The following is a 55817-nucleotide window of genomic DNA, read 5'->3' on the forward strand; positions in this document are numbered from 1 at the left end:
GTGCCGGCCCCCGCGCCCGGGCCCGGCGCCGGCCCCGGGCCCGCGCCGGCAGCTGGTGTGGGCCGGCCCGCCCCGGGGGGTGCCGGGCGCGGGGTGCCGGCGCCCCCGCGCGGCCGGGGCGGCCGGATTTCGGTCGTGGGATTCGCGGCCGGCGATAGAAAGCGTCGCGCATTCCCTATTCCGGCTCCGATTCGGTCGAGGAATTCGCCGAATACCAGCAATTCGCGGCGGTGCAATTCACGGAAACCGAGCTATGCTTTTCATGTACCCGGAAAACGGAGGGCGGGAAAACCGCCCGAACGGGCCGCACGAAACCGGGCCCGGAATGCGAATTCGGTACGGCAATGAATCGCGAATCCGACGACGGGATTTCCGCGCCCGTTTCACACCGGAGGTGACCATCGCCATGAACGACCCGCGCGCCCGACTCCGGGCGCCCGACCTGCCGACACCCGCGCAGCCCTACGCGTCGACCGAGCGCTACCGCAAGCACCACAACGACCTGCGCGGGCTGCTCAACGACTGGTGCTACACCCACACCGCCGGCCACCTCGGCTCACGCGAACACCGCCGGCGCCCCGAGGTCCTCGCGTTCAGCAAGGCGTTCGACGCCCTCACGGACCGGACGCCGGGAACCTGGCGCGACATGCCCGGCGAGCACACGCGACTCGCCGACACCGCACGGGCGTTGATCGCCGCGACGGGCCCGGACGACGAACACGACGGCGGCAACGGCCGGGGCGTGCTCCGCCGGATCGCCCACGTGTCCGCCCGGATCGCCGAGGGCCTGCGCGCCGACCGCGCCTGACCCTCCCGCACCACACCCCGGGTGTGCCCGGGCCGCCCACACCCCGCGCGCTGCGCCGCGCGGGCGGCACCGGGGCACACCCCGCAACCCGGCAACTTCGCATCTGCACATCACCCCACCCGCCGGGCCGGCGGTCGAGCACCCCTGCCCGAACACCCGGAGGCAACCCGCCATGACCAACCCCGACCCCGCCCCGTCCCCGCCCGATCCGGCGCCGGGATCCCGGGCGGTGACCGACCGGCTCGGCGTCACCCCGCGCGAGTTGTACCGGCGTCACCGCGACGCGCCCGGGGCCCTGTTCGAACTGGCCGACCTGGTCATCGACGCCGCACGGGAGGTCGACCGGTGCACGGCCGACCTGGTGCGCGTGGCCCGGGGCGTGGGGGAGTCGGTGACGCGCAGCGCGGACCGGATCCTCGACGGTCGCCGGTTCGACACCGGGATCCTCCAGTACTCCGCCACGCACCTGGACTTGGCCGCCGGCCGGCACGCGCTGGTCACCGCGCACCTGACCACCCTGATCGACGCCTACGCCCGGGCCGTGAACGAGCCCGCCCCCGACCCGCCCACCCCCGCCCGGGGTTCGTGAACCCCGCCCACACACCGGAGGAGTCATGGATTCGAGGAAACCGCTGCGGGTCGGCGACCGGGTCCGCGTGAGGTTGCCCTGGTCCGAGGTCTGCCTGCACATGCGGGTTGCCGACCGCGAGATGGACGTCGAGGTCCTCGCCGACGGCATGGCCCAACTCCGCACCCTCGACGGCGCCCTGTTCTCGGCCCCGATCACCTGGGGCGAGGCCGGCGTCTACCGCGACCGCGACGGCCGCCCGTACCTGTAACCCGCCCACCCCGACGCGGGGTTCGTGACCCCGCCCGTCACCCGATTCCCGCCCCCCGGGGCCGCGTTGCGGCGGCCCCGGGCCCACCCGGCCCCACATACCGCGCCACCCCTGCCGAGGAGGTTTCGTGTTCACCCACCCGATCCCGCTCCCGACCCCGCCGGCCCCGATCCCCGCGCCGCCGCCCGGTTCCGTCGACGAGCGCGCCGAGGTCACGGTGACCCCGGCGTGGTTGGCCGGCGACGACACGAACGACGCGGTGTTCAAGGCCGCCCGGGCGGCGGGGTGGCCGACCGCGATCGACGACATGGGCAACGGCCACGCCCGCTCGACCTCCGGCCGGGTGTATCTCGGGTTCCTGCCGGAGGAACTCCCCGAGGAGTTGCACCCGTTCACGCCGCTCGACCTCGACGGGCCCGGGCACGAGATCCGGGGGATCTGGACGATCGACGGCCGCCCCTACGGCGACCTCGCGTGGACGATGTCGTTCAACGACGCCCGGGGGATCATCAGCGGGATCCACGTGCCGCAGGAGATCGTCGCCGCCGCCGTCACCGAACTGGCCGCGCCCGGACACCAGGAGCCGGACTGGCTCGCGGACCCCGGTGATCACGACACGGTCTGGGCGGTCCTGCGCGCGGCGGGCTGGTCGATCGACCACGCCGCCGACGACGACATCACCGCCCACGCGCCCGACCGCACGGCCCGACTGCTCCACAAACCGTCGTACCACACCGACGAGTACAGCGTGCGGCCCCACGCCGGCGGTTGGACGCTGACGGCCGGGCCCAGCGCTGCCCCGAACTGCCCGGGGCGGTGGGAGGCGGAGTTCTCCGGCCGCACCCCGGCCGGTGTGATCACCGCCGTGATGCGGGTGATGACCGGCCCCGGACTGCCCCGCCACCCGGAGGACGTGCCCGCCCACGCCCGCCGCTGACCCCGCAAGGCCCGGGGCCGCCCCGTGGGCACTGTGCCCGGCTGGCCCCGGGACCCCGGTCCCGCCGGGACGAACCACACGGACAGCACTCCACCAACCGCACGCATCGAACCCGACGAATCCACGGGAGTCACTCGTGACGAACCACGACACCGCAGACCGCATGCCGACCGACCTTCCGCCGTTCACCCTGATCCAGCGCGTCGAGACGGTGACCGTCACCCGCGAGGGCCTGTGCAGCCTGCGGATGAGGCCCCTCGTACTCGACGACGCGTTCGAATCGCGCGAGGGCGACGTGTTCGTCGGCGTGATCGAGCACCCGCCCACCCCCACCACGTCGGCCCAGCTCACCTGGATCGTGTTCACCCTCGCGCCCCCCGACGCCACCGACCCCCGCCTGCGCATGCGCCACCGGGCCCGGTTCGACGCCGGCACCCCGGAGCCCGCCGACCTGATCCGCCGGGTCGCCGCCTGCATGGCCGAACCGTTCTGACCCCACCCCACCCCACCCCCGGGGCGTCCACACCGCACGCCCCGGGGCCCGCAACCACCCCGCCACCACCGGAGGTTCCCCGATGTCACACACCAGCCCGCCCACCGTGCCCCTCGGTACCCGCATGGTGGCCGCCGCCCTCCACGGGGCCACGCCCGACACCCTGCGCACCCCGCACCCCGCACACGACCCCGCAAGTCAGGTGATCGTGTTGATCGTCGCCTGCGCCGACGACGTCGACACCGCCGACCGCGAGCGCACGCGGGCCCTCGACACCACGCTCACCACCCTCGCCACCGCCTACATCTTCGACGCCGCCCCCCACCGCGCGTTGCACCCGCACACCCCCACCACCGACCCGGCCGTCGCCGACGCGGTCCTGCGCGACGACGCCGACCACCTCGCGAGCCTCCTGGCCATCCACAACGCCACGTCCCCCGGCGCCGACGCCACGCCCGGCCGCGACCCCGACCCGGACATGCTCGCCGCCTGGCGCGCGCGCACCGACAACCCCCTCGGCACCGCCATGACCCTCCAGCGCCTGGACACCCACCCCGTTTTGCTCGGCGCGATCGACCCGCCGGGCGGCACCGATCCGATGGCCGGCCTGCGCCGGCTGATCGCCCGCGACGCCGCGACCCTGGACGACCTCGACACCACCGTGCGCCGGCACATGCGCGACACCGCCTGGTCCCTGTCGGCCCACGCCGACACCACCGGCCTCATCCAGCCGCCGCTCCTGCACACCGACACCGCCGGCGCCGTGCGACACCTGCACGCCATCGGCCGCCTCGACCGCCTCCTGCAGACGTACACCCACGCCCGCACCCACCTGCGCAACCGGCCGCCCACCACCTGACCCGACCCCGCACGCCCGGGCCGCCACAGCGGATGCGCCCGGCCCGGGCGCCCCACCCCAACCCATCACACCCGTCCGGAGGTTCCCGTGACCATCCGCCCCGACCGGCCCGCCGCTCGGCCGACGCCCAAGCCCGCACCGCCCCGGCCCCAGCCCGTCGCGTCGACGATGCCGCTGGGCACCCGCATGGTCCACGACGCGCTCGGCGACGGGACCACCGACCACGCCGCCACCGCCCGCGACCTGTTGCCCACCTCCGCCGGCACCGGTGCGATCGCCGGCCTGGCCACCCTGATCATCCACACCGCCGACACGCTCGACTTCCTCGACACCGAGCTGCGGTCGAACATCGCCTCGGCCGCCGCGCGACTCGCCGCCGCCCCCGCCCTGTTGGACCGCAACATCCCTCTGGACCGGCACTACGGCGGCGACGTGGCCCTGACCGCCGCCCGCCGCCAGGACACCGCCGGGCACCTGCGCCGCCTGATCACCGTCTACCGGCGCGCCACCCAGCCCGACCCCACCGACCCCGCCGGCTGACCCTCGCCCCGCGCGCCCGGGCCGCAACGGCGGCGTCCGGCCCGGGCACCCCACCCGATTCGCCCACACCCGCCGGAGGTTCATCGTGAACACCCGCCCCGACCCGCGCCCGCCGACACCCCACTCGTCGCAGGCGCCCCTGGGCACCCGCATGGTTCGTGACGCCCTCGGCGCGGGGTTCACCCGCCCCGGCCGTTCGTCCGGCACCGACGCGATCGCGGGCCCGCCGCGACTGATCGCCGAGATCATCCGCGCCGCCGAGATTCTCGACCGCCTCGACATCGCCGAGCGGCACCTGCGCTCCCGCACCACCCGAGCCCACCGCCCCTTGGACCCGTACGGCTACGTCACGGCCAGGCGCGAAGCCCACGACGCTGGCGTCGCCGCCGCCCGCCGCGAGGACGCCGCCACGCACCTGCGCCGCCTGCTCACCGTGTACCGGCGCGCCACCGGGCCCGACCCCACCGACCCCGCGACCTGACCCCAGGCTCGCGCGCCCGGGCCGCCGCGACGCTTCGCCCGGGCCGGGCACACCACCCACTCATCGAAGGGAATCCATCGTGCACACCGACGCACACGCCCACCTCGACGACCCGGACAGCCGGGTCTCCGTGAGGCCGTACCTGGCCGGGATCGGCGAGGACACCGTCGGCCCGATCGCCCGCCTCCTGCAGGACGCGGGCTGGACGGTCACCGACGACGACCTCTGCAACGTGACCTGGTTCTCCCCGGACGGCCTGGCTCGGGTCCGGTTCCAGCCCGAGGACCGGGACTACCACTACGCCGGCAACCTGTGGCGGATCACCGTCGGCGACGGCGCGTTCGGGCTCGCGTGGCAGGCCACGTTCCCCGACACCGTGCCCTACGAGCTGATCAAGGCGTTCGTCCGCGCCATGATCGACCCGTCCGGCCTGGTACGCCACCCCCGCGAACTGCCTCGCCGCGCACTGGCGAGCGTGTGGGACCCGCGTCCCCTCGGCACGGAACACCCGTACACCGCCGCCCGCGCCCACTTCGACGACCCCGACAGCCGCGTCACCGTGAAGCCGTACCTGGCCGGCATCGGCCACGACGGCGTCGACCCCGTTTTCGACATGTTGGAGGCGGCCGGTTGGACGACGGTGGCCGACCACCCGGGCAACATCACCTCGCACGGCCCGGACGGCCTGGCCCGGGTCCGGTTCCAGCCCGAGGACCCCGACTACCACTACGCCGACAACCTGTGGGTGGTCACCATCGGCGACGGCATCTACGCGCCCGCCTGGCGGGTCACCTTCCCTGACACCGTGCCCTACGAGCTGATCGGGGCGTTCGTCCGCGCCATGAACGACCCCGCCGGCCTGGAGCGTCACCCGGGCGAACTGCCCGACCGCCACCCCGGCGCACTGCCCAACCGCCACCACGCGGTCCGCCCCACCCGCACCTGACCCACCACCCCCACCGCCCGCCCTTCACCGGCCGGCTACCACGCACGACCCCGGCGCCCGCCCCGCCCTGCCGCAACGACCGGGCGGGCGCCGGCCCCCGGGCCCGTGACCACACCGGGACACCCCCACCCCCGCCCACCGTCGACACCCCCTGCCCACAACCCGCCCCACCCACGACCGGAGGCACCCCATGCCCCGCCCTCTTCCCCGCGGCACCCGCGCTGTGGCCCGCGCACTCCACGGGGTCACGCCCGACGACCTGCGCACCCCCGATCCCGCACCGGAGCCGGCCGCTCAACTGATCGCGTTGATCGTGGCCGCCGCCGACACCGTCGACCACCTCGAGACCGGACGTGCCCCCGTCACCCACACCGCGACGACACGGTCGATCCTCCGTGAGGTGTCCGACGCCCCGCTCCACCCGGCGTTGCGGGACTCGCTCACCGACGCGCGCGTGGTCGACGCGCGCCTGCACGACGCCGCCGGCCACCTCGACCGTCTGCTGGCCGCCCACAACGCCACACCCCTGGGCGGGATCGCCCGACCCGAGCGCGAACCCGACCTCACCGTGCTCGGCCACTGGCTGGCGGATTCCATGGCCTCGGCCATGGCCATCGACATCGTCGGTCACCACCCCGCCGTCATCGCGACGATCGGTACCGCCCGCGACCACGACCCGATGGCCGAACTGCGCCGCGTGGTCGTCAGGGAAGCCGCCCTTCTCGACGGCCTCGACCGCTTGCTCCACGCGTATCCGCGCGACCGGGCCCGGGACTTCACGACCCACGACCCGATGCGGGAGGCGGCCGACATGCCCCCGTTCGCCATCACCGGCGCCCGCCACCTGGACGCCGCCGCGCGCTTCCGCGCCCTCTTGGACGCCTACGCCCGGGCCCGCACCCACCTGCGCGGCCGGCCCGGCGGCTGAGCCACTCCCACCCCGAGAGCGAGGCCCCACGCCCCGCCCGATCGCCGACCACCCGCCCACCGGAGGCTCCGATGAACGGCAGAACACCGACACCCCCGCCCGCCACCGACCCCAAGCCCGGCACCCGCGCCGTCCCGGACCGCCTCGACGCCGGCCCGGGCGTGTTCCACGACCGGCACGCCGACCCGGGCGATGCCCTGCACGGCCCGGCCGTGCCCGTCGACACCGTCGCCACCGACGTCGACCGCGATACCGCGCGCCCGACCGCCACCGCCCCGAAGCCCACCGCCGCCGCACCGGGCCCGCGCCGCCGCCGGGGGACCGGCCCCGGGCCGTGCCCGTGCGCGTGCAACCACGGCGGGTTCTGCGGGGGCTGCGGCCACGCCGGCTGCGGCGGCCGATAGACCCCGCCCCGCACCCCGACCAGCCTCCGTCCCGACCGGCCCCGACGGCTGTGCCGCGCCCGCCATCGTCGCGGGCGCGGCCACCGAAACCAACCGACCGCGCCCCGTATCCGAGGAGGAGTCATGGGCATGCTGCCCACCCGGTTCAGCCACAACAGCCCCGGCCTGTACAACCCCACCGCACCCCTGAACGAGCCCGCCCGGGTCGCGACGATCGCCCGCGCGTTGTGGGCCGCGCCCGGCGCCGGGACGTTCCACGTGCCGGTCGCCCCGGCATCGCGGGGGCAGGCGTCGATGAGCGTGCACCCGGTCGTCGTGTTCTGCGCCGGCCCGGTCGTGGGCCTGAGCGTGCACCCGCGCACCGAACTGGACGCCCCCCGGCTCGGGGACCCGCTCGCCCACGTGACGTTGCACGGGAGCGCCGTGCTCCCCGAGGTCGCCGTCCCCGTCGTGCGCGCGATCACGGCCCACGCCCCCGAGAGCCCGGGCACCACAACAGCCGCCGGCTGGGACGTTGCAGCGCTCGTCGGGGAGACCAACGCCCGCCCCTCCGAGCCCGGGATCGCCGCCGATCCGACGAACTTCCACGGACCCGCCCACGTGAGGGTCGCGGGCCGTGACATCCACGTGAGCCGGCCCATGTTCGACAGTCGCGCCGTCCTGACCCCCCTCGGCGCGTGGACCTACCCGGCGCTGGCGGCGGTCGTCGAGGCGATGGCCCAGCCCGCGCTCGGCACGCCGACGCGACGACTGCACGAGGCGTACGCGCCGGTGATCGCCGCGCTCACCGCCGCCGGGCACGTCGCCCGCGTCGCCCTCGACGACGAGTACCCCGTGATCCTCGTGGTCCTGCCGGACGGTTCCCGCCTGCACATCGCCGACACCGACCACGACGACGAACTCCCCGACCACCTCCAGGAGGTCGGGACGTGGACGGCGATGCACCACCGCTGGGACGACCCGCCCACCGACTACCTCCCCGAGGACGTCGTCCGCGTCCCGCGCACCGGACCCGCCGACGACGCCCACATGGTCGAGGCCGTCACCGCCTACGTCCGGGCGATGCGCGAGTTCTGCTACCGCCGCCCGCCCACCACCTAGCCGCCGGTGCGACGGCGGGGCGAACACACCACACCCGCCCCGCCGTTCCACCACCCCCACCTCATACCGACCCACACCCGAGAGGACGAACCCGTGACCCACGACCCCACACCCCCAACCCCCGCCGTCGACCCGACCGAGACCACCACCCGGGCCGATGCCCCCGCCCCGGCCGTCGAGCCCGAGGCGCGCCCGTCCCTGACGCTCGTCCGGCGCGAGCGCGCCCGCGTCCACGTCACCTCGCCGCTGCTCACCGCCCCGCTGGTCCCGTACACCGTGCTCGGCGTGCGGCGCGGCGAGGACAGGACGATCGTCGCCGCCCTCGAGGGGCGATACCGCGACATCGACATCACCCTCACCCCCCAGAGCCGGCACACCACGGCGTTCGTCGACAGGGTCTGGAACGTCGACACCCGCGAGGCCATGCGCTTCGTCCGCGACCGACTCGCGGGCATCCGGCCCGACCACGACAGCGCGGCCCACCTCGTCGCCGAACACGAATACGTCAAGGTTCTCGCCGACGGCATCGACTACGTCCACGTCCCGTTCACCGTCGTCGGCCTGCGCCTGCCCGACGACACCGCCCTCGTGCTGGGCGCCTTCGAAGGCGAACCCGTCGACATCGAACTCGCCTGCCTGTCCGACGGATGCGTGCCCTACGCCGACCCGGTATGGGCCATCGACGCCGACCACGCCCTCAGCCGCGCCGGTAACACCCCCGGCCGCGCGAAGCCGACCCGCTGGTGGAGCGTCTACGGCACGTGCAACGACGACTGCGAAGTGACGTTCCACGCCGCCGTCCCGTGCGAGCCCACCCTCGACGTCCGCCACGACATCCCCGGATTCGGCGAGCACACCTTCGCCCACGAGGACACCGTCCGCGCCACCGGCCCGGAACGCGCCGTCCGCATCGCCACCGAACGCTTCAACGCCGGCATGCGCGACTGACCACCACCCGAACGACCAACACCCCCAAGGGAGTCACCCATGACAACCACGGCACCACCCACCCCCTCCACCGGACCCCGAGGACAGACCGAACCGGCCGACCGCTGGACCCGCCCGACGTTCGCGGCCCTGCCCGAACACCGCCGCGCGGCCGTGACCGCCGCCGCCGGCGCCCTGTGGCGCGCCGGCACCCACACCCCCGCCAAGGCATGGGACGCGGCCCTGAGCGCGGACCGGCGCACCCACCTCGACGCGCCCGACGAGGACGACTACGCCACCGTGTGCACCCCGGTCACGGGCGGCAAGACCCACACCGCCCAACCCCGCGAACCCGAACACGAATACCAGGCCGTGTATCCGCTGTGCCGCACCATGGACCGCAACCAGCGGCTCACCCAGTACCGGATCACCACCGGCGAACTCACCTGCCGCACCTGCATCGGGTACCACGAAGGACGCGCCGCCGCCCGCGCACGCCGCGCCGACGCCGCCCCCTGCACCTGCTGCCACGACACCGCGACCTAACCCGCATCCGGGCCCGCCACACGTGACGCGGCGGGCCCGGACGGCCCGATTCCCACCCGACACCTCGAACGCGGAAGGAACCCAGACATGCATACACCCGATCACCGGACGCACGACGACGAGCACCCCCACGTGAACCACGCCCGCGCTCTGATCGACTCCGCTGGCGTCGACGAGCACCACGTTCGACGCGAACACCACCGCGCGACATGGTCGAACCTGTGTGAAGGCATCGCCCACGCGGCCCGCGAACGCGACTACGACCAGAGCCGCGTCCAGTTCCCCGACGAGGAGATCCACCTGGAGAACGGACACACGCCCTACATCCGCGTCCGCCAAGACGTTTGGGAGCTGCGCTACTTCCCGCCCTCTGCCGTGGAGATCCACGAGAGCGGCCACGGACACCGCGACGGATTCTCCCTCCACGACGACCTCGACGTGCCCCTCGACGCCCTGGCCTCGATCACCACGAACGACCTGCGCGGGTTTCTCGGAGCATGGATCGCAGCCTGCCCTCGCGGCACGCCGTCACTCGATTCCCATGCCGAAGTACTGAGTGATCTGCGCGGATCCATGGACGACGGCTACGACCAGGACCGAGTGAACAAGGTCCTGGGACGTCTGAACGAAACCTTCGGGACCCGTCTCGTGTGTCTGTGGGACTACGTGGATCCCTTCGGATTCGGCGGCGATTCGAACTTCTACCTGGAAGACACCCGAGGCCGGCTCCGCGAACTCGTCGGAGACCTGTGGGGGTGGCTCAAGCACCCCGTGGACGCCCCCCCAGGCACCGCAATCGCCGGGCCGACCCGCCGACTGGGAAGGAGACGTCGTCACCGACATCGGCCCGATCGCAGCCGCCGACGCCCACCTCAACCGCGCGCGACGAGACCTCCGCAGCGCCTAGCCATCGTCCGAACACCCCACCAGAACAAGGAGTCCGACATGGACGACGAGCACTACGCCACCCTCACCGTCGTCGACTGCTCCCCGAACACCGCCCCCGAACTCGGCGACCGTCTTCGCGACGCGGGATTCCTGACCGAGGCCGAGCGCTACCGCACCGACCCCGACGCGCCGGAGCAGCCCCCGTCCCCGGCGAGGTCCTGACGGCCTACGGCATCGACGCCGACGGCTTCCAGGACGTCCTCGACGAACTCGCCGCGCTCGACCAGCGTTTCGCGTGCCGGGCGCGGACCGAGGGCGAACGGGGCGAACCCGGGACCCTGTTCGTCCGCCTGCCGGGACGAATGTGGCGAGGCCCGTGCAACCGGGCCGCCACCCCTCTTGTCGACGCCGATACGGCCGCCGCCATCGTCGCCGAACCCGACCCCCACACCCGTGCGCGACTCCTCGAGATTGCCACCGGCCACCGCATACGCGCCGCGCTCGCACACCTGGAACACGTGCACGACCTGGAGGCGATCGCGACGGAGGTCGGCATCTCCGAATCGGACCTGGACGCCGCCGTGCACGAGTTGTTTGCGGAACAGGCCGCCCAGGTCAACAACGGGGGACGCCCGGCCCAACTCCTCCTGTTGAACGAGAGTTGTCGCGACCAGGACGCCTTCCGGGACCTTCTTCGAGACCTGGGGTCCTGACCCGGACACGCGACCGCCCCGTACCCGGCCGAACCGGCACGCCACGGCGCCACCCACTTGAGCACCGCCACATCGAGCGGCCCGCACCGGCCGGAAGCCCCTGACAGGGCGCCGATCCCGCACCGCACCGCACATCAGGCACCGCACGCAGCCAGCCCGACGCAGGCGCCCACGATCAGGAACGGCCCGAACGGCACCCCCGCACCCCGCCGACCGACCACCACCGCGACCACAACCCACACAGCGGCCAGGACGAACGCCGCACCCGCGCCGACAACCAGGCACGCCCACCCTGCCCACCCCAACCCGGCACCGACGACCACGGCCAATTTGACGTCACCCATGCCCATCCCGCCCACAGCCGCCATCGCCAGGTGCACCGCACCCAAGACAAGCCCCGCCGTCACGGCCCGCGCAAACGCCCCCGGCCGGCCCTGGGCCGCGGCAACTCCCGCCAGGAGCACGACCAACCCCGCGCCCGCCACCAGCACGAGCCGGTCCGGGAGCCTCCGCACGCAGACGTCGACCAGGGCCGAGGCGACGGCGAACGGCACCAACCACCACCACACCACCGCCGTCCACACCGGAGTCGCCACCGCCGGCGCGCCGACGAACCCCAACCCCGTTACCACCTCCGCCACCCACGGCCCCGCACCCACCCGCACCCCGCACCACCGACACCGCCCCCACACCGACAACGGCCGCACCACACCCCCCGCCCCGACCACCACCCCGCCACACCCCACACACACCCGCCCCGGCGGCGAACCCGCAGCCACCGCATACCGGAACACGACCACCCGCACGAGGGACCCCACACCGAACCCGACGACGAACAACACCACCCAACCCGCCACCGCCATCCGACCCCCTTCCGTCACGTCGCGCCCTCGACGACCCCCGGGTCCTCTTCCGCTCGCTGCGGATGCGGAGTAGCGTTCCCGGCCCCGATCTTGGAGGTCCCGTGTGGATCATCCGTGAATAGACGAACGACGACGGCGTCACCTGCCGGGCCGTGATGAGCGAAGAGGCCGCCGCCCGCCCCGACGAGGAACACCGTGCCACCCACCGCCGCCTGCAACCCCGCCTCCAAGCCCCACCCGATCCCGCGCTCGAACCCGTCAACCGCCTGCTGAACACCAACCTGGACGCGTTCGTCCTCGAACGCCTCGAAAACCTCCACACCCCCGGCCGACACGTCGGCATCAACGACCTCCTCCCGGGCCTGCTGCGCCCGGACATCGACCCGCAGCTGCTCGCGACGATCGACCGGCTCCTCGACCACGAGATCGAGGCCCTCGCCGACCGGATCCGCCGCGGTACACCGCGATAGACCCGTCGGCGGGCCACCGGCCCCCTCCTCCGAGGGTCCGCGCGACGCACAAGAGCGGCCCCGAAACCGCACGAGACGATTCCGGGGCCGCTCCCATGTCATCCCCCGCAGGGCACAGCCCGCACACCACGCCGCGAGACGAATGTGTGGACCCCACGGAGGGCACCCGCCCACCCCCGCACACGATTCACCCGGACAACACCCCACACACTCGGGATCCGCAAGCCGTTCCCGATCGCCGCGGGCGCACGCCGGGAGCGATGTCGAGGGGTGATGAGGCTCACCGGTTTTCCCCATACCAGCTCAATCTCGTTCCCCAGCTGGCCAGCCGTAGGACGACCGGGGCCGCCCGCTTCTTGAGGGTGGGAGCCTGTCCGCCGAAGCACTCATCGAGGACGCCATGGCGCCAAACCCCGCCACGCGACCCGGCGCGACCGCCCATCCGGCCTGATCGCCGAGGTGCTTCGACCCCCTCCGGATGCGATCCACGCCGAACGACCGCGCTCGCGCGAGCCCCGGTGCAAGGATGCGGACCATGGACGACGACCAGCGAAGCGCACTGCACGAAAAGATCGACGCGGAACTGTCCTACCTGATGGGGGCGATGCACGGGATCTCCGACCGCTACCGCGAACTCGGCTCCGGCACCGGCCGAGGCTTCGGCATCAACGCCGCGTACCGTCAGAACAACCTCAACAGCGGCGAACCCCTGGCCCGATGGGCGACGGAACTCGCTACCGAAGCCGCCGAGATCGCCGACCGCTGCTCGGCGATCGACGCCAAACGGGCCCTGCTGAAGCCGACCGGAGATCCCGGCTGACGGAAGCGTCGGCCGGCCCGCCCGGGTACCGCCCCCACCCGGTGCTGCGGAAGTCCCTGTGGTCCTGGCCCGGATGGCCCGCCAGCACGTGAGCGCGGTGCTCGCCGCGGCGCGGGACGGCTACGGCGCCGCCCGCGTCGACCTGCGCGACGCCGTACCCGTGCACGCCCTGGGCGGGGTGCTGCGGATGTACGAGTACGAGGGGTCGCGTGCCGCCGCGATGGAGCGCGCGATGGGCCTGGTGGAGCGGGCGTTGGCCGGCGAGCGGTGGCACGGTCGGCCGCGCCGCCCGACCCGCCCGACCGTGATCATCGGCAGGTGATCGACGGGGTGTTGTGGCGGTTGCGCACCGGTGCGCCGTGGCGGGACGTTCCCGCGCGGTACGGACCCTGGCAGACGGTGCACGAGCGGTTCGTGCGGTGGGAGGCGGACGGGACGTGGGCCGCGCTGCTGGAGCATGTGCGGGTGCGGGAGGACGCGGTCGGTCGGGTCGACTGGTCGGTGTCGGTGGATTCCACGGTCGTCCGCGCGCACCAACACGCGGCCGGGGCACGTAAAAGGGGGTTGCGGACGGGGACGAACCTGGCGGCGTGGAGCGTGCGGCGGCGGGCCCGACGCATGCGGCTCGCGAGGGACTCGGCCGTTCCCGGGGCGGGTTGACGACGAAGCTGTATCTCGCGGTGGGCGGGCGGGGGCTGCCGTTGTCGATCGTGGGGCGGCCGCCGAACGTGCCGCGTGGGTCCGTCAGCCGCCATTGGGGGGATCAGGCCCGGCGTCGCGTCCGTGACCAGCCGCCGCAACGTCGTCGTGCACCGCCTCCAACCCGCCCACCTGCAGGTCTCGGCGGAAGTCGGCGTCCCGGCGCAGGTTGTCGGCGATCCACGCCAGCAGGTCGACGCCGGTGCGGGTCTGGAGCCCGGCGGTCACGTGCAGGGAGGGGTGGCCCTACACGAGGTCGGCGATCGGTGTCTGGGGCGGGGGTTCGGGGACGGCGACGTCGCGGTGCAGGGGCGCGATGCGGGTGGGGCCGTACAGGCGCCACCGCTTGGAGCCGTCGAGTTGGACAACTACGGTGTCGTGATCGTCCCAATAGATCCCGAATCCCTCCACCGCAGTCCAGGAGGCGTACGCGTTGATCTGGACGCCGGTGCGGACGAAACGCTCCAGGTCCTGGGCGAATTCGCCGAGCGGGTGGTGGAGTTCGCCGACGGCGTCCAGGACGAGCGTGGCGCCGGCGGCAAGGCGTTCGTGCAGGTGGGCGGGTTGGAGGCGGTGCACGACGACATTGCGGCGGCTGGTCACGGACGCGACGCCGGGCCTGATCCCCCCAACGGCGGCTGACGGACCCACGCGGCACGTTCGGCGGCCGCCGCGTCTCGCGGCGACCGCCCCGGTACGGGCCGCGCCCTTCCTCGATGATCCGGCTATGACACGTCGTGTGCGTTCCCTGGACGATCCGATGTCGCTTGAACCCGCAGGCTCACGGCGAGTCGGCTTGGACGACCTACTGACCATGTGGGCCGTCCCGAGACCCTCGGATGCGGGGGACGGTGTAGCGGCTGCCTTGTTTCACGGGGCTGCTCTCATCAGCGCCGTCGAGACGGCCTGGCGCCGGATCCGGCATCACCATCCGGACGTGCCGGAGATCGCGGCGACCACTGGGGCCACCGGCCCGGCCGGGGACGCGACCGCGTGCGCGGTGATGCGCACTGGCCGGCGCTTCGTCTTTGGGGATTCGGGACAGCACACCCTCGAACTTCTCGTCACGGCGGACACCCTCGGTTGCGGCGGTCGAAGGTCTGCTTCACCGGGCCGCCCACGGTCTGGCTGCGGTGCGCGGGATCAAGGACACCAGCTCTGCGGGGCGCTACCACAACCGGCGATTCGTCGAACTCGCGCGAGAGGTCGGCCTGACCCCGCCCGAGCATCCCCGGTCGGTCACGGGCTTCGAGCAGTGCCGACTACGACCCGAGACCGACTCCTCGACATGGGCCTCGGTGATCACCGCGCTGGACGCGGCGGCCGCAGTCGGCCTTCCGGCCACCGTGCGCCGAGAGCGCTCCGGCCCCGCCGGGGCCACTCGCTTCCTGGTCGTGTGTGCGTGCCCCACACCCCGCCGACTCCAGATCTCCCCTCGCCAGTTCGACGTGGCCGGCCTGATCTGCGCCGCGTGCACGGCTACGTTCCGACCGGCCGCGACGTACGCGGACGCGGATCCGGACCACACTTGACGGCCGGACCTCCCTGCTCGGGCACGGCCGCCCATGGCCCATCCTGTCCCCGCAAGATCAATACCAGCGCTAACGGCCGTCCGCAGGTTCCTCGACGACCGAGTAGGACGCCGTGGGCTTCGCGGAATCCCGCGCCCCGTCAGCGGCGCACGGCCATGATCGCCGCCGCAAGAACCTCATGGGCGCTCCGCTGAAACGCCTGTGCGATCCCGCGTCGAGCACGCCGCCGAGATCTGGCTCGCGCCGCCTCTGCGCCGTGCCGATGTTCCGTGGCGGCTTCTCAGCTACCGCGGTGGACGCAGAAGAGCTGGTTCTCGGTGGCGTTGGGGTCTCGGTAGGAGGCGATGGCGGGCCCTTCCAGGCTCATATGGTCGGGCAGCCTGGCTGGGGGGTTCCAGTTGGTGCCGTTGAAGCGGCACCAGTACAGTCTCGGGTCGTTTGTCATGCTGCGGTACACGCAGTACAGATGGTTGTTGTGGGCGGCCAGGGCCGGCCCCTCCTGGCTCGCATGGCCGGGCAGCGTGGTGTCGGTGCTCCAGTTGGTGCCGTCGAAGCGGGTCCACCACAAGGCCTGGCTGTAGCCGCTGGCGCGGTGCACGCAGTACAGATGGTTGTTGTAGACGGCCAGGGCTGGGTTGGAGGCGGTCTCGTGCGCGGGGAGCAGCTTATCGGCGTCCCAGCTGGTGCCGTTGAAGCGGGTTTGCCACAACCTGTTGTTCTTGCTGTCCTTGTAGACGCAGTACAGCATGCCCCGGAAGCTCGCCAGGGCCGGGGCATGCGTGGTCGCGCCGCTCATCCGAGTGTCGGTGCTCCAGCTGGTGCCGTTGAAGCGGGTCCACCACAGGTACTGGTCGTTGCCGGCGCCGCGGTGCACGCAGTACAGATGGTTGTTGTAGACGGCCAGGCCCGGACCCGTGCTGCTCATGTGGCCGGGCAAGGCGGTGTCGGTACTCCAGCCCTTACTGCGGTCGGGGTCGGGGTCGTAGACGGTCCACCAGAGCTTGCTGTCCTGGTTCCCGCGGTGCACGCAGTACAGCTTGCCGTTGTACTCCGCCAGCGCAGGAGTGGACGCGGACAGATGGCCGGGGAACTTCTCGTCCTGGCTCCACTCGTGGGAGTCGTTCATGACCGTCCACCACAGCGAGGTGTCCGACTTGGGCGCCAGCGAGAGGGGGATGAGCATCAGAGGGGCCACCCAGGGCGAGACCAGCCGGCAGCCGTACTGCGAGCCGATCGCCTGGATGATGGCGGCGCGGATCTTCATGGTGAACTCGATCAGCGGGCCGAGCGGACTGGGCAGAGCCCCGAGGATTTCCCCCAGCCCGTCCATGATCTCGGCGAAGCCTTTGGCAGCCTCGGCGTTGAGGACGATCTCGAAGCCCCACCATTTCGGGACGGGGTACACCTCCCATCCGTTGACCTTCAGCTTCCTCTCGGCCTGGCGAGCGGCGTTCTGCCTGGCCATGGGGAGCTGACCGATCTGCTCCTCGAATTCCTTGCGGGCCGTGTCCAAATACTCCCGGGAGATGCGTTGCGCCTCCTGGTGGGAGACGGCGTACGGCACGGCCTGCCAAGCGGCGAGGGCCTCGGTCTCGGCTCGGGTCAGAGCCTGGCTGGTGCTTTCCTCGGACAAGCGATCACATCCTGTGAGTGAAGGATCCGCCGCGAAGCTCATCAGCAACCCTGAGTATCCGGCCTTGCCCCACCCAACGGCAAGAGCGCGCACCTGACCGCAAGCTGCCGCCCGAACGCCCCGACCGTCCCACCGCATCCCCGAAGGAGCCCTTCGTGGCCGACGACCACGCACGCATCACCGAGGTCCTCGCCGACCGGTCGATGCGGCACTAGATCACGCCCTCACGATCCCTCGCGGTTCAACGGTGGCCCCGGAACACGCCAACATCCGGGGCCACTTCAAGGCGTCCGCCACACACAGACGCTTCACCAGCTGGGGCCGGCGCAGGCCGATATGGTGGAGCCGCACAACAACGTCACGGCCACGCAAGAGGCGGAACCCGGGCCTGGTTGGTGGTGGGTTCAGGGGATCCAGCGGTCGATGAGGTGGTCGTAGAGGGGGACGGCGGCCTGGGCGTGGGCAGCGCGTTTGGTGCCGTCGTCGCGGCGGCGGACGTACAGCAGTGTGGTGGCGACGTTCTGGTGGTCGGCGTATTCGCGGATCTCGTCCAGGTCGACGCCGTCGTCGTGCATGTGGGTGAGGCGGCAGGCGCGCAGCACGTGCGGGGTCAGGTCGCGTCCGGGCAGGACGCCGGCACGTTTGCCGAGGCGGGTGAGCAACCGGTCGACGTCGAATCGGTCGAGCCGTCTGCCCTCGGCGTCGAGCAGCAGCGGGCCGTGGGTGCGGCCGTCCAAGACGACGTCGAACAGGGTGAGCACGCGGGGCGGCAGCGGGAAGTCGGTGACCTTGTCGCCCTTGCGGCGCAGGCGCAACACCTTTCCGCCGTTCCGGTATTGGAGGGCGTGGACGTCGGCCTCGCAGGTTTCGCTGACGCGACCGGCGAGGGTGTAGACGAGGGTGCCGATCAATGCCTCGCGGGCGTCCTCTGTGCGGCGAATGACCTGCTGGAGTTCCGGTTTCTCCAGGATCGGGGTGTCGCTGCTGTGGTCGGACCCACCGCTGCTCCCGGCCCTCCCCCGGACGGTGATACGGCGGCTCAACTGGCTTTCGTGGCCCGCGAATCAGGATTGACGGCCTGGTTGGGGCGGGTGTAAACCTTTCTTTGCCATCGGATGACCCGCCGTTCCTTCGAACGAGCGGGTTTTCCGTTTCTCGTAGGGGTGGGGAATCACTGCATGTCACGTTTCAACGTGAAGAGCGTCGTCGCTCTCGGCATTGCCGGCAGCGCCGTCATGGCCGGTTTCGTGGGTGCGACGGGGACGGCTTCGGCGGCCGGCGGGATCACGATCACGCCGTCCACCGCGACGACCCTGCCGGGCGGTCCGCTCGTCAAGCTCGTCATCACGACGTCTGCGCCCGTGGAGGTCGACTTCGAGGGCACCGGTTCCGGGACCTTCGGCTGGTCCATGTACGGACAATGCGAGTGGGGCGAGAGCACGCGCAAGACGACGTGTGCGCCGGGCCCGGACGGAAAGGTCGTCATTCCGGTCGGCACGGAGGAGGGCCAGGAAGGCCAGAAGGTCACCTTCATCGCGAAGGCGGTCAAGGGTGATGCCAAGGCCACCGCCGAACTGACCTACGGAAAGCCGGTCGTCCAGGCGGACCTGCGGGTCGAGAACCCCGCATCGTTCAAGTACCTCAACCCGGGTGGCGAATTCGGCGACGATTTCGCGATCATGTACTGGGACGGCCACAACAAGCGGGCCGATGCCACGGTCACCGTGACCGGGGTCAAGGGGTTCAAGTTCACCAAGGCACCCGAGGATTGTCGCCTGGACGGTGCCGGGCTGGTGATCACCTGCTCCAGGACCGGCGTCAAGGGCGGTGGGCCGAGTTGGCTGACCGGCTTCAAGGGCACCATCTCCGGCAACGAGCAGATCCTCGAGACCCGGATCACCGGCCCGCTGCCCGACAGCGAACCGGAGGACAACGTCCAACGCACCGTGTACTCCTACCGTGTCGACCCGGCCGTGCCGAACACCAAGCCCACCGAGGTCAAGCCGACGGGCAAGCCCGCCACGACCCCGCCCACCCTGACCAAGCCGACCAAGCGCCCCGAACTCGCCGAGACCGGCGCGGACGACATCAACACCATGGTGATCGGCGGGGCCGCCGCCGCGCTCGTGGTGGTCGGCGCCGGCGGGATAGTCCTCGCCCGCAAGCGCCGCGGAACGCACCAGGCCTAACCGAAGACACCTCACGACACGCAACCGCCGCCGGGGCCACGCCCCGGCGGCGGTTCCGGCTTGTGGCGGGTCGCGGTCTGCCGCCTGCCCCCGCCGCCTGGTCCGGGGATGTCGCGGATCCACCGCTCGTCGACGACGAGGTGCAGGGATGCGTCTGCCAACTCCTGCTCGCTGCCGAGGCCGGGAGGCTGGTGGACAGGTCCGCTCGCGGGACCGTCGTGTTCGGCCCGTTCCTCCTGGGCGCGACGGTGCCCCGGCAGCCGACGTGTCGACTTCTCCAGCGCACCGGACGCCGGCGAAACTTGCGCCTACCTGGAAGCATCTTGCGGCTGGAGGCAAGTTCGTGTCGCGGAATGTCGAGTCCGGGGTCGACGTTCCGGGGCCCGGTCGGTCTTGAATGACCTGCTCGGTGCGGCCGTGGACGCTCGCCAAGCCCCGCAACCCCCAGCTCGTGATCTCTCGGAACGCGCATGACGCGGGGTGCTTGCTTCCGCCGGGGGTTGCCGTTCACGATGCGGTGAACCGGTGAGGAGGTGACGATGGCCTGGGTGCCCAGGACACGATGGTTGATCGGGGACGTTCGACGGGAAGCGGCGCGGGAGCTGCGTGCCGCGTACGACCGCGGCGCGTCGATCCGCGAGATCGCAACCGAGGCGGGACTGTCCTACACCGCGACGCATCGCCTCCTGCGCGAGGCGGGCACGCCCCTGCGGGCCCGAGGCCCCAGACCCGGTGGGCCATCCTCTGAGAGATGAGGTTTCCGCCCCCAGCTGTCGTTGCGTGCGGGGCCTGGTCGACGGCGCGTCGACCAGGCCCCACACGGGTGCCTTCGGAGTGGGCGGTGCCCGGGTTCAGTTGCGGGTGGCGGCGCGCAGGAGGTCGGCGGCTTGGCGGGCGAGTCGGTCCAGGGTCGCGGGGGGCAGGGTGACGTTGTCGGCGAGGGGTGTGACGACGATGCCGGCGAGGTTGGGTCCCACGCGGATCAGGATCGAGTCGACGGTTTTGGGCCCATCATGTTCGACGATGACGCGTATGCCGAGGCTCTCGTCCCCGAGGGCGGGGGCGGGGAGTGTGCTGAAGCGGGCGGTGGTGCCCTGGTAGGGCATGGGGATTCCGGTGCAACCGGCGAGCATGGCGCGGGTTTTGGCCACCTGGAGCGCGGCGCTGTTGCCGTCGTACACCTGCACGGAGGCGGCCAGCCGCAGCCCGTTGACGCTCTCGAATTCCCGTCGTGCGCCCAGGGCGATGGTGATCGCACCGGCCGGTGCGCCCGCGATGGCGCGGTCGCATCCCGTGTCGCCGCTGCTGCCCGAGTAGGGTCCGGAGGCGGGTTTGGACCCGGTGTCGGTGAGGGCGCCGCCGCTCCATCCGGGGCCGACGTCGTCCGCCGTCAATACCGCGCGCCGGGCCTGCTCCTGCGTGAGCGGGCCCGGCGCAGCGGGAGGCGGGGGAGTGGCGCGGTTGTGGTCCATGGTGGATTCGACGCCGGCGCGTCCCTCCATCGCGGTGACGACGGCGATGCGCCCGTCGGGGCTGCGGAGTTTGACGCGGAAGGACTCGGGGAGTTGCTCGGCGGTCATGGCGGCCAGGAGTGCGGGGTTGTTCGCGTTCTGCGCGCGGAACAGCTCCCACGCCTGCTGCCGGTTCTCGTAGTAGACGTGCTGGACCTGGGGCATGGCCTTGAGCGCGTCGGCGATCTCCTGGAGCTGTGCGCTGGTGACCGGGCCGTCGTAACAGCCGCCCTTGGGTACTGCGGCCCGGCACAGGAACACCGCCAGGTCCGCTTTGTCCGCCCAGTAGTCGACGCCCGGCGGCGGCAGCTTGCTCTCGCCGGCCTCGGTCGCCTCGTTGTCGTCCGGCGCGGCGGAGCCGGCCGGTGCGGAGGATTTGACGGCGGCGTGCTTCGGGGAGGGTTTGTCGTTCCCGCCGGAACACCCCGCGACTGCCGTGATCGCCAAGAGCGCGGCCGCGCACCCGATGGTGATCCTGCCCGCGTGTGATGCGTGAAGTGTCGTCATGTTCATCCCCCGGTCGTGAACGTGCCTGGTACCGAGCGTAGTTGGCGTGTCCCTCATCGGATATGACCGATCCCGGGAGCCGGCGCCGTCGACGCGGGGCGGCAGCCGCCGGGTGTGTTGCGGGGGCGAAGACGAACTACCTGGGGGCGCAAGTCCTGCGGTCGCTCGCAACAGATCCTGAACGTTCGTCGGCCCGGCTTCACGGAATTGGCGGTTCGCCTTCGACCGACCGGATCGGCCAGTACGGTGGCACAAAAGAGGACGCCCCCCACGGACGTCCACACTCCCGCCCCGGGCGCAGGATTACGAACCGCCGAAATCGATTGTTCGCGTCCTGTCGACGCGCGACCATCCTCGGATGGACGTGGATCGGACGTTGGTGCGGGTGGTGCAGACCTGTCACGGTTTTCCGTCGCAGTGGGACGCCTGGACGGCGTCGGGACGGTACCTGTATCTCCGATACCGGCACGGGGAGGGCAGTGTCGAATGGCATCGTGGCTCGGACGCATCGGACGACACGCCCGAGACGTGGGACGAGGGTCTGTCGGGGCTCCTGATCGAATGGGACGACGGCACCGACGGCGGTGAGATCGACCTGGAGGACTTCCTCGCGGCAGCCGGCCTGGTACTCGCGCCGGATGCCGCGGTCCACTGAACTCGCGTACAACCGATCGTCGGAACCGGACGCCGGGTGCGGCCCCGGGTGATGACAGCGCCAAGGGGCCCGGCAACACGCTGCTCGGGCGCCGCAATGCCGGACGTTGTCGCAACAACCCGTGCACCCGCCCACGTTCGCGGCCCCGCGCGACGACAGCTACGCCTGTGTCCCGCCGATGCGGGAGTCGACGTCCCGCTTGTTCAGGTGGCGCGGACGAGGTCGAGGAGTTCGGGAACGCCTTCGACGGTGCGGTGAAGGGCGAAGGCGGGGGCGAGTTCGCGGACGAGGGCCACGCATCGGGGCGCGCCGATGCGGCGGGCGAGGGTGAGGGCCTCGGTGGCGGCGGCCGCGGCGCGGTCGATCTGCCCCTCTCGCACGCAGGCCTGCGCACGGTAGGTGAGGAACACGCCGCGGGTCTTGTCGCGGGGGCGTTGCAGGGTGTCGAGGCCTTCGTCGATGAGGTGGAGCGCCTGGAGGTGGTCGCCGAGGTCGAGGAGGCATTGTCCGGAGTCGACGGCCAGGTCGGCCTCGCCCATCCAGGAGCACCAGGCGGGCGCCGGATCGGGGCGCGTGGCGGCGAGTTCGTGTTCGCTGCAGGCCAAGGCCCGCCGACACGCCCGGGCTTCGCGCAGGGCGGCGTGCGCGCGGGCCTTGCGCAGGTGCAGAAGGGAGCGCGCGGCGGGGTGACCGGTTCGGGTCAGGGCGTGCTCGAGGATGCCGACGGCGGATTTCGGGTCGCCGGTCCACGTGGCCTGGTAGGCGAGGTCGGACAGGATCCCGGCGCCCAGGTCGTGGTCGGCGCCGGCGTGGGCGCTGTGGAGCCCGGCGTGCCAGAACCTGCCGGCCACCGCGTGTTCGCCCTGGTCGAACCGGACCCACGCGATGGTCTGGGACAGGCTCGCGGCCAACAGGTGCAGCCGACGGCCGACCCGCGGGGTGTGGCCGGCATCGGTGATCAACGTCGTGACGGTCTCCAGATGCGCCTCGAGCAGGGCGGCGGTGTGTCGGGGTCGTACGGTGGCCAGCCCGCTCAGCTGCGCGGCGGTGGTCTCCAACCATTCGACGAACTCGGCGTCCACGGCGGCGCCGGGGCGTGATCCGGCGACAGCCGGCGGCTCCAGGACGGCCCACTGTGCGGCGAGCCCGGCCAGGGCCGTGCCGGTGTAGCCGAGGAGGGTGCGGCGTTTCATCGTCGTCTTCAACGCCTCTCTCAACGCGGTGACGGTGTGGTGTGCGCCCAGGGGCAACGGCGCCTGCAGGCCCGGCAACCAGTGCGGCCAGGCCAGGACGTCGACGTCGGCGGGGTCCACGCCGAGGGCCTCGGCGAGCAGGAGTTGGGATTCCGCGCAGGGCTCGACGCCGCTCTCCCACTTCCACACCCGCCCGCGCCGGGTGCCCGAACGCAGACCCCGCCGGGCCGCCGCGTCGCGGACCTCGCGGGCGAGGTCCTCCAGCGACCAGCCGCGTTCCGCCCGAACAAGGGACAACGGGTGACGAGGGGAACTGTCCACGCACCCATCACATCACCCCGCCGCGCCCTTGTCCGCTCCGGCGACCCCGGGGATACAGCGGGGATACACCCGGGCCCTGTGCCCACATCGACCGGGTGCGTTGTACTCGCTTCCCCGACCCGGCGAACCCGACCGACACCGGCCGGAGTTCGTCGGCGGACCGAGGAGGACACCATGGTCGAAACCACTCCCACCTCCACCCCGCCCACCGAGTCCGCAGGCGGTTCCGGTCCCCGGCGCGACGACCCGCCGGGGAGCTCCTCGCGCACGGCAATCGACGCCGGCGGGGACGTGTTGCGAGCGCTCCTGACCCGGGGACGGGCACCGGCCCCGTCGCGGCCGTCGACCGGTGCCCGGGCGACGACCACCGACCTCCCGACCGGAGCGATCCCGGGCGGGCGCGAACATCGCCTGGCGACCGAGGAGGCCCGACGTCTGCGCCGCGCGGAACGCGACCGGGCCCCGATGGAACCGTTGAGTCGACGCCGACCGGGGCTGTCCCTGCAGGACGCGTACCTCGTGCAGTGGTGCGGGGCGGCGTTGCGCGTGGACGAGGGCGCCCGCGTGGTGGGTCACAAGGTGGGGTTGACCTCGCAGGCGATGCGGCAACAGGTGGGGATCGACGAGCCGGACTCCGGAATCCTCCTGGACACCATGGCCATCGCCTGCGGGGGCACGTTGCGCGTAGGCGAGTTGGTGGCGCCGCGGATCGAGGCGGAGATCGCGTTCCGCCTCGGAGACGACCTGCACGGTGCCGACGTCGACGAGGGCGACGCCCGCGCGGTGATCGCCGAGGTCTTCCTCGCGCTGGAGGTCATCGACAGCCGCTTCACCCTCGACGGCCTCACGTTGGCGGACAGCGTGGCGGACAACGCCGCCTGCGCGCGTTTCGTCCTCGGCGCGGCCGTCCCGGCGCCCACGTGGGACCTGCGCGCCGAGGAACTCACCGTCCGCGTGGACGACACCCCCGCGGCGTCCGGGAAGGGCCGGGCGGTCCTGGGCGATCCGATCCGCTCCCTGGTGTGGCTGGCTCGCCGCCTCGCCGCCTTCGACGCCCGACTGGCCGCCGGTGACGTCGTGTTGGCCGGCGCGGTCCACGCCGGCCTCCCCCTGGCCCCCGGAACCACCGTGTCCGCCGCCTCACCGCACCTGCCCCCGGTGACCCTGCACATCGCGTGACGCAACCGACCCTCCAGGAGCACCAACCCCGGGGCCCGCACACACCCACAGGAGAGGTCCACGATGACGATCAGACCCCCCACGCTCAAGGCCGCCGTAATCGGCGCCGGGATGCTCGGTATCGACCTGACCGAACGCATCCACCGCTCTCCCCTTTTGGCCTGCGCGCTGGTCGCGGGACGGCCGGGGACCGCCGGGCTGCGCATGGCCGCCCGCATGGGCTGCGCCACCTCCACCGCAGGCATCGACGCCGTGCTCGACGCTCGGGAACGCATCGACGTCGTCTTCGACGCGTCCAACGCGCTCGAACAAGCCACCCACCACGAACGCCTGTCGACGTCGGACGTTCTGCTGGTGGATCTGACGCCCGGCAGTGCCGGGACGACGATCGTGCCCACCGTCAACGCGGCGCTGGCCGAGACGTCCCGGCACCTGGGCCTGGTCAGTTGCGGGGGACAGGCGGTCCTGCCGCTCCTGCACGCGCTCACCGGCCACTGCACCCCACGGTACGTCGAGGTCGTCACCACGGCCGCGTCCGCGAGCGCCGGCCGCGCCACGCGCTCCAACCTGGACGAATACCTCGACACCACCGAGACGGCGATACGCCGACTCACCCGTGCCGCCGACGTCAAGGTCCTGGCGAACATCAGCCCCGCCCTGCCCGCGCCGCCGTTCCGGGCCCAGGTCACCGTTATCGCCCGCGACATCAGGCCCGACCCCGTACACGCCGCCGTCGCGGCCGCCGCCGAAGCGGTCCGCGCCTTCGCCCCCGGATACACCGTGACCGCCCTGGCCGTCGACGACGAGACGATCCGGGTGGGCGTCGAGGTCACCGCCCTCAGCGGCGGCCGACTGCCCCACCACGCCGGGAACGTGGAGATCATCAACGCCGCCGCCGTGCTCGTGGCCGAGCGCCACGCCGCCGCCCGGACGAAACGAGGACACCGGTGACCGCCGACGACACACCCGTGATCGTGTACGACCCGACGTTGCGCGACGGCCAACACGCCGTCCGCCACAGCCTCGACGCGGCGCAACTGCGCGCCTACGCCCGCGCCGCGAACCGCGCGCGGATCCCCGTGCTCGAGGTCGGTCACGGCAACGGACTGGGCGCGTCCTCCCTCCAGATCGGCCGCGCCGCGCTCACCGACGACGCCATGCTGCGCGCGGTCCGCGAGGAACTCACCCACACCCGACTCGCCGTGTTCATGGCCCCCGGCTGGGGCCGGAGCGCGAACCTGCGCGACGCGGTCGAGTGCGGCGCCGACGTCGTCCGGATCGCGGCGCACTGCACCGAGATCGACGTCACCGAACGCCACCTGGGCCTGGCGCGCGAACTGGGCGTCGAAGCACAGGCCGTGTTGTTGATGAGCCACATGGCCGACGCGCCCCGCCTGGCCGAACAGTGCGCGACGGCGGTCGGGTTCGGCGCGCAGGCGGTGGGGATCATGGACTCTGCCGGCCACTACCTCCCGGGCGACGTCTCGCAACGCATCGCCGCGATCGTCGCGGCGGCGGGGCAGGCGCCGGTGATCTTCCACGGGCACAACAACCTCGGCCTGGCCGTCGCGAACTCGATCGCCGCCGTCGACGCCGGCGCGAGGATCATCGACGCCAGCGCGCGCGGATTCGGCGCCGGCGCGGGCAACACCCAACTCGAGGTCCTCGTCGCCGTCCTGGAACGACTGGGGCATCCCACCGGGATCGACCTGCGGGCCCTGTTGCTCGCGGCCGACACCGCGCAGGAACACCTGATGCCCGCGCCGCCGACGATCGACTCGGTCAGCCTGGTCTCCGGCCTGGCGGGCGTGTTCTCCGGATTCAAACCGCCCGTCCTGGCCGCCGCGGAAGGCGCGGGCGTCGACCCGATCGACGTCTTCTTCGAACTCGGCCGACGTCAGGCCGTCGCCGGCCAAGAAGACCTGATCCCGCGGATCGTCCGAGACCTGAAGGACGCGTCGTGACCTCCACATCGGGTGATTCCACCGGCGCCGATGCCGCGGTGATCTGCGGCATCGGCGCCGAACTCCCTCACACACGCGTACCCAACGCCCACATCTGCGCGCACCTGGACGTCACCCCCGACTGGATCCACACCCGCACCGGGATCACCCACCGCGTCCGCGCCGACGACCACGTCACCACCGCCGACCTCGCCACCCGCGCCGGGGCGCAAGCCCTGCGATCGAGCGGCAACCGCACCGCGGACGCCCTCGTGGTGGCGACCATCTCCCCGGACCACCGCTGCCCGGCCACCGCCCCCCGGGTCGCCGCCCGCCTGGGCCTGCCCGGGATCCCCGCCTTCGACATCTCCGCCGCCTGCACGGGATTCCTCTACGCCCTCCGGATCGCGGCCGGATTCCTGACCCACCACGCCGCACAGCGGATGCTGGTGATCGCCGCCGATCGCATCCCTCACATGACCGACCCCACCGACCCCATCACCGCACCCCTGTTCGCCGACGGCGCCGGCGCCGTCGTCCTGCGCCGCGGCCACGCCGGCGAACCGGGCGCACTGGGGCCCATCCTCCTCGGCGCCGACGCCACCCACGCCGACGCCATCGTCATCCCGCACCACGCCCCCCTGCGCATGCGCGGCCGCGAGACGTTCAAACACGCCGTCGAACACATGTCACACGTGTCCGAACGCGCGCTACAGGCCGCCGGATGGACCCCGCACGACGTCGACCGGTTCATCCCCCACCAGGCGAACGCCAGGATCACCACCGCGGTCGGCCGCAGACTCGGCATCGACGAACCCCGGGTCCTGCACGACATCGAACGCGTCGGCAACACCGGCGCCGCGTCCATCCCCCTCACCCTCGCCCGAGCACACACCGACGGGCGCCTGAGGCCCGGACACCGCGTCCTGCTCACGGCATTCGGCGCCGGCCTCACCTGGGGCGCCACCACCCTCGTGTGGCCCGACCCGAACACACCGTCCCCACACCCGAACACACCCCACCGGGAGACATCGTCGTGAACCCCGACCTGACGCAACTCCTCGTCACCGACCTCGAACTCGACCCCCGGGCACTGCTCCCGCACACCCGACTCGACGACGCCGGCCTCGACTCGCTCGCCCTCGTCGAACTGGGCATGCTGCTCACCACCCGATGGGGCGTGACCATCACCGACGACGAACTGGCCGCCACCAAAACCCTCGGCGCCCTCGACCACCTCGTCACCCAACGGCGCGCCGACCGGTGAGCCCCGTGAACACGCCCACCGCCGGCGTCGGCACCACCTGGCTGATCACCCCCGCCACCGAACCCGACCGATTCCACACCGCCGTCCGCTCCGGCGCCGACGTCGCCCTCCTGGACCTCGAGGACTCCGTCCCCGCACACGCCAAGGACACCGCCCGCACCAGCGCACTCCACTTCCTCACCACCACCGCGGCGAACCCCGGCGGGAGCAGCCCCCCGACGCTGGGACTGCGCCTCAACGCCACCTCCACGATCCACGGACTCAAGGACCTGGTGGCGGTGGCCGAAAGCGGCCACACACCCGCCGTCCTCCTGGTCCCCAAGGTCGAATCCCCGCACGACATCGAACTCGTCGCCCACCTCGTCCACGCCCGGGACTCCCGGCCCGTCGTGTGGGCACTCATCGAGACACCCCGCGCCATCCAACGCCTGCCCGAGATCCTGCGCGCCCGCCCTCTGGCCGGCGTGGTGTTCGGAGCCGCGGACTACGCTGCCGCGGTCGGCTGCGCCCGCGATCGGCGGGCGCTGCTGTATCCGCGCTCCGCCCTCGCCGCAGGGGCCGCCGCAGCCGGCATCCCCGCGATCGACTCCCCGTGTTTCGACCTGCGCGACCTCGAGGCACTGCGCCTGGAGGCGCACGAGTCCAAGGTTCTGGGATTCGTCGGCAAGGGCGCCGTCCACCCCGCCCAACTCGGCGTCATCCGCGACACGTTCACCCCCACCGGCCACGAACTCGACGCCGCCCGCGCCCTGGTCGCCGCCGCCGACCGCGACGACGGCTCGATCACCACCGTCGACGGCCACATGGTCGGACCGCCCCTGATCGCCGCCGCCCGCACCCTCACCACCCGCGCCGGCCACACTCGCGACCGCACCACCCCGACACAGGAAGACAGGCGATCGACATGAGCGTCGTCGTGCCCCAGGGCTACCGGCCGGTCGGCGAGACGCGGATCCGGGAGAACGTCGGCTTCGGCCTCGAGGACTTCACCGTCGGCACGGTCATCGAACACCGCCCGGCCAGGACCGTCACCGAAACCGACCACGTCCTCACCCTCGCGCTGACCGGCAACCCCGCCCCCGTCCACTGCGACACCACCTACTGCGAGGCCACCGGCCGCACCCGGCCCCTGGTGTGCGGCATGGTCACCCTCGGCATCGTCCTGGGCGCCACGGTCCGCAGCACCAGCGGCCTGACCACCGCCAACCTCGCCCTGGACGAACTGCGCCTGGAACACCCCGTCCACGTCGGCGACACCCTGCACGCCGAAACCGAGATCGTCGGCGCACGCCGCTCCGCGAGCCGCCCCCACCAGGGCATCGTTACCTGCCGCGTCAACGGCTACAACCAACACGACCACCGCGTGATCACCTTCACCCGCACCTTCCTCGTCCCCGCCGACGCGACCACCGTCCGCGACGCCACCCGCTACTGACCCCCCGGGACGACAACCGACCACCCGAGAGAAAGGGGACCGGCATGGCCAGGGACCAACCCCCGACCGTCGTCGAGGCCGACGAGGGCCTGTGGGCCGAGTACGCCGCCCTGGCCACCCGCAGCTACGGCCACCGCCTCGCCGACATCACCCGCCTGTACGACCACGCCGACACCCGCGTCGGCCTGCGCGACGGCCGCGTCGTCGCCGGCGGACTGGGCCTGCTCGTCCCCCAGTTCTTCGGAGGCCGCCCCGTCCCCGCCGCCTGCATGGCCTCCGGATGCGTCGCCCCCGAGGAACGCGGCCACCACCTCGCCGCCCACATGCTCGACCAACGCATCCACCCCCTGCGCGAACAAGGCGCCGTCCTGGCCACCCTGTGGACCACATCCACCGGCTACGCCCGCCGCCACGGCTGGGAAGCCCCCACCGAGGTGTTCACCCGCACCGTCCCCACCGACGACCTCAAACGCGCCTTCCCTGTCACCGACCACGAGATCACCCACGGCGCGAGCCCCGCCACCCGCGCCCTGCAACACGAACTCGCCGCCCGCCACAACGGACCGATCCTGCGCCCCGACTGGTGGGACGGCTGGAAGCAGGACAAACACGACCTGGCCACCTACCGATTCCACCCGCCCGGGCAGAACCCGACGGGACTGGTGTCCCTGGCGTTCGCGGACCATGCGACCGAGGGAACCCGGCTGGTGGTTCACGACCTCTGGGCCGCCGACGATCGCACGGCCGCGGCCGTGTTCGCGTTCCTTGGCCGCCACAACAGCCGCATTCGCACCGTCGAGTTCCAACGCACCGGCCTGCCGCCCCACCCCCGACCGCTGCACCACCTCCACCGCCACGGCAACGCCACGGCCCGCTCCTGGCACCCCTGGATGCTGCGCGTCCTCGACATCCCCGCCGCCGTACGCCTGAGAGGCTGGCCCGACGACGTCCACCTCACCCTCACCCTCGAGGTCGACGGCCACGACCACACCCCACCCGAACGATTCATCCTGCGGATCACCGCCGGAACGGGCGAGACGACCCCAACCGACCGCGAGCCACACATCCGGCTCACCCGCGGCCAGTTCGCCGTCTGGTACGCCGGCGGCCACCCCACCCCCCACGCCGCCGCCATGGCCGGCGTGCGCGGCATATCCCACGACCTCGCCGCCCTCGTCCGCGCCACCACCGAACGCGAACCCTGGCTACCCGACCACTTCTGAACCCCCCCGCGACCACCGCACACCCCACCCCGGAGGCCCGCGATGACGTTCACCCTCTCCCCCCACGCCCGCGTCGTCGCCGTGGTCGCACACCCGGACGACGCGGAACTCATGTTCTACGGAACACTCCGCCACTGGAGCGACACCGGAGCAACCGTCACCGTCGTCGTCGCCACCCACGGCACCAACGGCGTCTTGCTCCACGACCGCCTCGCGGGTGTACAACTGGACCCGCGCACACGGCCGGCCGAGAACGCCGACTCGTTCCAGGGCACCGACATCGCCGTGGAATGTCTGGGCATGACCGACGGCGCACTCACCTGCGACATCGACCTCGTCACCGCCATCGAGGACACCCTGACCCGACACGCGTGCACCGCGCTGCTCACCCACCCCGTACACACCGGCAACGACCACCAGGACCACCACGCCCTCGCCCGCGCCGCGCTCAACGCCGCCACCCGGGTGGCCACCTGCACGACCATCCTCCACGGCCGCCCCCACGCACCCCACCAACACACCACCCCCACCGTCCTGATCGACATCACCACCCACCTCGACGACAAGATCAAGGCCCTCGCCCGACACCGCTCCCAAACCGGCCGTCACTACCTCGACGAGCCCTACACCCGCTGGCGCGCCGCCGGCGAAGCCTGGACCACCCTGCCCGCACACGCCGCCGCAGGACGATCCTTCGAAGCACTCACCCCCTCCCTGCTCCTCGCGCACACCCCCGCGACCGCTCCCGTCGCGATCCCCGACCCGTGCCGGTCCCCGGCCCCACGCAAGGAACCCATCGGATGACGCCCCACCCCACCCCGTTGCCCGCCGATCTGCGGACGTGGGTCACGAATCGACTGGCCGGCACCGGCCCCGTGACGGCCGAGGACGTGTCCTGGCCCCGTGACGACTCCCGGGTGTGGCGCGTGTCCCGGGGCCCGCACGCGGCGTACGTGAAGATCTGCCCCACCGCCCAAACCCACGCCCGCGAGGTCCACGCCTACGACCGTGCCGTCGAAATCCTCGGCCCCGACGAAGCACCCCGCCTGCTCGCCGCCGATCCCGACTTGCGTGCGATCATGACGACGCCCGTCGCCGGCGCCGTCGTCAAGGACCTGCCCCTGCCGCCCGCGCAGGAGCGACTGGCCCACGAACTCGCCGCCCGCCTGCTCGCGCGCTGGCACACCGCAGACCCCGACACGATCCCGGCAACGGCCCGCGAGCAGGCTCTCGCGTCGGTGACCGCGCGCGCCGACGCGGCCGCCCCCCACCTGGAACACGCCGCCCCCGTCCTCACGCAGCCGCAACACGCGCTCGCGGAACGCGCGCGCAAGGAACTCCCGCAACTCGCCCCGGCGTTGCCCCTGGCCCATCGGCACGGCGACTTCGCCCCACGGAACTGGCTGTGGAACGCCGACCGCGCCACCGTGGCCCTGTTCGACTTCGAACAGGCCGCCCCCGGCATCGCGGTCGAAGACCTCGTCTGGCTCTTCGCCACCACCTGGCCCACCCGCCCGGACCTGAAGAAGGCCTGCCTCACCGGCTACGACCGCCGCCTCGACCAGGCCGAGAACCGCGCCCTGACCCTGTTCACCGCATTGGCCGCCACCTCCTACGTGAGCGCGGGCGTCACCTTGGACCGGCCCGACCTCATCACCAAGGGACAGGACGCGTTCGCACACCTGCTCGGCACCGCCCGAACCCCATAGCCTCGGCCGTCGGGGACTCCTCGTGGGCCTGTCGGGCCGTCGCGCCCGATCCCCGGGGGGCGTACATTTCTGGAGCCCTGGGCGGTGATGACGCCCGCCACCGATTCATCAGGCGAGTCCCACCGCATGACGACGGGCTCGAGGTGGAGCAGGTGGACGAGCGCCCCGACGAGCCCGCGTTGTGGGAGCGGCTGTACCGGCTGTGGATCGCCCACGCCGACGAGCTGCGGTGCGAGCTGGGCGAGACGCAGACGCGGAACATGTTGCACGAGGCGCACCGGGTACTGCCGACGATGCCCGGGCGCCGCGCGGTTGTCCTGACTCTGCGGCGCCCCGCGACAACCCGAGCGGCACCGCACGCGGCCGCTACGATGACCGGACCCCGCGCCCCTGAGGACAGGAACGTGCCCGACGAGAGGACCCCGCCGTGAACCGGCATCACCCCGCTCGTGCGGCGGTGCTCTCGGCCGGGTCCTGGGGCACCGCCGTCGGCAAGATCATGGCCGACGCCGGCGCCGACGTCGTCGTGCACGCCCGCCGCAAAGAGATCGCCGACGCGATCAACACGACCCACCGCAACCCCGGCTACCACGCGGACATCGAACTCCCCGCCTCGCTGACCGCCACGACCGACGCGGCCACCGCCCTCCAGGGCGCGGACTTCCTCGTGCTGTCCATCCCCGCGCAGTCCCTGCGCACCAACCTCGCCGCCTGGGCGCCGCACATGGGGCCCGACACCGTGATCGTCTCGCTGATGAAGGGCATCGAACTCGGCAGCGGGCTGCGCGCGAGTCAGGTGATCGCCCAGGTGACCGGAGTGCCTCCGGAGCGGATCGCGGTGCTCTCGGGCCCCAACCTCGCCCGCGAGGTCATGGCGGGCCAGCCCGCCGCCGCCACCGTCGCCTGCCCCGACGAGGACGCCGCCCACCGCGTTCAACAGGCCTGCCACACCACATACTTCCGGCCCTACCGCGACACCGACGTCATCGGCTGCGAACTCGGCGGCGCGGTCAAGAACGTCATCGCCCTCGCCGTGGGCATCGCCACCGGCATGGGCCTGGGCCACAACGCCACCGCGATGCTCATCACCCGCGGACTCGCCGAGACCACCCGCCTCTCCGTCGCCATGGGCGCCCATGCCGCCACCCTCGCCGGCCTCGCCGGACTGGGCGACCTCGTCGCCACCTGCTCCTCGCCCCTGTCGCGCAACCGCACCTTCTTTCCGCTGTTGAAATCTGTCTCATGAGAGCTGTGGTTCAGTCTCGATCCGTTGAGGCGGTACGAGACAGGTGAGCTGACGGGAGTTCCTCCCGGGCCCCTGGGGGAGGGGCGAGTGTGGATCTTGCCTTTGTGCAGTCCAGGCTGCTGGAGCGGTTCCTGGACAGTGATGTGATCTCCGCTGAGGAGGTCGCGGCGCTGCTGAAGCGGCGAGGCGTACTCGACGGGACGCCGGTGTTCCTCGACGAAGGGACTCAGATGCCGTTGCCGCCCCTGTGTGAGTACGGGCGGTACCTGTCGACGGCGTTGCTGGACGAGACCACGCTGAAGGACTACGGGCGGGCCGTCCGCAGGCTGGACGACCACTTGGCTGAGCTGGGCAGCGATGTGCTGTCGGCGGTGGAGTCGGATCTTGTGTCGTACCGCGATCACCGGACCCGGTGGCAGGAGAAGCCGGTCGGCGGGTCGGCCTGGGGCAAGGAATCGTTCGTCCAGGACGACCTCTACGGGTTCCTCGTCGACCGGGGGGTCTTGACGCACCGTCCGGCGCGGGTGGCGGCGCGGGGCCGCAACGCGCTGGCTTCGCGGGTCCGGTCGAGCATGGACATCCGGCATCTGACCTTCGAGCAGTACCGGTACTTCCGGGACGTGGGGTTGGGCGGCCAGCTGCCCAACTCGCAGGTGAATCCGACCTTCCGCGGCTGGTCGCCACTGCGGGGTCGGGCCGGCTCCGATATTGCTCTTGGGTCGGGGACACGGTGGCGGGAGTGGTCGACGGTTCTACTTCCCGAGATCGGGCTCTGGCCGGGAATGCCTGGTGGGGCCGCTGAGTTCACGGTTCAGGCGTGCGCGAAGTACGGCAAAGACCGCCCCGTTTACGTCCCCGAGGACGCGGTCGCGTCCGCTGACCTGTTCTGCCTTTTGGAGCGTCCGGACATCGTCCGCAGGGCGGCCCGGGGCCTGGAGCGCAAGGCGCGCGATCTGTTCGTGGTGGGCGATGTCGACGTGGCCGGCGGCCGGGTGCGGGGCGTCATGGACGGCGTCGTGCGCGAGTTCCAGATGTCGGCGATGGACCCCAGGCTGCGGCGGATCGCCGTCTATGAGGGCGAATTCGGTCTGGAGGCGCTGACCTTGTTCGTCTGCCGCGGTGGGCTGATGCCGGGTGCAGATGCGTGGAAGGGCTACCGCCACCGGGCTTGGGCGCGCATGACCGAGCTCGCCGATGAGACCGCCCCGCGCCTTCCCGCCCGGCGGTGGAGATGGCACGACCTGAGGCATTCCTACGCTCTGCGGCTCTTGACCTACCTGGAGAACCTCATGGACGGCGAGGAGCCGGACCTGCAGGCTCGCCGTCGCCGGCACCGCTCCTATCTGACCGGGCACATCCGGCACAATCCGCTGCTGATCGTCAGCCGCCGACTCGGTCACGCCAGTCCAGAAACCACCTACCAGTACCTCCAGTACACGGACGATCTGATCAACGAATTCGAGGCCGCCTTCTCCGGCTGGGTGAGGGACGACGAAGCGACCTACGCTGAGATCGCCTCGCATGCCCTGTCCGGTGCGAACGGGGGCCGCTGATGGGCAAGCCGCGCGGGAAGGGCCGAAAGAGAAAAGAACGCGAGCGGTTCCTCGCCGCGCTGGCGAACCCGGTCCAGCCTGGGGGAATCGGCCCCCGAGTGGTGCGGGTCCCTGGATGTCTCCTGGCGGTGGACCCGGCGGAATACCGCTGCTCGCGTCTGGTCATGGAGCTGGCGGACGAGTGGACCGAGTACGTCGCCGCCACCGCGATCACGGCTCAAGCAGAGAATTACCGGCAGGCGATCGACCGCCTCTGCCGGTACGTGGACGAAGCGCTCGCTCCTGGAGCCGAGGGAGCGAGCCTGACCGATCCGGATCTCTTCGACACGCTGGTGAAGTGGGAGCTGTCCCTGCCCGAGGGCTACGCGCCGGGCTCGGCAAGGCCGCACCTGATCGCCTCCGCCGTGCGCGTGCTGATTGCCCGCCGGGACGACCATCCCGACCGCGAGGTGGCTCCGGCCCTGGCCCGGCTCGCCCGCGGTCCCGTGCTTTTTGGCGGTGGCGAGTCGACGGAACGAGACGAGTTCACCCGTCAGGAGAAGCGCGCTATGGTCCGCGCTGCTTGGACGAGTGTTCGTGCGACCCGCAAGCGCTTGGAGGAGGGCTGGGCCCTGGCCGAACAGGGGCGCCATCCCGAGCAGGGCAGCTGGACCAGCGTCCCCGACCTGCTCTGGGGTCTGGCACACAAGGAGATCGACTTCGACGACCTCCGCCGCTTCATGCCTTCGTCGCGCGAGTGGCCCCTGGAACTGCTGGAGTTCACTGCCGGGCCGGGCATGGTCCCTCATCCGCAGTCCGCGCGCATGCAGCTGGCGCGCAGGCTGTTCGCGAGTTTGTATCCCACCACTCGTGATCTGCACGCTTTCCGCGTCCTGCTGATGGATACCACCGGCTACACCTCCGAGGAGGTCACTGGCTTCGGTGAGGCAGACGTGGAGCTACTGCCCAGGGGCGTCCGGCTGACTCTGCTCAAGAACCGCGCGGGAAAGCTGCGGCACCGGGCCTTTCGGGACCAGGCCCCATCCGATGCTCCACTGGCGGAAGATGATGTCGGCGGGCCGCTCACCGTGGACTGGCCACGGCGCGAGGCCAGCGAGGTCGTCCGGCAACTCCTGGACGTCACGGCCCGGGTCCGCGCCAAGACTCCGCACATCACGGACACGCTCTTCGTCCGCGCTGTCGTCCGCGGCAACTACAAGACCCTTTTCGATCGTTGGCACCCCGCCGCCTCCAACGGGGGCGGTTTCGCGATTGGCTGGCCGCCGTGGGAGTCGAGGTCAAGGGCGCCCCGCACATCGGCCGCCTGCGCAAATCGGTCAAGGTCGAGAAGGCCATCGTCACCGAGGGGCGTATCGACGCCGCCGCGGACGATCACACTGAGGAGACCTTCGCCGGCCACTATGCCCAGGGCACCACGCTGCGGATCATGTCAGGTCGGACGATCGCTGCAGCTCAGCAGCACTGGTTCGACAAGGCCCTCGACCGCGTTGACGGTCCCACCGTCGTCGCCGGCACCGAGGACATCGGCCAGGGACTACTTGAAGACTCCGGCCTGTCCGCGCAGGAAGCCGAGGACATCATGACCGGCCAGCTCGACATGGGCGTCTCCCACTGCAAGAACCCCTACCAGAGCCCCTACAGCCGCCCCGGGGAACTCTGCGCCGTCGCCCCGCTGCGCTGCCTCGAATGCCGCAACGCCTGGATTTTGCCCACCAATCTGCCGCAACTCCTGCTTTTCAAGGCGCACTTGGAACGACTTCGTACGCTTCTGACCCCGCAGGCATTCAGCCGGCTATGGGGGCAGAGCTGGGTGAACCTCGATGCCGTCCTGGACGACCGTAGGCCCGAGGAACTCGCCCAGGCCCGCAAGCACATCGAATCTGGTGAGGCATCCCTCGACCTGCCGCTGGCCGCACACACGGAGTTCGACGCATGATCCTCACCCTTCCCCAGCAGCGGCGCCCATCGCTGTTTCGGGACGACGAACCCGTCGTCCAAGGTCACTCGCTGCTGCCCGAGGCCCGAGAGTCCGGAACCTACGTTCCTTGGTTCGGCGACACCGAACTCTGGGACTTCAACGGGGTCATCAAACGACCGGCGAACGTCGGCTCCAGTGACTGGAAGGTGTCCTTCAACCTGGAACTGGAGGACCCGTACTGGAATCTGCTGGCCCGCGAGCTGATGATGATCACCTTCAACCAGCGTCACCCCGCGGTCCTCGGGCGCGGCGTCGTCCTCAACGGTTCCGTCAACCCCCGCACTTTGAACCACATCGCCTCACGCCTGCGGACGGCCGCTCGCTGGGGCCGCGAGAAGGGGCTTCCCGGCAGCCCGGACCGATGGACGGTGGAGGATCTGCGGCAACGCATTACCGGCCTGGCCGCCGACGGCTTTTCCCCGAGAACGGTCCGGGGCCACGTGTGCACCTTGAAGAACCTGGCGGCAGCCGAGCCGGCCCTGAGCCTGGCCTGGCCGGCGGGGGATCCGTGGCATGGCCAGAGTGCCCGCAGCGTCGCCGCGGATACCTCCAGCAGGGCCATCACCACCCCTACCGTTCCCCCGAAGACCTGGTTCCCGCTGATTCGCGCCGCTTGGACCTACATCCACGACTTCGCTCCCGACGTCCTGCGCGCCGACCACCGACTTCGCGAACTCAAGGCAGCCGCCCGGCTGTCGGTCCGCGGCATCGACGAGCGATTTCAGGAGTGGCTCGCCGATCCTCAGAACAAGATCCCCGTCCATGCCGCGTCGTTGGAGGAGCAGGCCCCACAGGTCCAGTGGAAGCTGCTGATGCTTCTGCTCGGCTACACGGCAGACTCGTACGCTGCGATCAATGGTCTCGGCCGCCCAGGAGCGCGGCGTCGGCGCACTCGGATCCTGAGCGCGGTCGCCGAGGGGCGGATCACGACCCACGCCCTGGCCGGAGAACTCGTACAGGTAGTCCGGCCGGACGGCAGCACAGGGCCCTGGCACCCGGGCCTCGACCAGCAGGCACTGTTCGAGGCGAAGACGGCACTTCGTGACGCGGCATTCACCCTGGTTGTGGGCCTTTCGATGATGCGTGACTCGGAGATCCACGAGCTCCTGCGGGAGCCCCTCGTCGAGCACTACAGCACTCCCGCCATCTCCTCCACGAAGATCAAGGGCACCACCAACCGTGCCGGCAAACACTGGTGGATCGCTGAACCCCTCGTGGAAGCCCTCGAAGTCGCCGAGGCCGTCTCCCTGCACCCCGAACGTGTCTTCTCGCCCGTCCACGCCACCAAGCAGGACGGCACCCTCGGCGGTGTCGACATGCTGGCGTCGTTCGTGACCTTCGTGAACGCCGCCCGGAACTGGACCGGGCTCGACAAGATCCCCGCCACCTACATCCGCCCGCACATGTTCCGCCGCACGATGGCGATGCTCACCGACCAATTCCCCGGGTCCGAAATCGCCACCGGCATCCAGCTCAAGCACCTCGCCAAGAGGGCCCTGGCCAACGCCACCACCCGCGGCTACGCCGCCTCCGACACCGGGTGGGCCAAATACCTCGAAGACGCCCTCGACAACGTCAAGTTCCGCAAGATCAAAGACCTCTACGAGAGCCACATCGCGGGAGAAGAGATCGGATTCGGACCCGGCGCCGATCGCGTCAAGGACGCCTTCGACCAGGTTGCCGCCACCGTCAAAGCCCGCAACGGCGACGCCCGCACCGCCGACACCCTTTTGCGCACCACGCGGATCCACATCCGCTTCGGCATGCTCAACAACTGCACCGCCGATCACACCAACCCCGTCGGCGCCGTTTGCCTGGAGAACGCCATCGTCCCCGAAGGGCACATTGGACCCCTCGACGAACGCTGCCGGCCCGACCGATGCGCCAACAGCATGATCGGCCCTGAGCACCTGCCGATCTACGACTCCCATCAGCGCAAACAGCTAGAGATCATCAACAACCCCTCCATCCCTCGATGCCGTCGAGACCTCGCCGAACGCGAATTCGACATCACCCGCAACGTGCTCCAGATGGCAGGCGACCCCCAGTGACCGGCACTGCCGACGGCGACCTCAACGATCAGGTCAGTCCCAAAACCGCCGCCGCGCTGCGAGCCGCGATGACCCGCCTCTTCGAGGGACGCCCGCAGCGGACCGACGGCCGTCTCACCAAAGAGAACCTCTACAAAGAAGCCCAGGTCAGCAGAGCGACCATGAACCGGGCTAACGCGATTCTGGCTGAATGGGACGCTCACCTTGCCGCCCACGGCAAGACCACTCCCGGCGAGGCCAGGCGCGATGCAACCATCACCGACCTCAAGAAGCGACTGGCCAAGAAGGCTCAGGAGTGCACACTGCTGGAGAACAAGCTCAAGGCCGCCCACACCGCCATCGCGGCCCTCTTCCACGACAACGAAGCCTTACGGCAGCAGTTCGACAAAGATGCCTCAGCCGTTGTCACGCCCCTGCGTTCACGGGGTCCTCGGCAACGTCGCTGAGAAATCAGCAGGAGTCAACGCAATTCGTTGGCGTACTCGACGTATAGAGGCGTGGCAAGGAGACAGGGATGCTCACTAGTCTCCCACCATTCTGGGGTAGTGAAAGCAGCGGAAGTCCTGGCGTAGCCGCGCATCCACGCTGCTCCCCAAGCCGGTGTGACCCTTGCAGCAGCCGCCAACAATTGGGCGATTGTGCCGGGAAACACGTCACTCCCGACGATGTTGCCTGGGATGGCTGGTCTGGGCCCATTATGTTCTTCGGCCGTGGGAAGTGAGATTGCCCGCATCTGTTGAAGGCTCATGGCCACTAGCGGGCTACTCCGTGCGAACTCCACGTAGGGAGGCAGGGGAACCTTTTCGACTTCGGTGAGCAAATGACTGCTACTACCGTGCATCAGTACACGGGCGCCCCCCGGCTGGAAATATCCCTCTACCAAGCCCGGTTCTGGGTCAATGAACAGGACGGTGTCGGGTGCAATGTCAACGACGCAGACGTTCAGAGGGGCCTCGAAGTAGACCCATTGCCCCGCTCTGACGTCTGGATCCTGAAACCATAGAGCCTGTTCCTCTACATGGCGGACTACCGAGGCTAGGTGCTTTCGCTTCTGGCTTGCACTGTCAGAATCAGCTGCTGCCTCCAGTTCAAATGTGCCCACTGGGGTGGTAGCACGGAAGGCCGTCAGACGGCGGCCGATCCAATTTCTGCCATGTTCAGGGACGAACTGTCTGAGTTTACGGTCCGACAGATACACGAGTTCTCTCATCTGATCCCCGCAGTGCATCGAGTTGAGACCCTCTCGCGCCTGCTACGCCGGTGTCGTTCGACGGAGAGAGTCCCTCCAAGGGTAATTGAGATCCTTTCCCTGCCTAGGCAGCGGCATGGATGAGTCTCGAAGGCTGGCGGCGCCACTCAGTGATGCGCGCGCACCACTCTGGGCGAGGACCCGACCTTGAATGGAGTAGCTGCTATGCGTCCGGCAGCCAGTGGGCGATCGCCGCTCCGAGACGGTGTAGCGCTGACACGCTGTTGACTGGGTGGGGACTGCTGCAGGATTGGGCGACACGGCGGACCAGTGTCTCAGTGTCGCTTCCTTGAACTGCGATGGCCCATCTGGTGCTGCAGAAGTCCGAGCTGGGAAGCCTCGCCCGCATAGATGCCTCATGAGACATTCCGAACGTAAAGAACGCACCTTCGGGTACCACCTCGGGCAAGGTCTCAGCGTCGAACAGGCCGTCGCCGCCACCCGACAGACCACCGAGGGCGTCAAATCCGCCGAGGCGATCCTGGCCCTGGCCCACGCCCGCGACGTCGAGATGCCGATCACGGACGTGGTCTGCGCCCTCCTGCACGAGAAGGTCACCCTCGACGAGGCCGTTGCGGCACTGATGCAGCGGCCCCCCAAGCCCGAGCGCTGACACCGGCGGCCCGACCACGGCCGCACCCCGACGCCATCACCCTCCCGACACGGAGGCCCCCGTCATGGCGAGGGTCTCGCCGCGACTGGGGCAGGCCATGACGCGCGTGCGGGGCAGCGCGGCCAGGGCCCGGGGAGATCGCGGCTGTAGCGGCCGATCACGGTCGCGTCGAGGCCCGGTTCGCGGCAGCGGTGGCGGTAGGTGTTCACACGGCGGCGCGTTCGTCGTCGGTGGGGACGGCGATCATCGCGAGGTGGACATCGCCGCGCAACGGCGCGACGGTTTCGACGAGTTGGTCCAGGCCCTTGCTGTGGTCGGTGCGTCCCACCGCGGCGACGAAACTCGGGTGGGTCTCCGTTGTCACCGGTGTGACCCGGCGCGACGCAATACGCCCCGAACAAGCCGCCCTCCGCCGCAAGGGCCTGCCCGTCGACCGCGACCTGGACAAGGTGATGGCTGCCGCTGACGCGCCCGCGTGCGCCGACCGACGTGCTCCGGCTGCCGCGCATCGCTCACGGGGTTGCTCGTCGGCGTCGGCCGCCACGTGATGTGCTGAAGCAGAGCGAGTATGCGACGCGAATATTGCGACGGTTATCGACCGGCAGCGTCTGCTATTTCTCGCGAAACGTATATACAAAACTGCATCCGCGACAGTGGCGATGTTCTTGGCCCTGACCAGCAGGTACAGAGGTGAAAGTGATTACCCATGTAGGACTGTTGCCCGTCCGTCACTCTCTCTGCGTACGCACTGCGTACGTACTTGCAGGTGAGCGTACATACGGTCCTCACGCTAACGTCCCGTCACCTACATACCGTCGGGTTGCCCGACGCGGCGGATGCCCTTAGCGGAAGTGTGGACAACTTTCATTTTCTTATCCACAACCCTGAGTTGTCTCACGGCGGGTTGGCGAATACGGTTGCGCCTGAAAGGCGTCGGGGGAGGGAACCCCAGGCCTCTTCGCGCACGTAAAACGGCGCCACCCAGTCGACTCGCGGTGGATCTGGGTGGCGCCGAACAAGCAGCCCCATCCCGTCTAGTAGGAAGGAGCTACTCCCATACGACCCCGGCCGGGGTCATGCGGTCAACCGACGCTCGTGACCGGTGAACGCATCCGGTCCTTACGGGAGTAACACCTTGAACGTGCTCGCCCTGCTGACCGCCCTTGTTGCACTGCTGGTCGGCATCGTGTCCAGCCTCCTCGCCTGGATCCTGATTCCGCGGTACGGAGGTACGGCACTTCACCGCCTTACCGGGTCCGGTGGTGCGTTCGCTCTCGCCTGCGGCCTCGTGATCGCGGCCGTCGCGGCGTACAAGGCGTGACCAGCCGTGTCTGCCTGATCCGATAGAAGCCCGGTGCCGCAGCACCTGTATCCGGAAGCAGGTGCTGCGGGCCTACATCGAAGGTGCACGAAGGCTCGGTCAAGATGTTGTTCGAGGGGTGCCGTTTGTCGGCGGCCTCGGTCATCAGCTCGACGTGCGGGGCCCGTCGGATCGGGAGTCTCCCCCCTGCGTCGTCGATCCGTTCCCGCTCCGCCTCACCCTCGGCCCGCCACCGCCGCAGCGTCGACGGGGCGATGCCGACGTACCCGGTCGCGACCATCCACGGTGTGCCTATCCGTGCTCGCACGCAGCGCGCGACTGCGCGGAGTTGCCCGGCACGGCAAACTTCCGGAGCGTTGTGTCGGCCCTGTCCCGACACAACGCCGCACGGCCGGATGGTGTTGATGTGTGAGACGTGGCTGTCCGGAGTGTTCCGGTGCCGTCGTCGCGGCTGCCCGGTCGTTTGAGTACGTGACCGTGCCCGTTTGAGTACGTCGTCCCTGGGGGTGTGGTGCCCTCCGCCGGGAGGGTGGGTGCATGACGACGAGGACGGCGGGGCGGCGGGGTTCGGGCGGCGGAACGCGGGCGGGTGGCGGGGGGCGCGGTTCGCTGGTGGTGTCGGCCCTGGTGGTGTTGTGGGCGGTGACCGGGGTGTTGATGGTGGTGTTGCCGTTCGGGGCGATGATGAGCGATCCGTGCGAGTCGGCGGCGGACGGTCTGATCTGCACGGCCGGGGGCCAAGCGTTGTGTTGGCAGATCCCGTGGATCGGCGGGCCACTGGTGGCCGTCTGCGGGACGGCCGCGGTTGTGGCCGGGCCGAGGGGTCTGCGCTACGGCGGAGTGCTCGCGTGGGCGGTCGCCCTGATCGTGATGGCGGCATGCGTCGGGGGGATCGCCGACTCCTACCACCCGCGGTAGCCGACAGCCACCGACACGACGCAGCGACGTGCCTGGCATGCGGGACCGCGCCGGCACGCCGGGGGAGTACGACACGCCGGCCGTCCGGTCGGCGGCGCCGTTACCCGTGTCCACCCGCCGGCACGTTCTGTCCGGTATTGGGTCAGATCCGGTCCCAGGCGTCGTTGGGAATGCTGTCCCACACGCTGAGGGCCCGCGTGTTGGGTCTGCCGAACAGCGCGCAGGAGACGAGGGTGTCTCCGCCTCGTTGTGCGTCCGGGAAGACTCCCAGGTCCGTCGAGCCGACGTCCCCGCTCGGCATGAACTGGACGCCCATGCCGCGCTCTTCGAGGTGCGCGACGAGCTCGCTCGCCACGTCGGAGGGTGGGCGGCCGATGAGCCGGATTCCGTCCATCACCACCTGTGGACCACTGCGGGCGCCGACGACGACACAGGTCAGGCCGATCGTGTCCACGAAGTATGCGAGGACGTCGTAGGAAGGTGCCCAGGGGTCGGTCCTGTGCCTGCGGAAGGTGCCCCGCTGTCGCCCGTGGGGACCGCGCCTGTCGATCGACGCGAACTCGGCGACGAAACCCGCCTCGCGCATGACGGCCCCCGCGGCCTCGCGGGTCATACCGAAACACAGTGGCCCCACCCGCTCGAACGGCACATAGTCCCAGTGCGCGCGCTCACCCTCGGCGATCACCGCCCACTGCTCCATCCACCACACGCCAACCCCCCGAACGTCTTGGGAACCCACGAACACCCGCCTGCGCACCCGGCCTACGTCCCGGCCCGCCCCGTGAACACACGACCGCCGTCCGGTGCTCGAGATCCGTACCGATCCCGTCGGCGGCCGGAGGTTCGCGGGCCGGCGATTTCGCAGCCGCGCCCGGGAAGCCATCGCGGTCGACACCGGCATCGACCTCACACGGCCGGCCGGACCCGACCGGTCAACGGCTTTCCAGGAGCGGCGCGACCAGCGTCGCGAACTCCTCCGGGGTCATGATGCGGATGCCCAGGGCCTCGGCCTTGGCTCGTTTGGATCCGGCCTTGTCGCCGGCGACGACGAGAGTGGTCCTGGCGGAGACGCTCGAGGCGGCGCGGCCGCCGGCGCGTTCGACGAGTTCGTTCATCTCGTTGCGGGACAGCGCGGCGAGGGGGCTGGCCATGGCGCCGGTGACGACAACCGCCTGTCCGGCCAACGGCAGCGGACCGGCGGCGGTGTTGCCGGCCGCGTCGTCGTCGGAATCCGTCTCGGCCGCCGTCGTGGGATGGGCGCCGGGTTCGATGGTGTTCACGCCGGCGGCCACGAGTTTGTCCAACACCTCCGCCAGGTCGGCGAGTTCGGCCACGATGACCGGGGCCTTGCCGTCGCCGATGCCCTCGACCCGCGCCATCTCGACGACGTCCGCAGCCCGGACGGCGTCCAACGTCGCGAAATGACGCGCGATGCGGCGCGACATGGATCGTCCGGTGCCCCGGATCCCCAGCGCGCACAGCACCCGGCTCAACGGCCGGGACTTGGCGTCCTCGATCCCGGCGAGGAGTTTGTCCGCGCTCCTGTCGCCCATGCGCTCCAGAGCGAGGAGCCGGTCGCGGGTCAGGGTGAACAGGTCGGCCACGTCCGCCACCGCGCCGGTGTCGACGAGCTGCGCCACGAGTCGCCCGCCGATGCCCTCGATGTCGAGCTGGTCGCGGCCGACCGCGTACAGGATCCCGGCGTGCAACCCGCAGGCGCGTCCCTTCACGCACCGCCACCGCTGCTCGCTCGTGTCGATCTCGCCGCCGCACTGCGGGCAGGCGGTGGGGAATTCGATCGGCGTCTCGTCCCCGGTGCGCACGTGCACCAACGGCGCCTCCACCCGGGGGATGATGTCCCCGGCTTTGTAGACGCTGACCTGGTCGCCGATGCGGAGCCCTCGGCGTTCGATGTCGGCCGGGTTGTGCAGGGTCGCGAAGCCGACGACGCTGCCGTCGATCTCGATCGGGTCCAGGATCGCGCGCGGCGCGATCACCCCGGTGCGGCCGACCGCCCAGTCCACGCCGACGAGCCGGGTGATCTTGTGCACGGCGGCCAACTTGTAGGCGATCGCCCAGCGCGGCGCGCGCGACCCGTTGCCGGCGTCGGCCTGGTCCTGCGCGCTGTCGGCCTTGACGACCACGCCGTCGATGCCGAACGGCAGGTCCGGCCGCATGGCCGCGATCGCGTCCACGGCCTCCTGCACCTCCGCCAGGGTGGGACACACCCGCAGCCCCGCCGGGGTGCGTCCGGTCGTGTTCACCCCCAGGTTCGCGACCGCGGCCATCGCCTCGGAGTGCGGCGCCTTGCGCAGGAACGCGGCGAAGTCCCCGTCGTCATCGGCCGCGGGCATGGCGACGTAGCCGTAGAACGTCGTGGGGATGGTGTAGGTCCGGTCCTTGGCCCGCAGTGTTCCGGCGGCGCCGCTGCGCGGGTTGGAGAAGACGGTCGCGCCGTTCTCCACCCGTATCTCGTTGGCCCGTTCGAACTGCTCACCGGTCAGAAGGATCTCGCCGCGGACCTCGATCGACACCGGCTCGGCCAGGCGCTCCGGCAGCCCCAGCACGGTCCCGATCGCGTGCGACACGTCCTCGCCGGCGATTCCGCCACCCCGCGTGACCAGCTGCTCCAGCCGGCCCTCGCGGTAGCGCACCGCGACCGCCAGGCCGTCCATCTTCGGCTCGACCGTGAACCCGTCGACCGGCCGGCCCAGGCGCCGCTCCAGTGACGCGCCCCAGGCGAGGAGCCCGTCCGGGGCGAAAACGTTCGCGATGCTGAGCATCGGCACCGAGTGGGCCACGTCCCCGGGGGCGAGCGCCCCGGCGGCCACCTTCCCCACGGGGGACTCGGCGAGGACGTGGTCGGGGTGCTCGCGCTCGTAGTCCTCGATGCCGCGCACCAGGGCGTCGTAGACGTCGTCGTCGAGCGCGGAGTCCGCGCCGCCGTAGTAGGCCCGCGCGGCGGCGGTGACGGTCTCGACGGCCTGGGCGTACGCGTCGAGGTCGGCGAGAGCGGCGGCGGGCGCCGGGGTGTCGGTCATGCGAACGATCATCGCCGCAGCCACCGACACGCGCCGACCCCCCTCGTGCGGAGCCGGGCATCCCGAGAAGTATTCGCCCGCAGACCGAGAGGAATCACCCCGAACCCCACCGTCCCAGGGGCCGGGGCGGAGCGTTTCAGCCGGTCTTCCGTCGCGACCGGGCCGCCGCCGCGCCGCCCTTTTTCGTGCTGCTCTTGATGGTGGTCTTCGGCATCGTTCGCTTGGCGCCGGGACGGCCCTTGGCGGCGGCTTCGACGCTGGCGGTGAGCGCGGACATGAGGTCGACGACGTTGTTCGCGGTCGTGGTGCGCCCGGCGGCCTCGTCGGGGTGGGCGCCGGCGGCCTTGGCCTCGACCAGCGCGTCGAGCGCGCGCTGGTAGTCGTCGTGCACTTGAGATAGTTCGAAGTCCTCGCTGAGGGTGTCCATGAGCGAGGCGGCCATTTTCAACTCCTGGGGGCGGATGGTCACCTCGCCCCGCGGGGCGATGCCCTCGGGTGGGCGGAGTTCGTCCGGCCAGAGCATCGTCTGCAGGGTGAGGACGTCGCCCTGCGCCCGGACCAGGGCCAGGCTTTCGCGCGTGGACAGGGTGATCTTGGTGACCGCCGCCCGGCCCTGTCCGGCGAGGGCCTCGCGGATGAGGACGTACGCCTTGGTCGCCGTGGGGCCGGCCGGCCCGAGATAGTAGGGCTTGGACAGGGCGAGCGGGTCGATGTCGGCCTCGTCGACGAACGCGAGCACGTCGACGATCTTCTTGCTGGGCAGCGGCAGCTCGGCCATGTCCTCGTCGGTGAGCACGACCTGGCGCCCGTCGGAGGATTCGTAGGACTTGGCGATCTCGGCGTAGGGGACCTCCTCGCCATCCAACTCGCAAATCCTCCTATATCGGATCCGACCGCCATCGCTCTGGTGCACCTGATGCGCCGCGGAGCGACTCTCCGACACGGTCGCGGGATACAACTCCACCGGGATGTTCACCAGCCCGAACGAGATGGACCCCTTCCACGTCGCCCGCATGCGCACCCCTTGACAAATGACACGAAATGACCGCTTTCGATCGTATGGGATCAATGCGGTGGTGGCCAGGAACGCTTCGCCACGACCGACGCGGCGCGGGGACTCGGACGGCCCCTCGAAGGGGTCGAGCGCGGAGGGGACCATGCCCACTGCGGAGGGTGACGATCGTGGAGAGTGCGTCCAACGGGCGGCGGTCCCGGACGTGGCCCGACCCCCGCGCGGGCCCGTGTCCGGGACGTCTGTCGGCCCGCCGGCCGAGGGGGTGCGCACATGTGGCCGGCGGGCCGATCGTGGCGGTCGGACCCGGGTGGGGAGGCAAGGTCTCCGACGGCCACGCGCGAACGTACACGTCCCCACCGACATCGCCACGGCCGTTGCCCGAGCCACGTCTCGGTGTGACTGGTCGCGATAGATGACATCTGGCCGCAATTGACACCGACGGCTCGTTGACGTGACCGCCGCGATCGAGTCGTGACACGGCAGTTGGAACCTCGCCATGACGGTTGGAACCGGCGAGGTCGGTTCGTGGAGTGGCCGGCGTCCTGGGCCTCAGGGCCGACGGACTGGTTCGTGGCCTCGTGGAGGGCAAGTTCCTCGGGAGTTCCGACGAAGGCGGGTCCACAGCCGGGAGGGAGACGTTCGACCACCATCGTGACGGCCTGCTCCGGCGTCGCCGCCGGACCCAAACTCACCGCGTAGGGGGCCGGAGACCCGGTAGCCGCCTCCTGTCGCGGGCTGGATGTAGGGGATGTCCCACGTCCATCGCTGCTCTGTGCAGCGGCTGAAGTGCAGCTCTCCCATTCCTGTCCAGGGGAACAACCGACGCAGGTGGGGTTCGGCGTAGGCCGCTTCGAGCAGTGCCGGGCGGATTCGCCCGTCGGCGCGAACCTTCTGCCAACCTGCTTCGACGAGCGCCCGGCTCGGAGGGGTTGTGTCCATGGCGACACCATCCCGGTCTCGACGCGGGGCCGGATTCGTGAAGGGGGTGCCGGCGGGAGCAAGACCACGCGGCGGGGGTGAGTCCGGCAGGCTCGGTTCACAGGCCGAAGCCGTCGATTGCCTGGGGGTGAAGGGGTGGTGGCGTCGGTGTTCGGTCGGCTGGACGCGACGTGGGAACACCTCGGCGGCCGCAGAGCCCGATCAAACTGAACTCCCGGCATGTCCGGTCCGACATTGGTGATCGAGTTGGCGGAGCCGCTCTCCCCGGTCGCGCTGCGCGAGTTCCGCGCCTTGATGGTGGGGCTCTCCTCCCACTTCGACGAGAAGCGGCTCGGGTTCTTCGACGTCAACGTGCCCGCGGAGCGACTGGGCGTCGAGGACAGGCGAGAGGAGGACCGGCGAAAGCCGTTCCCGCTTCCACGCCTCGGCGACCACTTCGCGGACGGGGAGCCCACGGCCCTGGTGGGATTCAATCCGCGGCGGGAGGACCGGCGTCGGCCCTTCCTGGTCCACGTGATGGGGCCGGGTGTCGGCGACGAGAGCGTCTTCGGGGCCGAGCACGCGGACGAGCCCGAGGTGGAGGCCGTCCTCGGCTTCAGGCCGACCCATGCCGTCAATGTCAGCGCCGGCTGCGATCGCGGGATCGACCACGTCACCGCGGCCCTGCTGACCGCCGCCGTCATGGACGTCATCGGGGGTGTGGCCAAAGCCGAGCTGCTGCATGGGCAGGCGTCGGTCGTCGCCGGCCTTCCGGGAGTGCGGGGGATCGCGGACGACGACGGGATGGTGCTGGGAACGGCGGAGTTCCTGCGGGCCTGGGTTGGGCGCCCCGCCTTCCGGCTGGTCAAGTAGCTCGGGCGGATCCGCTGCGGATGGGCGCTGTGATCTGGGATCACGGCGGCGGCCGACCCGGGTGAACGATGTCGACACGGTGCGCCGGGCGCGACGTCCGTCTCGACGCCATCGACGTGTACCGACTCCTACCGCCTCGCCCAGACGCGGGCCCAGGCCGAACGCGCGGGCAACGGACCGGAAGGGGACCAAGACCCCTGATGGGCGTGGTCTCAACGCTCCAGAGGGCTGGTGGGTGCACTGACAGTGGCCCGCACTAGGGTCCGCGCATGACGACGCACCACGACCCGCTGGCAGTCCTGGCAGGCGACCCGACAGGCCGGTCGTTCGGACTCGACCTGCCACCGGGAACAGTCGTGGACCGAACCCTCGAGGGACCTCGTCCGCCGTTTCTCTGGCGCACCGACGACGTCGTCGGTGCCGGGATCTGGGCGTGCTTGGAAGCCGCCGCACAGGCGACCGGGCTCCAACCCGTCGTGTTCTGGGGAGACTGGAGCAGCGAACTCGATCACAGCCTCGCGTCCGCCCCCGGCGACCACGACCCCGACGACCTTCTGAGCAGGCTCTGGGACGCCTGCATGCCCGACGCCGACGATCCCGCCGACCTGGTCCGAGCCAACGACAAGACCATCGCCCCCTTCACCACCACCTGGCCGGGGCCGGCTCCCACGACCGCACCCACCACCGACCCGGACAGCGCCGCGGCCGAGCTCGTCGACGACCTGCTCGACAGCCAGTGGTTCGTGGAACCCCGAGGTGGTCTGGTCGACGCGCGGCGCAGCGCCGACATCCTTACCGCGATCGGCTGGACGGGCTCCCTCAACCACGACAACGACGTCGCTGTTTTCGCCGCAGTCCTGCGTTCGTGGGAAGAGCGCTTCGGTGCCCGACTCGTCGCCCTGTCATTCGACCAGCTGGAGTTGGCAGTCTCCGCACCGCCCCGGTCCACTGATGAGGCACTCGGTGTCGCCGCGGAGCACTACGCCTTCTGCCCTGACAACATCTGGCAGGGCACCCGCAGGACTCGGACCATCCGCCACTACGCGGACACCCTGGTGAACGCACGACGCTGGTCATTCTGGTGGGACTAGGGCGTGTATCCAGTCGTGATCAATGAGTGTTCCGGCTGAGGGCTTTGACCCAGATCATCGCGGCGCGGAGGTGGAGGCCGGCGAGGTAGCTCTCGGGGGTCTTGTCGTATCTGGTGGCGACCGCGCGTGCGCCACGGCCACCTCAGCGGCGACGGTGTGCCAGCGCTGCTCCCAATCACGTACGTCGCCGACGCAGGCCCGTACATACGCCGGCGTCACCGGCAGACTCGGCAACCTCCGGCCCGATGCCGCGCTGGCAAACGTGGCCACCGAATAGTGCGCCCGCTCGGCCGACACCCGATAGGTCGGACCACCTGCCTTCTCCCGCAACAAACGCGGCTTCGCTGCGACGCCGACACCGGACCCTCCTCGGCATCCAACGGTTTCTCGCCCCGCGGCACCGACACCACCCCCGTAGGCATCCGCGCCATTCTCCACCGCACTTCGCCCACCGTCCAGGCACCGAAACAAGACACCAGGCCCGCCTCCGACGGGCGGCGGCGCCGCCATGGGGCCGGTGTGTGCGTCTCGCCCGATACCCCAACGGCGCGTCACAGCAGGCGGGTTCGGAGGAGTACCGGTAGCCGGCCGGGCAGCCGAGCCCGCGCGGCTCGTCGAGGGCGTCGGCACCGAGGAGTTCGCGCGGCGCGGCTCCCGTGCGGGGGCGTGGGCCGGGGCCGGGCGCCCGTCGGAGTCGGCGGCGGTTGTCCGGAACTGTTCTGGTGGCGGTGCCGCGGACGCCTCTACGGTGCAGGAGCTGTCAACGGACCGGTGGGATGGGAGACCCGCATCGCGGGCCCGCCGGTCGGGGAGGGGGTGCGGCGCGATCGGGCACGCCCGCGCGCCGGGTGGGGATCGACACGGCACTGCGCAACGCGCGTGAACCGGCGTACTCTCGGCGGGACTTCCCGGCATGCCACCGGCCCCGCGACGACGGTCCGGGGCGAGCGGGTCCACCCACTCCCGGGGACGGGAGTCCACCATCCCGCTTGTTCGTGCCGGCCTGTCCCCACGCATGTCCAGGCACGTTCACGCCGTCCATGCACGTCCATCACCGGTTCGCTCGCGCTCATTCCTCGACGAGGAGAGACGATGACCACGACAGCCCGACGTCTGCTGTCCCTGACGGCCGCGGCCCTGGCCACCACGATTGTGGTGCAGCTGGCCGTGACCGCTTCCGCCCCGGCCGACCCCAACCCGGAGCCCTGGGCCTCGTCGAGGATCCCCCTGGATCCGGACTCGACGAGCCCGCGCTTCACGGTGAACATCTCGGACGAGATCACGAACGAGACCGACTCCAAGACCAGGGACGCGATCGGTACCGCGCTCGACACCTGGAGCCGGGCACTGACCGGCGGGACGACCCTGTTCGATACGACCGGGACCCAAAGGGACCTCAACCCCCCGTACACCCGGACCCGGGCGATCACGATCGAACTGGTCGACTGGCGACAGCTGGCCCGGAAGAACGCCACCAACGTGGGTTGGTCCCGGGGAGCCGCCGCAGAGATCGGCGGTTCCTGCGAGGATCCCTGCAAGGGTCTGACCGCCAAGATCCGGCTGAATCGCACCATGATCAACGAGAGTTGGGTCAACCCCCTCGGCACGACCGAGCCCCCGATGGCGAAGGACAAACTCGTGTGGGCCGTGCTGCACGAGGTCGGCCACGCCCTCGGCCTCGACCACGCCGTCGGCAACGACGCCTGCGACGTCATGCTGGGTGGCGTCGTCGGCGATCCCCCATGCAACGGCGCGTGGGCGTCCAAGCCCACCGACGCCGAGACCGCGGCGGTCAAGGCCAACTACCCGGGAACGTTCGGGTAGTCGACCCCCGCGGCAAGCACGTCGGCGAACACCGTCCGGGGACGCGGGCGTGCCGACCCGGCACGCCACGAGCGCCGCACCGCGACAGGTCCCGAACCCCCCAGGCCGCGCCACCCGCGCGATCGACCCGCCCTTCGCGACCGAAAGGAAGACATGAAAGGAACCGGGAAACTCGCCATCGCACTCGCGGCGTTCGCGACGGCCGCGACAATGACCACCGTCACCCTCCTCCCGACGGCGTCCGCGGACGCCCCCGCCACCGCCGACGCCCCGCCGACCGCGACCGGCACGATCGGCGGTTGGGGCGGCTTCTGCATGGACGTCACCGGCGGCAGCTCCACCGACCGGACGTCCGTGGAGCTCTACACCTGCAACAGCGGCGCGGGCCAGAACTGGACCCTCACCCCGGACGCCTCGTCCGGCACCATCACGGCCCTCGGCAAATGCCTCGACATCCCCGACCACAACACCACCGACGGGACCCCGCTGGAGATCTACACCTGCAACGGCGGCTCCAACCAACAATGGAAGGCGAACCACGACGGCACCATCACCAACCCCGACTCGGGCCTGTGCGTCACCGCCCCCGGAACCCCCCAGATCGGCGTCGTCCTGCAGATCAAGACCTGCGTGTCCGCCGGGGGCCAACGCTGGAGCGTACCCATCCCCGTCGACCCCACCGCCACCGAGGCCGCCGGCCCCGTCCACGGCTGGAGCGACTACTGCATGGACGTCACCGGCGGCAACAGCGACGACCTCACCCCCATAGAGCTCTACACCTGCAACAACAGCACCGGACAGAACTGGACCCGCGCGAGCGACCACACCCTGCGCGCCTTCGGCAAATGCCTCGACCTCAACGGCAACAACCCCACCCGCGGCACCCGACTCCAGCTCTACACCTGCAACGGCAGACCCTCCCAGATCTGGGTCGTCAACTCCGACGAGACCCTCTACAACCCCGGCTCGGGCGGCTGCGCCGCCGCCGCGGGAGTCAGCCCCCAGATCGGCGCCCAACTCCAACTCCAGGACTGCTCCGCACACGACAACCAACGCTGGATCCTTCCCACCACCGGACCGGTCGTGCACTCCGCCTCCGGCAGCTGCATGGACGACAGCAACTCCTCCACCACCGACGGCAACGTCGTACAGATCTTCACCTGCAACGGCAGCGGCGCCCAACAATGGACCTTCGTCAACGGCAACATCACCGTCCTGGGCACATGCCTGCACCCCACCACCCCCACCCAGGGCGCCGTGCTGGAGATCCGGACATGCGACGACACGGCCGGCCAGCGATGGGAACGAGGCGACCACGGGCAGATCTACCACCCGGTGTCCGGGTACTGCGTCACCCTCCCCGACGGCAACGGCAACGACGGCCAGAGCCTCCGCCTCGACACCTGCGCCACGACAAGCGACACGTTCTGGCGCACGCCGTCCTGGATGCCGACCCCGTGAACTCGGCACGTACTCCACGATCGGCCCTCGGCCACGGCGCCCGGCGCGATATGGGCGATCACCGGCGATGTGCCTATATCGGGGTCCGATACCAGCGTCGGTGCACGTACGGCTCCACGAGGAGGATTCCGCTGCCTGCGGTCGCCGCGACGGCGGCGCCTGCGGGTGTTCCCCATCCGGCGGCGACGATGCCGCCCGCGACGATCAGTGGTCGCGCCATGGTCAGCGGGCCGAGTCCGGCGAGGATGGCGAACGTGGCGAGGCGGAACGAGCCGGCGAGGTAGCAGAGCATCGAGGCCGCGACGATCCCGGCGTAGGGCAGCAGGACGGCGAGCATCCGCCATGCGGCCGCGTCGAGTTCGGCGTACCGGGCGGCGTGGTCGTCGGTCGCGCCGAGTACGGCCAGGGCCACGGCGGTGCTCGCGGCGAGTACCAGCGCGCCCGCCGGCAGGCCGCGTCGGGCGGCTCGCAGGTCGGCGGCGCGGCGACGGATGCGGCCGTTGCGGCCGTTGGAGGCCCGGTAGCCGGCCAGCGCGGCGTCGATCATGCCGAGGGCGACCAGCAGCGCCACGCTCATCCGGTCGCCCCCTGGAGCCTGCGGGCGTCCTTGCCGAGGGCGGCGCGCAGCGGGGCGAGGAGGTCGGGGCGTACGCCGAGTATCGGGCGCAGTGTCGTGCACAGGGGGTTGCTGCGTCCTGTGGGTTCGTGGACGAGTGGTACGAGTGGGTGCGCGGCGTGGGCGGCGCGCAGGAGGGTGGTGTCGTCGTGGGCGCGGCGGGCGGAGGCGGTGCCGTCGTGGCGTCCGAGGGGGTCGCGCATGCGGGCGCGGTGGAAGAGCCAGGCGCCGAAGGGGGCGATGCGGGTGGTGGCGATGTCGTAGTGGCAGAAGGCGACGGTGCCGGGGGTGGCCTGGGCGGCGAAGAAGGCGTGGAGGTCGGGGCCGCGGAAGTGGTGCAGGAGGCCGGTGGAGATGTAGACCGTCGCCGCACGCGCGGCGGCGCCGGCAGCGGTGGTCGCCTCGTGGGTGGTGGTGTCGAGCCGGAAGGCGTTCGCGCGCACGAACCGGCAGGGGAGTTGTTCGTCGTGGGCGAGGCGGGTCGCCTCGGCGACCAGTGCGGCGTGCAGGTCGGCGCCGACCAACTCGACGTCGGGGCCGAGTACGTCGTGGGCGGCGAGCCACCGCACGACATGGCCGAGGCCGCACCCGACGTCGACGACGCGGATGCGATCGGGCGCGCCCGGGGTGGAGCGGATCGCGGTGAGCAGCGGCCCCAGCAGGTGGGCGAGACGTTCGGGGATGCGCAGTTCCTCGCTCAGGCGCTGGAGTTCGGTGTGCACGGCGACCAGGCGCCGGTCGACGTACGCCGGATCGAGCAGGCCCCCGTCGAGCACCGGCAACCGCGCGGCGATCCGTGCCCCTCGAGACTGACCCGCGGCACGCAGCGTCGCGACCACGTCGGCGCGCGCGACCGGCACCCGCTCGAGCGAGCCGGGCGCGTGGTCGACGATCAGGTCGGACACCTCGAGACGGGACACCGGAGCACGATACGCCGCTCGGCCCCGCACGGGGCGACGAAGTCGCCTCGGGAATAGGGCGGACACGTACGACGCAGCCTCGCGCGACCGGGGCGCGTTCACGACGGCCGGGGCATCGATCCGCGCGGTTCCCGGGTCGGTTGCGATGTTCGAGGCCGAACCTCGCCTCTCGTTCGGTATCGGTCCCATGGAGGACGACGCGTGCGAGATCGACCCCGCGGGTGAATCGAGCGTGTGGGGGCGCGGTCGGCGCGCCGAGGGGGAGACGGCCGACCGCTGGGCGTCGATGGGCGTTCGGGCCCACACACGAGCACCCCACGACACGGTCCACGATCGTCGGGAAGGCGACCGACGCCGGAGACGCCGCACCGCTTACGGTCGCGGATTCACCCGAAATGGCGCGCTGCCACTCCGGAATGGTTCGTCACCCCGCGCCGGACGATCCCCGACACGGGAGGCCGCTGTTGGCGTCGCTGCCCCGGACGCGATCGACCACATCGGCGAAGCCGCACTCCACGGCCGGCTGCGTGGCCGGCCCGGCCCTACCCCGACCTCGACCCTGACGACGTC

Annotated in this window: 60 protein-coding genes and 2 pseudogenes; 47 read left to right on the top strand and 15 right to left on the bottom strand. The window is 71.0% G+C overall.

The features are described 5' to 3' along the window. Nucleotides 1–406: 406 nt before the first annotated feature. The 16 genes from ACFXKZ_RS48290 to ACFXKZ_RS48365 all read left to right on the top strand — a co-directional run bounded on the left by ACFXKZ_RS48290 (nucleotide 407) and on the right by ACFXKZ_RS48365 (nucleotide 11410). Nucleotides 407–808: a hypothetical protein gene (locus ACFXKZ_RS48290; protein ID WP_380013405.1), complete on the top strand. Its 402-nt coding sequence runs from the start codon at nucleotides 407–409 to the stop codon at nucleotides 806–808. Nucleotides 809–980: 172 nt separating this feature from the next. Then, on the top strand, nucleotides 981–1397 hold the full coding sequence (locus tag ACFXKZ_RS48295) for a hypothetical protein (protein ID WP_380013408.1): 417 nt from the start codon (nucleotides 981–983) through the stop codon (nucleotides 1395–1397). 25 nt (nucleotides 1398–1422) lie between these two features. Then, the gene (locus ACFXKZ_RS48300; RefSeq protein ID WP_380013411.1) at nucleotides 1423–1647 is read left to right on the top strand and encodes a hypothetical protein; all 225 of its coding nucleotides are present in this window, start codon (nucleotides 1423–1425) and stop codon (nucleotides 1645–1647) included. A 127-nt stretch (nucleotides 1648–1774) separates the two neighbouring features. Further along, complete coding sequence (locus tag ACFXKZ_RS48305) at nucleotides 1775–2584, top strand: DUF317 domain-containing protein (RefSeq protein ID WP_380013414.1); 810 nt, start codon at nucleotides 1775–1777, stop codon at nucleotides 2582–2584. A gap of 136 nt (nucleotides 2585–2720) precedes the next feature. Further along, nucleotides 2721–3077 carry a hypothetical protein gene (locus tag ACFXKZ_RS48310; RefSeq protein WP_380013417.1) on the top strand — a complete coding sequence of 119 codons (357 nt, stop codon included), beginning with the start codon at nucleotides 2721–2723 and terminating at the stop codon, nucleotides 3075–3077. 82 nt (nucleotides 3078–3159) lie between these two features. Beyond that, entirely contained in the window at nucleotides 3160–3936 is a 777-nt protein-coding gene (locus ACFXKZ_RS48315; RefSeq protein ID WP_380013420.1) for a hypothetical protein, read from the top strand. An 87-nt stretch (nucleotides 3937–4023) separates the two neighbouring features. Next, nucleotides 4024–4476 carry a hypothetical protein gene (locus tag ACFXKZ_RS48320; RefSeq protein ID WP_380013423.1) on the top strand — a complete coding sequence of 151 codons (453 nt, stop codon included), beginning with the start codon at nucleotides 4024–4026 and terminating at the stop codon, nucleotides 4474–4476. Nucleotides 4477–4561: 85 nt separating this feature from the next. Beyond that, complete coding sequence (locus tag ACFXKZ_RS48325) at nucleotides 4562–4957, top strand: hypothetical protein (protein WP_380013426.1); 396 nt, start codon at nucleotides 4562–4564, stop codon at nucleotides 4955–4957. A gap of 79 nt (nucleotides 4958–5036) precedes the next feature. Further along, nucleotides 5037–5903 carry a DUF317 domain-containing protein gene (locus tag ACFXKZ_RS48330; RefSeq protein ID WP_380013429.1) on the top strand — a complete coding sequence of 289 codons (867 nt, stop codon included), beginning with the start codon at nucleotides 5037–5039 and terminating at the stop codon, nucleotides 5901–5903. A gap of 190 nt (nucleotides 5904–6093) precedes the next feature. After that, nucleotides 6094–6831 carry a hypothetical protein gene (locus ACFXKZ_RS48335; RefSeq protein ID WP_380013432.1) on the top strand — a complete coding sequence of 246 codons (738 nt, stop codon included), beginning with the start codon at nucleotides 6094–6096 and terminating at the stop codon, nucleotides 6829–6831. 71 nt (nucleotides 6832–6902) lie between these two features. Continuing rightward, complete coding sequence (locus ACFXKZ_RS48340; protein ID WP_380013435.1) at nucleotides 6903–7235, top strand: hypothetical protein; 333 nt, start codon at nucleotides 6903–6905, stop codon at nucleotides 7233–7235. 123 nt (nucleotides 7236–7358) lie between these two features. Beyond that, a complete protein-coding gene (locus ACFXKZ_RS48345; protein ID WP_380013438.1) occupies nucleotides 7359–8336 on the top strand; it encodes a hypothetical protein in 978 nt (325 codons plus the stop codon). A 93-nt stretch (nucleotides 8337–8429) separates the two neighbouring features. After that, nucleotides 8430–9284: a hypothetical protein gene (locus ACFXKZ_RS48350; RefSeq protein WP_380013441.1), complete on the top strand. Its 855-nt coding sequence runs from the start codon at nucleotides 8430–8432 to the stop codon at nucleotides 9282–9284. Between the two features lie 39 nt (nucleotides 9285–9323). After that, the gene (locus ACFXKZ_RS48355; protein WP_380013444.1) at nucleotides 9324–9809 is read left to right on the top strand and encodes a hypothetical protein; all 486 of its coding nucleotides are present in this window, start codon (nucleotides 9324–9326) and stop codon (nucleotides 9807–9809) included. Between the two features lie 87 nt (nucleotides 9810–9896). After that, complete coding sequence (locus ACFXKZ_RS48360; RefSeq protein WP_380013447.1) at nucleotides 9897–10919, top strand: hypothetical protein; 1023 nt, start codon at nucleotides 9897–9899, stop codon at nucleotides 10917–10919. Between the two features lie 140 nt (nucleotides 10920–11059). Next, complete coding sequence (locus ACFXKZ_RS48365) at nucleotides 11060–11410, top strand: hypothetical protein (RefSeq protein WP_380013450.1); 351 nt, start codon at nucleotides 11060–11062, stop codon at nucleotides 11408–11410. A gap of 134 nt (nucleotides 11411–11544) precedes the next feature. Here the strand turns inward: ACFXKZ_RS48365 and ACFXKZ_RS48370 are convergent, their stop codons facing one another. Next, nucleotides 11545–12051, bottom strand: coding sequence for a prepilin peptidase (locus tag ACFXKZ_RS48370; RefSeq protein WP_380013453.1), 507 nt, complete (start codon nucleotides 12049–12051; stop codon nucleotides 11545–11547). Between the two features lie 377 nt (nucleotides 12052–12428). Here ACFXKZ_RS48370 and ACFXKZ_RS48375 point away from each other — a divergent pair, with 377 nt between their 5' ends. From ACFXKZ_RS48375 to ACFXKZ_RS48390, 4 genes are all read left to right on the top strand, one after another. Next, a complete protein-coding gene (locus ACFXKZ_RS48375) occupies nucleotides 12429–12743 on the top strand; it encodes a hypothetical protein (protein ID WP_380013456.1) in 315 nt (104 codons plus the stop codon). 535 nt (nucleotides 12744–13278) lie between these two features. After that, on the top strand, nucleotides 13279–13563 hold the full coding sequence (locus tag ACFXKZ_RS48380; protein WP_380013459.1) for a hypothetical protein: 285 nt from the start codon (nucleotides 13279–13281) through the stop codon (nucleotides 13561–13563). A gap of 73 nt (nucleotides 13564–13636) precedes the next feature. After that, nucleotides 13637–13885 carry a hypothetical protein gene (locus ACFXKZ_RS48385; protein ID WP_380013462.1) on the top strand — a complete coding sequence of 83 codons (249 nt, stop codon included), beginning with the start codon at nucleotides 13637–13639 and terminating at the stop codon, nucleotides 13883–13885. Beyond that, the gene (locus ACFXKZ_RS48390) at nucleotides 13882–14223 is read left to right on the top strand and encodes a transposase (RefSeq protein WP_380013465.1); all 342 of its coding nucleotides are present in this window, start codon (nucleotides 13882–13884) and stop codon (nucleotides 14221–14223) included. Before ACFXKZ_RS48385 ends, ACFXKZ_RS48390 begins: the two co-directional genes overlap by 4 nt. An 84-nt stretch (nucleotides 14224–14307) precedes the next feature. Here the strand turns inward: ACFXKZ_RS48390 and ACFXKZ_RS48395 are convergent, their stop codons facing one another. Both ACFXKZ_RS48395 and ACFXKZ_RS48400 read right to left on the bottom strand, forming a co-directional pair. Continuing rightward, entirely contained in the window at nucleotides 14308–14490 is a 183-nt protein-coding gene (locus tag ACFXKZ_RS48395; RefSeq protein ID WP_380013468.1) for a hypothetical protein, read from the bottom strand. 18 nt (nucleotides 14491–14508) lie between these two features. Further along, a complete protein-coding gene (locus ACFXKZ_RS48400) occupies nucleotides 14509–14865 on the bottom strand; it encodes a JmjC domain-containing protein (protein ID WP_380013471.1) in 357 nt (118 codons plus the stop codon). A gap of 530 nt (nucleotides 14866–15395) precedes the next feature. On the opposite strand from ACFXKZ_RS48400, the gene ACFXKZ_RS48405 reads away from it, so the two are divergent. Beyond that, complete coding sequence (locus ACFXKZ_RS48405; protein ID WP_380013474.1) at nucleotides 15396–15794, top strand: hypothetical protein; 399 nt, start codon at nucleotides 15396–15398, stop codon at nucleotides 15792–15794. 280 nt (nucleotides 15795–16074) lie between these two features. Here the strand turns inward: ACFXKZ_RS48405 and ACFXKZ_RS48410 are convergent, their stop codons facing one another. Both ACFXKZ_RS48410 and ACFXKZ_RS48415 read right to left on the bottom strand, forming a co-directional pair. Then, a complete protein-coding gene (locus ACFXKZ_RS48410; RefSeq protein ID WP_380013477.1) occupies nucleotides 16075–17427 on the bottom strand; it encodes a hypothetical protein in 1353 nt (450 codons plus the stop codon). Between the two features lie 404 nt (nucleotides 17428–17831). After that, the gene (locus ACFXKZ_RS48415) at nucleotides 17832–18470 is read right to left on the bottom strand and encodes a tyrosine-type recombinase/integrase (RefSeq protein WP_380013480.1); all 639 of its coding nucleotides are present in this window, start codon (nucleotides 18468–18470) and stop codon (nucleotides 17832–17834) included. Nucleotides 18471–18605: 135 nt separating this feature from the next. On the opposite strand from ACFXKZ_RS48415, the gene ACFXKZ_RS48420 reads away from it, so the two are divergent. Both ACFXKZ_RS48420 and ACFXKZ_RS48425 read left to right on the top strand, forming a co-directional pair. Beyond that, nucleotides 18606–19616, top strand: a complete 1011-nt coding sequence (locus ACFXKZ_RS48420) for an LAETG motif-containing sortase-dependent surface protein (protein ID WP_380013483.1) — start codon at nucleotides 18606–18608, stop codon at nucleotides 19614–19616. Between the two features lie 539 nt (nucleotides 19617–20155). Continuing rightward, a complete protein-coding gene (locus ACFXKZ_RS48425; RefSeq protein ID WP_380013486.1) occupies nucleotides 20156–20371 on the top strand; it encodes a helix-turn-helix domain-containing protein in 216 nt (71 codons plus the stop codon). Between the two features lie 96 nt (nucleotides 20372–20467). On the opposite strand, the gene ACFXKZ_RS48430 is transcribed toward ACFXKZ_RS48425, so the two are convergent. Next, nucleotides 20468–21634, bottom strand: a complete 1167-nt coding sequence (locus ACFXKZ_RS48430) for a permease-like cell division protein FtsX (RefSeq protein WP_380013489.1) — start codon at nucleotides 21632–21634, stop codon at nucleotides 20468–20470. Between the two features lie 358 nt (nucleotides 21635–21992). Between ACFXKZ_RS48430 and ACFXKZ_RS48435 the strand changes: the two genes are divergently transcribed. Next, complete coding sequence (locus ACFXKZ_RS48435) at nucleotides 21993–22289, top strand: hypothetical protein (protein ID WP_380013492.1); 297 nt, start codon at nucleotides 21993–21995, stop codon at nucleotides 22287–22289. A 203-nt stretch (nucleotides 22290–22492) separates the two neighbouring features. On the opposite strand, the gene ACFXKZ_RS48440 is transcribed toward ACFXKZ_RS48435, so the two are convergent. Further along, on the bottom strand, nucleotides 22493–23803 hold the full coding sequence (locus ACFXKZ_RS48440; RefSeq protein ID WP_380013495.1) for a helix-turn-helix domain-containing protein: 1311 nt from the start codon (nucleotides 23801–23803) through the stop codon (nucleotides 22493–22495). Between the two features lie 174 nt (nucleotides 23804–23977). Here ACFXKZ_RS48440 and ACFXKZ_RS48445 point away from each other — a divergent pair, with 174 nt between their 5' ends. The 16 genes and pseudogenes from ACFXKZ_RS48445 (at nucleotide 23978) to ACFXKZ_RS48520 (ending at nucleotide 39833) form a co-directional block, all read left to right on the top strand. Next, entirely contained in the window at nucleotides 23978–24982 is a 1005-nt protein-coding gene (locus tag ACFXKZ_RS48445) for a 2-keto-4-pentenoate hydratase (protein WP_380013498.1), read from the top strand. A 63-nt stretch (nucleotides 24983–25045) separates the two neighbouring features. Then, nucleotides 25046–25933, top strand: coding sequence for an acetaldehyde dehydrogenase (acetylating) (locus tag ACFXKZ_RS48450; RefSeq protein ID WP_380013501.1), 888 nt, complete (start codon nucleotides 25046–25048; stop codon nucleotides 25931–25933). Beyond that, nucleotides 25930–26946, top strand: a complete 1017-nt coding sequence (gene dmpG, locus ACFXKZ_RS48455; RefSeq protein ID WP_380013504.1) for a 4-hydroxy-2-oxovalerate aldolase — start codon at nucleotides 25930–25932, stop codon at nucleotides 26944–26946. Before ACFXKZ_RS48450 ends, dmpG begins: the two co-directional genes overlap by 4 nt. Then, nucleotides 26943–27965 carry a beta-ketoacyl-ACP synthase III gene (locus tag ACFXKZ_RS48460; protein WP_380013507.1) on the top strand — a complete coding sequence of 341 codons (1023 nt, stop codon included), beginning with the start codon at nucleotides 26943–26945 and terminating at the stop codon, nucleotides 27963–27965. The genes dmpG and ACFXKZ_RS48460 overlap by 4 nt, the downstream gene beginning before the upstream one ends. Beyond that, on the top strand, nucleotides 27962–28192 hold the full coding sequence (locus ACFXKZ_RS48465; protein ID WP_380013510.1) for an acyl carrier protein: 231 nt from the start codon (nucleotides 27962–27964) through the stop codon (nucleotides 28190–28192). The genes ACFXKZ_RS48460 and ACFXKZ_RS48465 overlap by 4 nt, the downstream gene beginning before the upstream one ends. 5 nt (nucleotides 28193–28197) lie before the next feature. Further along, on the top strand, nucleotides 28198–29100 hold the full coding sequence (locus ACFXKZ_RS48470; RefSeq protein ID WP_380013513.1) for an HpcH/HpaI aldolase/citrate lyase family protein: 903 nt from the start codon (nucleotides 28198–28200) through the stop codon (nucleotides 29098–29100). After that, nucleotides 29097–29627, top strand: a complete 531-nt coding sequence (locus ACFXKZ_RS48475) for a MaoC family dehydratase (protein WP_380013516.1) — start codon at nucleotides 29097–29099, stop codon at nucleotides 29625–29627. Before ACFXKZ_RS48470 ends, ACFXKZ_RS48475 begins: the two co-directional genes overlap by 4 nt. A 44-nt stretch (nucleotides 29628–29671) precedes the next feature. After that, nucleotides 29672–30850: an enhanced intracellular survival protein Eis gene (eis, locus tag ACFXKZ_RS48480; protein WP_380013519.1), complete on the top strand. Its 1179-nt coding sequence runs from the start codon at nucleotides 29672–29674 to the stop codon at nucleotides 30848–30850. Between the two features lie 42 nt (nucleotides 30851–30892). Next, nucleotides 30893–31654, top strand: coding sequence for a PIG-L deacetylase family protein (locus tag ACFXKZ_RS48485; RefSeq protein ID WP_380013522.1), 762 nt, complete (start codon nucleotides 30893–30895; stop codon nucleotides 31652–31654). Next, on the top strand, nucleotides 31651–32559 hold the full coding sequence (locus tag ACFXKZ_RS48490) for an aminoglycoside phosphotransferase family protein (RefSeq protein WP_380013525.1): 909 nt from the start codon (nucleotides 31651–31653) through the stop codon (nucleotides 32557–32559). Before ACFXKZ_RS48485 ends, ACFXKZ_RS48490 begins: the two co-directional genes overlap by 4 nt. 152 nt (nucleotides 32560–32711) lie before the next feature. Further along, nucleotides 32712–32990 carry a hypothetical protein gene (locus ACFXKZ_RS48495; protein WP_380013528.1) on the top strand — a complete coding sequence of 93 codons (279 nt, stop codon included), beginning with the start codon at nucleotides 32712–32714 and terminating at the stop codon, nucleotides 32988–32990. Further along, nucleotides 32987–33778, top strand: a pseudogene (locus ACFXKZ_RS48500) (NAD(P)H-dependent glycerol-3-phosphate dehydrogenase); the annotation flags it as partial. The gene ACFXKZ_RS48495 and the pseudogene ACFXKZ_RS48500, both read left to right, overlap by 4 nt. Before the next feature lie 116 nt (nucleotides 33779–33894). Continuing rightward, a complete protein-coding gene (locus tag ACFXKZ_RS48505; protein ID WP_380013531.1) occupies nucleotides 33895–35358 on the top strand; it encodes a hypothetical protein in 1464 nt (487 codons plus the stop codon). A 1264-nt stretch (nucleotides 35359–36622) separates the two neighbouring features. Further along, nucleotides 36623–37294, top strand: coding sequence for a hypothetical protein (locus ACFXKZ_RS48510; protein ID WP_380013534.1), 672 nt, complete (start codon nucleotides 36623–36625; stop codon nucleotides 37292–37294). Then, nucleotides 37291–39387: an integrase gene (locus ACFXKZ_RS48515; protein WP_380013537.1), complete on the top strand. Its 2097-nt coding sequence runs from the start codon at nucleotides 37291–37293 to the stop codon at nucleotides 39385–39387. Before ACFXKZ_RS48510 ends, ACFXKZ_RS48515 begins: the two co-directional genes overlap by 4 nt. Next, on the top strand, nucleotides 39384–39833 hold the full coding sequence (locus ACFXKZ_RS48520; RefSeq protein ID WP_380013540.1) for a hypothetical protein: 450 nt from the start codon (nucleotides 39384–39386) through the stop codon (nucleotides 39831–39833). The genes ACFXKZ_RS48515 and ACFXKZ_RS48520 overlap by 4 nt, the downstream gene beginning before the upstream one ends. 14 nt (nucleotides 39834–39847) lie before the next feature. On the opposite strand, the gene ACFXKZ_RS48525 is transcribed toward ACFXKZ_RS48520, so the two are convergent. Further along, nucleotides 39848–40615, bottom strand: coding sequence for an SAVMC3_10250 family protein (locus ACFXKZ_RS48525; RefSeq protein WP_380013543.1), 768 nt, complete (start codon nucleotides 40613–40615; stop codon nucleotides 39848–39850). Nucleotides 40616–41012: 397 nt separating this feature from the next. Here ACFXKZ_RS48525 and ACFXKZ_RS48530 point away from each other — a divergent pair. Further along, nucleotides 41013–41249: pseudogene (locus tag ACFXKZ_RS48530) on the top strand (NAD(P)H-dependent glycerol-3-phosphate dehydrogenase); the annotation flags it as partial. A gap of 205 nt (nucleotides 41250–41454) precedes the next feature. Here ACFXKZ_RS48530 and ACFXKZ_RS48535 read toward each other — a convergent pair. Beyond that, nucleotides 41455–41613 carry a hypothetical protein gene (locus tag ACFXKZ_RS48535; protein ID WP_380013546.1) on the bottom strand — a complete coding sequence of 53 codons (159 nt, stop codon included), beginning with the start codon at nucleotides 41611–41613 and terminating at the stop codon, nucleotides 41455–41457. A gap of 771 nt (nucleotides 41614–42384) precedes the next feature. Between ACFXKZ_RS48535 and ACFXKZ_RS48540 the strand changes: the two genes are divergently transcribed. Next, entirely contained in the window at nucleotides 42385–42570 is a 186-nt protein-coding gene (locus ACFXKZ_RS48540) for a hypothetical protein (RefSeq protein ID WP_380013549.1), read from the top strand. Nucleotides 42571–43107: 537 nt separating this feature from the next. Next, the gene (locus tag ACFXKZ_RS48545) at nucleotides 43108–43488 is read left to right on the top strand and encodes a hypothetical protein (RefSeq protein WP_380013552.1); all 381 of its coding nucleotides are present in this window, start codon (nucleotides 43108–43110) and stop codon (nucleotides 43486–43488) included. A 142-nt stretch (nucleotides 43489–43630) separates the two neighbouring features. Here ACFXKZ_RS48545 and ACFXKZ_RS48550 read toward each other — a convergent pair whose 3' ends face one another. The 4 genes from ACFXKZ_RS48550 to ACFXKZ_RS48565 all read right to left on the bottom strand — a co-directional run bounded on the left by ACFXKZ_RS48550 (nucleotide 43631) and on the right by ACFXKZ_RS48565 (nucleotide 48483). Further along, entirely contained in the window at nucleotides 43631–44188 is a 558-nt protein-coding gene (locus ACFXKZ_RS48550; RefSeq protein WP_380013555.1) for a hypothetical protein, read from the bottom strand. 232 nt (nucleotides 44189–44420) lie between these two features. After that, on the bottom strand, nucleotides 44421–46529 hold the full coding sequence (gene ligA / locus ACFXKZ_RS48555) for an NAD-dependent DNA ligase LigA (RefSeq protein WP_380013558.1): 2109 nt from the start codon (nucleotides 46527–46529) through the stop codon (nucleotides 44421–44423). 136 nt (nucleotides 46530–46665) lie between these two features. Next, nucleotides 46666–47544, bottom strand: coding sequence for a Ku protein (locus tag ACFXKZ_RS48560; protein ID WP_380013561.1), 879 nt, complete (start codon nucleotides 47542–47544; stop codon nucleotides 46666–46668). Between the two features lie 549 nt (nucleotides 47545–48093). After that, nucleotides 48094–48483 carry a DUF6193 family natural product biosynthesis protein gene (locus ACFXKZ_RS48565; protein ID WP_380013564.1) on the bottom strand — a complete coding sequence of 130 codons (390 nt, stop codon included), beginning with the start codon at nucleotides 48481–48483 and terminating at the stop codon, nucleotides 48094–48096. Between the two features lie 219 nt (nucleotides 48484–48702). On the opposite strand from ACFXKZ_RS48565, the gene ACFXKZ_RS48570 reads away from it, so the two are divergent. From ACFXKZ_RS48570 to ACFXKZ_RS48585, 4 genes are all read left to right on the top strand, one after another. Beyond that, nucleotides 48703–49335, top strand: coding sequence for a DUF6368 family protein (locus ACFXKZ_RS48570; protein ID WP_380013567.1), 633 nt, complete (start codon nucleotides 48703–48705; stop codon nucleotides 49333–49335). Nucleotides 49336–49604: 269 nt separating this feature from the next. Beyond that, nucleotides 49605–50426, top strand: a complete 822-nt coding sequence (locus ACFXKZ_RS48575; protein ID WP_380013570.1) for a DUF4253 domain-containing protein — start codon at nucleotides 49605–49607, stop codon at nucleotides 50424–50426. 1092 nt (nucleotides 50427–51518) lie between these two features. Next, nucleotides 51519–52250: a hypothetical protein gene (locus ACFXKZ_RS48580; RefSeq protein ID WP_380013573.1), complete on the top strand. Its 732-nt coding sequence runs from the start codon at nucleotides 51519–51521 to the stop codon at nucleotides 52248–52250. A gap of 153 nt (nucleotides 52251–52403) precedes the next feature. Further along, entirely contained in the window at nucleotides 52404–53711 is a 1308-nt protein-coding gene (locus tag ACFXKZ_RS48585) for a ricin-type beta-trefoil lectin domain protein (protein ID WP_380013576.1), read from the top strand. A gap of 73 nt (nucleotides 53712–53784) precedes the next feature. Here ACFXKZ_RS48585 and ACFXKZ_RS48590 read toward each other — a convergent pair whose 3' ends face one another. Both ACFXKZ_RS48590 and ACFXKZ_RS48595 read right to left on the bottom strand, forming a co-directional pair. Then, entirely contained in the window at nucleotides 53785–54288 is a 504-nt protein-coding gene (locus tag ACFXKZ_RS48590) for an oxidoreductase (protein WP_380013579.1), read from the bottom strand. Further along, nucleotides 54285–55247 carry a class I SAM-dependent methyltransferase gene (locus ACFXKZ_RS48595; protein WP_380013582.1) on the bottom strand — a complete coding sequence of 321 codons (963 nt, stop codon included), beginning with the start codon at nucleotides 55245–55247 and terminating at the stop codon, nucleotides 54285–54287. Before ACFXKZ_RS48595 ends, ACFXKZ_RS48590 begins: the two co-directional genes overlap by 4 nt. Between the last annotated feature and the right edge of the window lie 570 nt (nucleotides 55248–55817).

It is taken from the genome of Embleya sp. NPDC059237 (assembly GCF_042754105.1).
GTDB lineage: Bacteria > Actinomycetota > Actinomycetes > Streptomycetales > Streptomycetaceae > Embleya.

Coding starts and splice junctions, on each gene's coding strand:
- ACFXKZ_RS48290 (WP_380013405.1), top strand. CDS start 407: ATGAACGACCCGCGCGCCCGACTCCGGGCGCCCGACCTGCCGACACCC.
- ACFXKZ_RS48295 (WP_380013408.1), top strand. CDS start 981: ATGACCAACCCCGACCCCGCCCCGTCCCCGCCCGATCCGGCGCCGGGA.
- ACFXKZ_RS48300 (WP_380013411.1), top strand. CDS start 1,423: ATGGATTCGAGGAAACCGCTGCGGGTCGGCGACCGGGTCCGCGTGAGG.
- ACFXKZ_RS48315 (WP_380013420.1), top strand. CDS start 3,160: ATGTCACACACCAGCCCGCCCACCGTGCCCCTCGGTACCCGCATGGTG.
- ACFXKZ_RS48335 (WP_380013432.1), top strand. CDS start 6,094: ATGCCCCGCCCTCTTCCCCGCGGCACCCGCGCTGTGGCCCGCGCACTC.
- ACFXKZ_RS48340 (WP_380013435.1), top strand. CDS start 6,903: ATGAACGGCAGAACACCGACACCCCCGCCCGCCACCGACCCCAAGCCC.
- ACFXKZ_RS48345 (WP_380013438.1), top strand. CDS start 7,359: ATGGGCATGCTGCCCACCCGGTTCAGCCACAACAGCCCCGGCCTGTAC.
- ACFXKZ_RS48355 (WP_380013444.1), top strand. CDS start 9,324: ATGACAACCACGGCACCACCCACCCCCTCCACCGGACCCCGAGGACAG.
- ACFXKZ_RS48360 (WP_380013447.1), top strand. CDS start 9,897: ATGCATACACCCGATCACCGGACGCACGACGACGAGCACCCCCACGTG.
- ACFXKZ_RS48365 (WP_380013450.1), top strand. CDS start 11,060: ATGTGGCGAGGCCCGTGCAACCGGGCCGCCACCCCTCTTGTCGACGCC.
- ACFXKZ_RS48375 (WP_380013456.1), top strand. CDS start 12,429: ATGAGCGAAGAGGCCGCCGCCCGCCCCGACGAGGAACACCGTGCCACC.
- ACFXKZ_RS48380 (WP_380013459.1), top strand. CDS start 13,279: ATGGACGACGACCAGCGAAGCGCACTGCACGAAAAGATCGACGCGGAA.
- ACFXKZ_RS48385 (WP_380013462.1), top strand. CDS start 13,637: ATGGCCCGCCAGCACGTGAGCGCGGTGCTCGCCGCGGCGCGGGACGGC.
- ACFXKZ_RS48420 (WP_380013483.1), top strand. CDS start 18,606: ATGTCACGTTTCAACGTGAAGAGCGTCGTCGCTCTCGGCATTGCCGGC.
- ACFXKZ_RS48425 (WP_380013486.1), top strand. CDS start 20,156: ATGGCCTGGGTGCCCAGGACACGATGGTTGATCGGGGACGTTCGACGG.
- ACFXKZ_RS48430 (WP_380013489.1), bottom strand. CDS start 21,634: ATGACGACACTTCACGCATCACACGCGGGCAGGATCACCATCGGGTGC.
- ACFXKZ_RS48435 (WP_380013492.1), top strand. CDS start 21,993: ATGGACGTGGATCGGACGTTGGTGCGGGTGGTGCAGACCTGTCACGGT.
- ACFXKZ_RS48445 (WP_380013498.1), top strand. CDS start 23,978: ATGGTCGAAACCACTCCCACCTCCACCCCGCCCACCGAGTCCGCAGGC.
- ACFXKZ_RS48450 (WP_380013501.1), top strand. CDS start 25,046: ATGACGATCAGACCCCCCACGCTCAAGGCCGCCGTAATCGGCGCCGGG.
- ACFXKZ_RS48475 (WP_380013516.1), top strand. CDS start 29,097: ATGAGCGTCGTCGTGCCCCAGGGCTACCGGCCGGTCGGCGAGACGCGG.
- eis (WP_380013519.1), top strand. CDS start 29,672: ATGGCCAGGGACCAACCCCCGACCGTCGTCGAGGCCGACGAGGGCCTG.
- ACFXKZ_RS48485 (WP_380013522.1), top strand. CDS start 30,893: ATGACGTTCACCCTCTCCCCCCACGCCCGCGTCGTCGCCGTGGTCGCA.
- ACFXKZ_RS48490 (WP_380013525.1), top strand. CDS start 31,651: ATGACGCCCCACCCCACCCCGTTGCCCGCCGATCTGCGGACGTGGGTC.
- ACFXKZ_RS48515 (WP_380013537.1), top strand. CDS start 37,291: ATGATCCTCACCCTTCCCCAGCAGCGGCGCCCATCGCTGTTTCGGGAC.
- ACFXKZ_RS48525 (WP_380013543.1), bottom strand. CDS start 40,615: ATGCACTGCGGGGATCAGATGAGAGAACTCGTGTATCTGTCGGACCGT.
- ACFXKZ_RS48545 (WP_380013552.1), top strand. CDS start 43,108: ATGACGACGAGGACGGCGGGGCGGCGGGGTTCGGGCGGCGGAACGCGG.
- ACFXKZ_RS48550 (WP_380013555.1), bottom strand. CDS start 44,188: ATGGAGCAGTGGGCGGTGATCGCCGAGGGTGAGCGCGCGCACTGGGAC.
- ligA (WP_380013558.1), bottom strand. CDS start 46,529: ATGACCGACACCCCGGCGCCCGCCGCCGCTCTCGCCGACCTCGACGCG.
- ACFXKZ_RS48560 (WP_380013561.1), bottom strand. CDS start 47,544: ATGCGGGCGACGTGGAAGGGGTCCATCTCGTTCGGGCTGGTGAACATC.
- ACFXKZ_RS48565 (WP_380013564.1), bottom strand. CDS start 48,483: ATGGACACAACCCCTCCGAGCCGGGCGCTCGTCGAAGCAGGTTGGCAG.
- ACFXKZ_RS48570 (WP_380013567.1), top strand. CDS start 48,703: ATGTCCGGTCCGACATTGGTGATCGAGTTGGCGGAGCCGCTCTCCCCG.
- ACFXKZ_RS48575 (WP_380013570.1), top strand. CDS start 49,605: ATGACGACGCACCACGACCCGCTGGCAGTCCTGGCAGGCGACCCGACA.
- ACFXKZ_RS48580 (WP_380013573.1), top strand. CDS start 51,519: ATGACCACGACAGCCCGACGTCTGCTGTCCCTGACGGCCGCGGCCCTG.
- ACFXKZ_RS48585 (WP_380013576.1), top strand. CDS start 52,404: ATGAAAGGAACCGGGAAACTCGCCATCGCACTCGCGGCGTTCGCGACG.
- ACFXKZ_RS48590 (WP_380013579.1), bottom strand. CDS start 54,288: ATGAGCGTGGCGCTGCTGGTCGCCCTCGGCATGATCGACGCCGCGCTG.